This is a genomic window from Candidatus Microbacterium colombiense, from assembly GCA_029203165.1.
Lineage (GTDB): Bacteria > Actinomycetota > Actinomycetes > Actinomycetales > Microbacteriaceae > Microbacterium > Microbacterium colombiense.
This window is the reverse complement of record CP119308.1, coordinates 1823061-1880327: the sequence shown is the minus strand read 5'-3', so window position 1 is coordinate 1880327 and position 57267 is coordinate 1823061. Positions and strand designations below refer to the sequence as shown.

53 protein-coding genes, 1 tRNA gene and 3 pseudogenes (1 of these 57 cut by a window edge) are annotated in these 57267 nt (G+C 68.0%); 18 read left to right on the top strand and 39 right to left on the bottom strand.

Annotated features, from left to right (window positions below):
- The 3 genes and pseudogenes from P0Y60_09030 to P0Y60_09020 all read right to left on the bottom strand — a co-directional run.
- A protein-coding gene (locus P0Y60_09030) for a TIGR00730 family Rossman fold protein (GenBank protein ID WEK59536.1) crosses the window boundary here: on the bottom strand, positions 1–431 show its 5' end (the start). Its footprint begins 610 nt before the window's first position; 431 of the gene's 1041 nt are visible here — the first part of the coding sequence; it begins with the start codon at positions 429–431; its stop codon lies beyond the left edge, outside the window.
- 7 nt (positions 432–438) lie between these two features.
- A pseudogene (locus tag P0Y60_09025) lies at positions 439–2197 on the bottom strand (proline--tRNA ligase).
- A gap of 46 nt (positions 2198–2243) precedes the next feature.
- Entirely contained in the window at positions 2244–3017 is a 774-nt protein-coding gene (locus tag P0Y60_09020) for an isocitrate lyase/phosphoenolpyruvate mutase family protein (protein ID WEK59535.1), read from the bottom strand.
- Positions 3018–3078: 61 nt separating this feature from the next.
- On the opposite strand from P0Y60_09020, the gene P0Y60_09015 reads away from it, so the two are divergent.
- Positions 3079–4497 carry an RNB domain-containing ribonuclease gene (locus P0Y60_09015; protein WEK59534.1) on the top strand — a complete coding sequence of 473 codons (1419 nt, stop codon included), beginning with the start codon at positions 3079–3081 and terminating at the stop codon, positions 4495–4497.
- A 20-nt stretch (positions 4498–4517) separates the two neighbouring features.
- Here P0Y60_09015 and P0Y60_09010 read toward each other — a convergent pair whose 3' ends face one another.
- Together P0Y60_09010 and ispG are read right to left on the bottom strand one after the other, a co-directional pair.
- Positions 4518–5381, bottom strand: coding sequence for a hypothetical protein (locus P0Y60_09010; GenBank protein WEK59533.1), 864 nt, complete (start codon positions 5379–5381; stop codon positions 4518–4520).
- Between the two features lie 43 nt (positions 5382–5424).
- Positions 5425–6576, bottom strand: coding sequence for a flavodoxin-dependent (E)-4-hydroxy-3-methylbut-2-enyl-diphosphate synthase (gene ispG / locus P0Y60_09005; GenBank protein ID WEK59532.1), 1152 nt, complete (start codon positions 6574–6576; stop codon positions 5425–5427).
- A 227-nt stretch (positions 6577–6803) separates the two neighbouring features.
- Between ispG and P0Y60_09000 the strand changes: the two genes are divergently transcribed.
- Complete coding sequence (locus P0Y60_09000) at positions 6804–8687, top strand: chorismate-binding protein (GenBank protein WEK59531.1); 1884 nt, start codon at positions 6804–6806, stop codon at positions 8685–8687.
- Between the two features lie 5 nt (positions 8688–8692).
- Here the strand turns inward: P0Y60_09000 and P0Y60_08995 are convergent, their stop codons facing one another.
- From P0Y60_08995 to P0Y60_08985, 3 genes are all read right to left on the bottom strand, one after another.
- Positions 8693–9943, bottom strand: coding sequence for a sigma factor-like helix-turn-helix DNA-binding protein (locus P0Y60_08995; GenBank protein ID WEK59530.1), 1251 nt, complete (start codon positions 9941–9943; stop codon positions 8693–8695).
- Entirely contained in the window at positions 9940–10308 is a 369-nt protein-coding gene (locus tag P0Y60_08990; protein WEK59529.1) for a YciI family protein, read from the bottom strand. Before P0Y60_08990 ends, P0Y60_08995 begins: the two co-directional genes overlap by 4 nt.
- Positions 10309–10377: 69 nt before the next feature.
- Positions 10378–11691 (bottom strand): site-2 protease family protein, encoded by a 1314-nt coding sequence (locus tag P0Y60_08985; protein ID WEK59528.1) that lies wholly within the window; start codon positions 11689–11691, stop codon positions 10378–10380.
- A gap of 57 nt (positions 11692–11748) precedes the next feature.
- On the opposite strand from P0Y60_08985, the gene P0Y60_08980 reads away from it, so the two are divergent.
- From P0Y60_08980 to P0Y60_08970, 3 genes are all read left to right on the top strand, one after another.
- Complete coding sequence (locus P0Y60_08980; protein WEK59527.1) at positions 11749–12348, top strand: hypothetical protein; 600 nt, start codon at positions 11749–11751, stop codon at positions 12346–12348.
- A 98-nt stretch (positions 12349–12446) separates the two neighbouring features.
- Positions 12447–13124: a YcnI family protein gene (locus P0Y60_08975; GenBank protein ID WEK59526.1), complete on the top strand. Its 678-nt coding sequence runs from the start codon at positions 12447–12449 to the stop codon at positions 13122–13124.
- 85 nt (positions 13125–13209) lie between these two features.
- Positions 13210–14832, top strand: a complete 1623-nt coding sequence (locus tag P0Y60_08970) for a UDP-N-acetylmuramoyl-L-alanyl-D-glutamate--2,6-diaminopimelate ligase (protein WEK59525.1) — start codon at positions 13210–13212, stop codon at positions 14830–14832.
- A gap of 6 nt (positions 14833–14838) precedes the next feature.
- Here P0Y60_08970 and dxr read toward each other — a convergent pair whose 3' ends face one another.
- Both dxr and P0Y60_08960 read right to left on the bottom strand, forming a co-directional pair.
- A complete protein-coding gene (gene dxr / locus P0Y60_08965) occupies positions 14839–15924 on the bottom strand; it encodes a 1-deoxy-D-xylulose-5-phosphate reductoisomerase (GenBank protein WEK59524.1) in 1086 nt (361 codons plus the stop codon).
- 36 nt (positions 15925–15960) lie between these two features.
- A complete protein-coding gene (locus P0Y60_08960) occupies positions 15961–16917 on the bottom strand; it encodes an FKBP-type peptidyl-prolyl cis-trans isomerase (GenBank protein WEK59523.1) in 957 nt (318 codons plus the stop codon).
- 123 nt (positions 16918–17040) lie between these two features.
- On the opposite strand from P0Y60_08960, the gene P0Y60_08955 reads away from it, so the two are divergent.
- On the top strand, positions 17041–17820 hold the full coding sequence (locus tag P0Y60_08955; protein WEK59522.1) for a lysophospholipid acyltransferase family protein: 780 nt from the start codon (positions 17041–17043) through the stop codon (positions 17818–17820).
- Between the two features lie 18 nt (positions 17821–17838).
- On the opposite strand, the gene P0Y60_08950 is transcribed toward P0Y60_08955, so the two are convergent.
- Positions 17839–18336: an OsmC family protein gene (locus P0Y60_08950; GenBank protein WEK59521.1), complete on the bottom strand. Its 498-nt coding sequence runs from the start codon at positions 18334–18336 to the stop codon at positions 17839–17841.
- An 84-nt stretch (positions 18337–18420) separates the two neighbouring features.
- On the opposite strand from P0Y60_08950, the gene P0Y60_08945 reads away from it, so the two are divergent.
- Complete coding sequence (locus P0Y60_08945; GenBank protein WEK59520.1) at positions 18421–19416, top strand: asparaginase; 996 nt, start codon at positions 18421–18423, stop codon at positions 19414–19416.
- A gap of 23 nt (positions 19417–19439) precedes the next feature.
- Here P0Y60_08945 and P0Y60_08940 read toward each other — a convergent pair whose 3' ends face one another.
- The 17 genes from P0Y60_08940 to prmC all read right to left on the bottom strand — a co-directional run bounded on the left by P0Y60_08940 (position 19440) and on the right by prmC (position 36387).
- Entirely contained in the window at positions 19440–22295 is a 2856-nt protein-coding gene (locus tag P0Y60_08940) for an FtsK/SpoIIIE domain-containing protein (protein WEK62829.1), read from the bottom strand.
- Positions 22296–22353: 58 nt separating this feature from the next.
- On the bottom strand, positions 22354–23163 hold the full coding sequence (locus P0Y60_08935) for a protein phosphatase 2C domain-containing protein (protein WEK62828.1): 810 nt from the start codon (positions 23161–23163) through the stop codon (positions 22354–22356).
- 78 nt (positions 23164–23241) lie between these two features.
- On the bottom strand, positions 23242–24225 hold the full coding sequence (locus tag P0Y60_08930) for an aldo/keto reductase (GenBank protein ID WEK62827.1): 984 nt from the start codon (positions 24223–24225) through the stop codon (positions 23242–23244).
- An 89-nt stretch (positions 24226–24314) separates the two neighbouring features.
- Complete coding sequence (locus P0Y60_08925) at positions 24315–25115, bottom strand: large exoprotein (GenBank protein ID WEK62826.1); 801 nt, start codon at positions 25113–25115, stop codon at positions 24315–24317.
- Between the two features lie 117 nt (positions 25116–25232).
- A complete protein-coding gene (gene yaaA / locus P0Y60_08920) occupies positions 25233–25988 on the bottom strand; it encodes a peroxide stress protein YaaA (GenBank protein WEK62825.1) in 756 nt (251 codons plus the stop codon).
- 77 nt (positions 25989–26065) lie between these two features.
- The gene (locus tag P0Y60_08915) at positions 26066–26326 is read right to left on the bottom strand and encodes a F0F1 ATP synthase subunit epsilon (GenBank protein WEK62824.1); all 261 of its coding nucleotides are present in this window, start codon (positions 26324–26326) and stop codon (positions 26066–26068) included.
- Positions 26327–26328: 2 nt separating this feature from the next.
- Positions 26329–27783: a F0F1 ATP synthase subunit beta gene (gene atpD, locus P0Y60_08910; protein ID WEK62823.1), complete on the bottom strand. Its 1455-nt coding sequence runs from the start codon at positions 27781–27783 to the stop codon at positions 26329–26331.
- A gap of 24 nt (positions 27784–27807) precedes the next feature.
- Complete coding sequence (locus tag P0Y60_08905; protein ID WEK62822.1) at positions 27808–28704, bottom strand: F0F1 ATP synthase subunit gamma; 897 nt, start codon at positions 28702–28704, stop codon at positions 27808–27810.
- A 20-nt stretch (positions 28705–28724) separates the two neighbouring features.
- Positions 28725–30365, bottom strand: coding sequence for a F0F1 ATP synthase subunit alpha (gene atpA / locus P0Y60_08900; GenBank protein ID WEK62821.1), 1641 nt, complete (start codon positions 30363–30365; stop codon positions 28725–28727).
- Between the two features lie 47 nt (positions 30366–30412).
- Positions 30413–31204 carry a F0F1 ATP synthase subunit delta gene (locus P0Y60_08895; GenBank protein WEK62820.1) on the bottom strand — a complete coding sequence of 264 codons (792 nt, stop codon included), beginning with the start codon at positions 31202–31204 and terminating at the stop codon, positions 30413–30415.
- Positions 31204–31761, bottom strand: a complete 558-nt coding sequence (locus P0Y60_08890; GenBank protein WEK62819.1) for a F0F1 ATP synthase subunit B — start codon at positions 31759–31761, stop codon at positions 31204–31206. Before P0Y60_08890 ends, P0Y60_08895 begins: the two co-directional genes overlap by 1 nt.
- Before the next feature lie 27 nt (positions 31762–31788).
- Positions 31789–32025 (bottom strand): ATP synthase F0 subunit C, encoded by a 237-nt coding sequence (gene atpE / locus P0Y60_08885; protein ID WEK62818.1) that lies wholly within the window; start codon positions 32023–32025, stop codon positions 31789–31791.
- Between the two features lie 43 nt (positions 32026–32068).
- Positions 32069–32875: a F0F1 ATP synthase subunit A gene (gene atpB, locus P0Y60_08880; protein WEK62885.1), complete on the bottom strand. Its 807-nt coding sequence runs from the start codon at positions 32873–32875 to the stop codon at positions 32069–32071.
- A 111-nt stretch (positions 32876–32986) separates the two neighbouring features.
- Positions 32987–33559: a hypothetical protein gene (locus P0Y60_08875; GenBank protein ID WEK62817.1), complete on the bottom strand. Its 573-nt coding sequence runs from the start codon at positions 33557–33559 to the stop codon at positions 32987–32989.
- The gene (locus P0Y60_08870; GenBank protein ID WEK62816.1) at positions 33556–34728 is read right to left on the bottom strand and encodes an MraY family glycosyltransferase; all 1173 of its coding nucleotides are present in this window, start codon (positions 34726–34728) and stop codon (positions 33556–33558) included. Before P0Y60_08870 ends, P0Y60_08875 begins: the two co-directional genes overlap by 4 nt.
- A complete protein-coding gene (locus tag P0Y60_08865; protein ID WEK62815.1) occupies positions 34725–35474 on the bottom strand; it encodes an L-threonylcarbamoyladenylate synthase in 750 nt (249 codons plus the stop codon). Before P0Y60_08865 ends, P0Y60_08870 begins: the two co-directional genes overlap by 4 nt.
- A gap of 52 nt (positions 35475–35526) precedes the next feature.
- Positions 35527–36387 carry a peptide chain release factor N(5)-glutamine methyltransferase gene (gene prmC, locus P0Y60_08860; GenBank protein ID WEK62814.1) on the bottom strand — a complete coding sequence of 287 codons (861 nt, stop codon included), beginning with the start codon at positions 36385–36387 and terminating at the stop codon, positions 35527–35529.
- A 100-nt stretch (positions 36388–36487) separates the two neighbouring features.
- Here prmC and cysK point away from each other — a divergent pair, with 100 nt between their 5' ends.
- Both cysK and cysE read left to right on the top strand, forming a co-directional pair.
- Positions 36488–37426 (top strand): cysteine synthase A, encoded by a 939-nt coding sequence (gene cysK, locus P0Y60_08855; protein ID WEK62813.1) that lies wholly within the window; start codon positions 36488–36490, stop codon positions 37424–37426.
- A complete protein-coding gene (gene cysE / locus P0Y60_08850; protein WEK62812.1) occupies positions 37423–38004 on the top strand; it encodes a serine O-acetyltransferase in 582 nt (193 codons plus the stop codon). Before cysK ends, cysE begins: the two co-directional genes overlap by 4 nt.
- 11 nt (positions 38005–38015) lie before the next feature.
- Here cysE and P0Y60_08845 read toward each other — a convergent pair whose 3' ends face one another.
- The 6 genes and pseudogenes from P0Y60_08845 to lysA all read right to left on the bottom strand — a co-directional run bounded on the left by P0Y60_08845 (position 38016) and on the right by lysA (position 45316).
- Complete coding sequence (locus P0Y60_08845; protein ID WEK62811.1) at positions 38016–38417, bottom strand: phage holin family protein; 402 nt, start codon at positions 38415–38417, stop codon at positions 38016–38018.
- A gap of 32 nt (positions 38418–38449) precedes the next feature.
- Positions 38450–39530, bottom strand: a pseudogene (gene prfA, locus P0Y60_08840) (peptide chain release factor 1).
- A 57-nt stretch (positions 39531–39587) separates the two neighbouring features.
- Positions 39588–41498: pseudogene (gene rho, locus P0Y60_08835) on the bottom strand (transcription termination factor Rho).
- 133 nt (positions 41499–41631) lie between these two features.
- Positions 41632–42570, bottom strand: a complete 939-nt coding sequence (thrB, locus tag P0Y60_08830) for a homoserine kinase (protein WEK62810.1) — start codon at positions 42568–42570, stop codon at positions 41632–41634.
- A gap of 2 nt (positions 42571–42572) precedes the next feature.
- Positions 42573–43877 carry a homoserine dehydrogenase gene (locus tag P0Y60_08825; protein WEK62809.1) on the bottom strand — a complete coding sequence of 435 codons (1305 nt, stop codon included), beginning with the start codon at positions 43875–43877 and terminating at the stop codon, positions 42573–42575.
- The gene (gene lysA, locus P0Y60_08820) at positions 43874–45316 is read right to left on the bottom strand and encodes a diaminopimelate decarboxylase (protein ID WEK62808.1); all 1443 of its coding nucleotides are present in this window, start codon (positions 45314–45316) and stop codon (positions 43874–43876) included. Before lysA ends, P0Y60_08825 begins: the two co-directional genes overlap by 4 nt.
- A gap of 147 nt (positions 45317–45463) precedes the next feature.
- Between lysA and P0Y60_08815 the strand changes: the two genes are divergently transcribed.
- From P0Y60_08815 to P0Y60_08800, 4 genes are read left to right on the top strand one after another with little or no spacing between them, the layout of a single operon-like run.
- Entirely contained in the window at positions 45464–46528 is a 1065-nt protein-coding gene (locus tag P0Y60_08815) for a YihY/virulence factor BrkB family protein (protein ID WEK62807.1), read from the top strand.
- A gap of 50 nt (positions 46529–46578) precedes the next feature.
- The gene (locus P0Y60_08810; GenBank protein ID WEK62806.1) at positions 46579–47481 is read left to right on the top strand and encodes an alpha/beta hydrolase; all 903 of its coding nucleotides are present in this window, start codon (positions 46579–46581) and stop codon (positions 47479–47481) included.
- Complete coding sequence (locus P0Y60_08805; GenBank protein WEK62805.1) at positions 47459–48040, top strand: TetR/AcrR family transcriptional regulator; 582 nt, start codon at positions 47459–47461, stop codon at positions 48038–48040. Before P0Y60_08810 ends, P0Y60_08805 begins: the two co-directional genes overlap by 23 nt.
- Positions 48037–48786: an alpha/beta hydrolase gene (locus P0Y60_08800; protein WEK62804.1), complete on the top strand. Its 750-nt coding sequence runs from the start codon at positions 48037–48039 to the stop codon at positions 48784–48786. The genes P0Y60_08805 and P0Y60_08800 overlap by 4 nt, the downstream gene beginning before the upstream one ends.
- Before the next feature lie 19 nt (positions 48787–48805).
- On the opposite strand, the gene P0Y60_08795 is transcribed toward P0Y60_08800, so the two are convergent.
- Positions 48806–49654: a DUF2993 domain-containing protein gene (locus tag P0Y60_08795; protein ID WEK62803.1), complete on the bottom strand. Its 849-nt coding sequence runs from the start codon at positions 49652–49654 to the stop codon at positions 48806–48808.
- Positions 49655–49694: 40 nt separating this feature from the next.
- A complete protein-coding gene (gene argS / locus P0Y60_08790) occupies positions 49695–51359 on the bottom strand; it encodes an arginine--tRNA ligase (GenBank protein ID WEK62802.1) in 1665 nt (554 codons plus the stop codon).
- 70 nt (positions 51360–51429) lie between these two features.
- Here argS and P0Y60_08785 point away from each other — a divergent pair, with 70 nt between their 5' ends.
- Both P0Y60_08785 and P0Y60_08780 read left to right on the top strand, forming a co-directional pair.
- On the top strand, positions 51430–52245 hold the full coding sequence (locus P0Y60_08785) for an SGNH/GDSL hydrolase family protein (protein WEK62801.1): 816 nt from the start codon (positions 51430–51432) through the stop codon (positions 52243–52245).
- A 16-nt stretch (positions 52246–52261) separates the two neighbouring features.
- Positions 52262–52334: transfer RNA gene (locus P0Y60_08780), tRNA-Arg, on the top strand.
- Between the two features lie 102 nt (positions 52335–52436).
- Here P0Y60_08780 and P0Y60_08775 read toward each other — a convergent pair.
- From P0Y60_08775 to P0Y60_08765, 3 genes are all read right to left on the bottom strand, one after another.
- Positions 52437–52931: a MarR family transcriptional regulator gene (locus P0Y60_08775; protein WEK62800.1), complete on the bottom strand. Its 495-nt coding sequence runs from the start codon at positions 52929–52931 to the stop codon at positions 52437–52439.
- Positions 52932–53004: 73 nt separating this feature from the next.
- A complete protein-coding gene (locus P0Y60_08770) occupies positions 53005–53460 on the bottom strand; it encodes a MarR family transcriptional regulator (GenBank protein ID WEK62799.1) in 456 nt (151 codons plus the stop codon).
- Between the two features lies 1 nt (position 53461).
- Positions 53462–55180: a DHA2 family efflux MFS transporter permease subunit gene (locus P0Y60_08765; protein WEK62798.1), complete on the bottom strand. Its 1719-nt coding sequence runs from the start codon at positions 55178–55180 to the stop codon at positions 53462–53464.
- Positions 55181–55291: 111 nt separating this feature from the next.
- On the opposite strand from P0Y60_08765, the gene P0Y60_08760 reads away from it, so the two are divergent.
- From P0Y60_08760 to P0Y60_08750, 3 genes are read left to right on the top strand one after another with little or no spacing between them, the layout of a single operon-like run.
- Positions 55292–55735 carry a MarR family transcriptional regulator gene (locus tag P0Y60_08760; protein ID WEK62797.1) on the top strand — a complete coding sequence of 148 codons (444 nt, stop codon included), beginning with the start codon at positions 55292–55294 and terminating at the stop codon, positions 55733–55735.
- A 22-nt stretch (positions 55736–55757) separates the two neighbouring features.
- A complete protein-coding gene (locus P0Y60_08755; GenBank protein WEK62796.1) occupies positions 55758–56180 on the top strand; it encodes an organic hydroperoxide resistance protein in 423 nt (140 codons plus the stop codon).
- 25 nt (positions 56181–56205) lie between these two features.
- On the top strand, positions 56206–57183 hold the full coding sequence (locus P0Y60_08750; GenBank protein ID WEK62795.1) for a zinc-binding dehydrogenase: 978 nt from the start codon (positions 56206–56208) through the stop codon (positions 57181–57183).
- Positions 57184–57267 lie beyond the last annotated feature (84 nt).

The window sequence follows — 57267 nt, the reverse complement described above, 5'->3', positions numbered from 1 at the left end:
CCGTTCGCCTTCTCCTCGAAGGGCAGCCGGATCGACACCCCGAGCGACATCTTCGGACCCGCCCCTTCGGCTGCAGCCTGCATGATCCCGGGACCTGCGCCCGTCACGACCATCCAGCCGTCCTGCGCCACCACATCGGCCACATCACGCGCCTGCAGGTACAACGGGTCGTCCTGCCGGGTGCGTGCGGAGCCGAACACCGTGACCTTCGGCACACCGCGATACGGCGCGAACAGACGGAAGGCGTCCCGCATCTCCGCGAGCGCCGCCGACGCGATCTTCAGATCGAGCCGGTCGGCCCCGTCCTCACCGAGGAGGATGGCCGTGCGCAGCATCCGCATCACGAGGCGTCGGTCGGAGTGCACCCCGGCATCGTCGAGCACGGCGTTGATCTCGGCGCTGAGGCCTGCGGGCAGCGGTTCGTCGGTCATGACGTCGTCAGCGTCGGGAGAGTCGTTCGAGCGCGTCCGCGACCGAGACGGCGTCACGATCTCCGGTGCTGCGATCCCAGAGCTCGACCTGTCCGTCGGCCGCACCGCGACCCACGATCACGATCTTCGGCACGCCGACCAGCTCGGCGTCACCGAACTTCACACCCGGCGACACCTTGGGGCGGTCGTCGTAGAGCACGTCGAGCCCGGCGGACTCGAGCTCGGGCGGAGAGATCCGCAGCCACATCGAAGGCGACCTGGTCGCGCCCCGCGGCGACGACCTGCACGTCGAACGGCGCCACGGAGGCCGGCCAGATGAGTCCCTTGTCGTCGTTGTTGAGCTCGGCGATGATCGCCAGGATGCGCGTCACGCCGATGCCGTAAGAGCCCATCGTGACGGTGACCAGCTTGCCGTTCTCGTTGAGCACCTTGAGACCGAGCGCCTCGGCGTACTTGCGACCGAGCTGGAAGACGTGGCCGATCTCCATGCCGCGCGCGAGCTCGACCGGACCGGAGCCGTCGGGCGCGGGATCCCCCGCACGCACGTTCGCGATCTCGACGATGCCGTCGGCGAAGAAGTCCCGGCCGGCGATGACCGAATGCGCGTGCTTCTGGTCGATGTTGGCGCCGGTGATCCAGCTCGATCCCTCGCTCACGCGCGGGTCGACGAGATAGCGGATGCCGGTCGCCGACTCATCGCCCAGCACGGCACCGGTGGGCGACCACGGACCGATGTATCCCTTGACCAGGAGCGGGTGCTTCTCGAAGTCGTCGGCGGTCGCGGTCTCGACCTCGGCCGGCGCGAACGCCACCTCGGCACGCTTCTCATCGACCTCGCGGTCACCGGGGATGCCGACGATGACGAGCTCGCGCGTGCCGTCGAGGTGCGTGAGCGCGAGGACCACGTTCTTGAGGGTGTCCGCGGCCGAGTACTCCCCGTCGAGCACCGCGTTCGTATGTGCGACGAGCGTCTCGATCGTGGGAGTGTCCGGCGAATCGAAGATGACGGGCTCGGCGGACGCGTCGAACGCGATCGCCTCGGGCACTGCCGTCGTGAACGCCTCGACGTTCGCCGCATAGCCGCCCGCGCTGCGCACGAAGGTGTCTTCGCCCACGGGGGTCGGGTGCAGGAACTCCTCGCTGCGCGAACCACCCATGGCACCGGCATCGGCCTGCACGATGACGTACTCGAGACCGAGACGCTGGAAGATGCGCTCATATGCGTCGCGCTGGGCCTGATAGCTGGCCTCGAGGCCTTCGTCGGAGGAGTCGAACGAGTAGGCGTCCTTCATCGTGAACTCGCGTCCGCGGAGCAGGCCTGCCCGCGGACGGGCCTCGTCGCGGTACTTGTCCTGGATCTGGTAGATCGTCAGCGGGAGATCCTTGTACGAGGAATAGAGGTCCTTCACGAGCAGCGTGAACGCCTCTTCGTGCGTGGGAGCGAGCAGGTAGTCGCCGCCCTTGCGGTCCTGCAGACGAAACAACAGGTCGCCGTACTCGTCCCACCGGCCGCTGGCCTCATAGGCCTCGCGGGGCATGAGCGCCGGGAAGTGGACCTCCTGGGCGCCGGCTGCGGCCATCTCCTCCCGCACGACGGTCTCGATCTTCGACTTGACGCGGAGTCCCAGTGGCAACCATGCGAAGATGCCGGCGGCCTGCGGCCGGATGTACCCGGCGCGGATCAGCAGCTTGTGGCTGGCGACCTCTGCGTTCGCAGGGTCTTCACGGAGCGTTCGGAGGAAGAAGTTCGATAGACGAGTGACCACGGAGCAAGTCTACTGATCCGCGGTCACACGTCTTCTTCGCCGGCGATCAGTTCAGCGCTGGAAGCCCCTGAGGTACCACGCCGCCCTTGTAGAGGCTCGCGGCGAGCTCCTGCAGAGCCGTGAGCGCGACCCGCTGCGGAAGCGGGCCGTAGGAGATACGGGCGACGCCGAGCTTCTCGTACTCGGAGGCCGCGAGAGCACCGGGCACCCCGATCACGCTCACCTTGCGCTCACCGATGCCGTCGACCAGTTGACGGGTCACGTTCGCGTCGAGCAGCCCGGGGACGAACACGGCCGTCGCCCCGGCGTCGATGTACGCCCGTCCACGCTGGATGGCGTCGGCCACGCTCTCCTGCACCGGACGCGAACCCGCGCGCACGAACGCGTCGGTGCGGGCGTTGAGCGCGAACGGCACGCCTTCCGCCTCGGCTGCTTTCACGATCGCCTCGACCGCGGCGACGGATTCGTCGAAGGGCTTGAGACGGTCCTCGACGTTCGCTCCGACGACGCCGGCGGCGATCGCGAGGCGCGTGGTCTCCCCCGCATCGCCGTATCCGTCATCGAGATCGGCGGTCACGGGGACGCGCACCGACGCAGCGATGCGTCCCACCATGTCGATCATGATGTCCCGCGGGATCGAACCGTCCTCGTATCCGAACGAGGCGGCGATCCCGTGCCCCGCGGTGGCGATGGCGTGAGTCTCGGGCAGGGTCGCGACCGCGCGGGCGGAGACGACATCCCACACGTTGACGACGCGGAGGATCTCCGGGGCGTCATAGAGTCCGACGAGGGTCTGGGCCTTGGCAGCTGGAGTGGTCATGTCACCACGCTAACGCGCCACGTCCGCGAACGGGCCGTCTCGCGCGCCTAGTGTGGGAAACATGCCTCAGCGCCGATCGCACGTCGCTCCGTCCGCCGCGCAGACAGAGCTCGCAACGACCCTGGCCACCCTGCGAGAGTCGCTCGGCGCCCCGGTCGACTTCCCGCCGGACGTGATCGCCGAGGCGGAGTCCGCGCACGCCGCGGCACCCGATCTCGACCTCCGCGCCGTCCCGTTCGTCACCCTCGATCCGAAGGGCTCACGTGATCTCGATCAGGCGTTCCACCTGGAACGCCGGCCGGGCGGCTTCACCGTGCGGTACGCCATCGCCGACGTCCCCGGCTTCATCGAGCCCGGAGGGGCCCTCGATGCCGAGGCACGACGCCGTGGTCAGACGCTGTATGCCGCCGACGGATCGGTTCCCCTGCATCCTCGGACGCTGAGCGAGGATCGAGCGTCGCTGCTGGCCGACGTCGATCGTCCGGCGCTGGTGTGGACGTCGACTCTGGATGACACAGGCACGGTCTCGGACTTCCGGCTCGAGAGGGCACTCATCCGCTCCCATGCACAACTGGACTACGTCGCGACCCAGGCCGCAGTGGATCGCGGCGAGGACGGCCCCTGGGCGCTGTTGCCCGAGATCGGGGCGCTGCGCATCGAGCAGGAGCGGATCCGTGGCGGAGCGAGCCTGAACCTCCCCGATGAGGAGGTCGTCCGCGCAGGCGACGGCACGTACGCCATCGAACGTCGACGGCCGCTCCCCGTCGAGGAATGGAACGCCCAGCTCTCGCTGATGACCGGCATGGCGGCCGCGTCACTGATGCTGGATGCGGGGGTGGGCATCCTGCGCACGATGCCCCAGCCGGATCAGAAGGCCTTCGACACTTTCCGCCATCAGACCGCGGCGCTCGGCCGCCCCTGGACCTCCGGCGAATACGGAGAGTACCTCCGGCAACTCGATCGAGCCGATCGTCTGACGCTCCCGGTGCTGGAGGCCGCCGCGACACTGTTTCGCGGGGCCGGGTACGTCGCGTTCGACGACGGGGCGCCGTCGCAGACCGTTCAGGCCGCGATCGCCGCACCGTATGCGCATGCCACAGCGCCACTGCGCCGACTCGTCGACCGCTGGTCGCTCGCGATCTGCCTCGCCGTGTCGAACGGCGAGGAGGCACCGCGGTGGGCCCGAGATTCCCTGGCCGACCTGCCCGGACTCATGCAGGAGTCCGCGCAACGTGCGTCCCGTCTCAACTCCGCGACGATCAACGCGGTCGAGGCTGCCCTGCTCACTCCGCTTGTCGGCCGCGAGCTGGATGCGACCGTGATCGAGCTGCGCGGCGACGCTCGCGTGACGATCCAGATCGCCGACCCCGCCGTCACCGCCTCCGCACCGGCGCCGGCCGGCGTCAAGCCCGGCGACACGATCCGCGTGCGGGTGACGCGCGCAGACGTGGCCCGCGGCGAGGTCGAGTTCGCTCTCTGACCACGCCGGGGCCGTCCAGGTCAGTCGGCCGGGGTCACCGACGTCGTCATGACCAGCAGCTGCGGATCACTCAGATCCAGGGTCACGGATATCGATCCGAACTCCGCGAGCGAGGCGACGTGGGTGCCGCCGCACAGGATCACGGCGTCGCCTTCTGGCAGCTCACAGCGCCAGCTCCTGCGATCCACGATCGTGGGGCCTTCGACCTCGATGACACTCCGCGCCGCGGAGGCGACCCAGGCGGACAGCTGATCGTTGATGCGCGTCTGCCGCTCCTCCAGGGTCGCACCGAACGTCTCGGTGTCGAAACCGGCTTTGCGCAGACTCTTTCCGAGCCGGTACTCGTCGATGCTGCCGTCCTGCTCGATACGGCTGGACTGATTCGCGCGCGCCTCGAAGTTCGGGTTGCCCAGCGCATCGACGCCCGGGTCCTTGCGCCAGAGATCCGACACGGCGATGTCCAGTGCGAGGGAGGCCAGGTGGCACGCGGTGTGCCCTCGGCTCAGGCCGGCGCGCCGCGCCTCGTCGACCGTCAACTCGACCGCAGAACCGGCGACGATGCCGCTCGGGATCTCGCCGTCGAGACGGTGCCCGACGAGCCAGGTCCAGCCCTCTGCACCTCGCTTGACGGGGATCTCCGCGCCGAGGGCGAACACTCCCTCATCGCTGACGGCCGCCATCACCGCCTCGGCGACGACTGCGCGATGGCCGCCGCTGATCAGAGACCCGGAGTCGCCCGGTTGATCCGGCCAGGTGTGATCCACCGGGTGGAAGGGTGTCGAATCGACGACCACGACAGGTCCTCGCTCCGACGCCTCGACGCGGGTGACGACGGCGTCCCCGATGACCGAACCGTCAGCGAAGGTGACGACCGTTGCAGACATGCAGCTCCTCGGAATCGGCGTGCCGTCGACGACGGCGAGTCGTTCAGACCGTGATGACCTGGGCCGTGCCGACAGACGCGTCGGGGCCCATCTCGGCAGCGATGCGGTTCGCCTCTTCGATCAGCGTGGCGACGATCTCGGCTTCGGGCACCGTCTTGATGACCTCACCCTTGACGAAGATCTGGCCCTTGCCGTTACCGGACGCGACGCCGAGGTCGGCTTCACGCGCCTCACCCGGACCGTTCACGACACACCCCATGACGGCGACGCGCAGCGGCACCGTCATGTCCTTGAGCCCTTCGGTCACATCTTCGGCGAGCGTGTACACGTCGACCTGAGCGCGTCCACACGAGGGGCACGAGACGATCTCGAGCTTGCGCTCGCGCAGGTTCAGCGACTGGAGGATCTGGTGACCGACCTTGACCTCCTCGGCGGGAGGCGCCGAGAGCGAGACACGGATCGTGTCGCCGATACCTTCTCCGAGCAGGATGCCGAACGCCGTCGCGCTCTTGATCGTTCCCTGGAACGCCGGACCCGCCTCGGTCACGCCGAGGTGCAGAGGCCAGTCGCCCCGCTCCGCGAGCAGACGGTACGCCTTCACCATCACGATGGGGTCGTTGTGCTTGACCGAGATCTTGAAGTCGTGGAAGTCGTGCTCCTCGAACAGCGACGCCTCCCAGACCGCGCTCTCGACGAGAGCCTCGGCGGTGGCCTTCCCGTACTTCGTGAGGATGCGGCGATCGAGGGAACCGGCATTGACACCGATGCGCAGCGAGACCCCGGCGGCCTTCGCCGCTTCCGCGATCTTGCCGACGTTACCGTCGAACTCACGGATGTTGCCGGGGTTGACCCGCACCGCACCGCAGCCGGCATCGATCGCCGTGTAGATGTAGCGGGGCTGGAAGTGGATGTCGGCGATGACCGGGATCTGGCTCTTCATCGCGATGATCTTGAGCGCATCGGCGTCGTCCTGATGCGGGACGGCGACGCGCACGATCTCGCAGCCGGACGCCGTGAGCTCGGCGATCTGCTGCAGGGTGCCGTTGATGTCCGTGGTCTTGGTGGTCGTCATCGACTGCACGCTCACGGGAGCATTCCCACCCACGAGCACCTTGCCCACCTTGATCTGGCGAGTCTTACGGCGCGGGGCGAGGACTTCGGGGATCTTAGGCATCCCAAGGTTCACTGCTGGCACCCCCCAAGACTACGCCGCCTGGATGCACACAGGCTGGATGTCGGGCGTGACGGCTGCGCGTCATGCACCGGAGCGGCATCCCGCGATGTGGTAGTTTCGCCCCATGCTCGCGAACCAGTCCTGGTGGCCCGCCTCCTAGGCGGTGTCTTCGCGTTCCCACGAATTCAGACCGCCTCCGGGGCGGTTTTTTCGTTGAGCCGAGCCGGAGCCCTGCACAGGAGACATCGATGACCCTCTCACGACTCGCCGAGCTCAGCGCCGATCCGGGCTCGTCCTTCGTGCTCATCGCGCGAGACGGCGCCGACACTGTCGAGCTGCTCACCGGAGACGTCGTCGACGTCGAGCTTCTCGCCGACATCCCCCTGACGGTCGACGGCGTGCCTCGCGAGGTCTTCGCGATGGTCCCGTACCGGCAGGTGCGCGAGCGGGGTTTCGTCGCGCAGGACGACGGGGCGCCGCTGCGGTGCCTGATCGTCGACGAGCACCTCCACCTGCCGTCCGACGAACTGCTCAGCGCGCTCCCGAGCGACCCGATCCCGCTCCGCGACGACGGTTTCGACATCGCCGACGCGGAGTACGCCGAGATCGTCGAGAAGGTCATCGCCGACGAGATCGGTCGAGGCGAAGGCGCGAACTTCGTCATCCGCCGGGATTTCACTGCGACCATCGACGCCCCTGATCGCACCGCAGCGCTCACCTGGTTCCGCGCCCTGCTCACGCACGAACGAGGCGCCTACTGGACGTTCGCGGTGTTCACGCCTGATCACATCGCGATCGGGGCGAGCCCTGAAGCCCATGTGGTGGCGCGCGGTGGGATCGTCACGATGAACCCCATCTCCGGCACGTTCCGCCACCCGGCGGGAGGAGCGACCAAGGAGACGTTGATCGACTTCCTCGCCTCCACCAAGGAGACGGAAGAGCTCTTCATGGTCGTGGACGAAGAACTCAAGATGATGAGCGCGGTGTGCTCCGACGGCGGTCGCATCACGGGGCCGCATCTGAAGGAGATGTCACGGCTCACCCATACGGAGTACATGCTCCGCGGTCGCAGCTCACTCGATCCGCGCGACATCCTGCGCGAGACGATGTTCGCGCCGACCGTCACCGGGTCCCCCATGCAGAACGCGTGCGCGGTGATCCGACGGCACGAGCGCAAGCCCCGCGGATACTATTCCGGCGTCGCCGCCCTCTTCACCCCGAACGCGGCCGGTGGGCACGATCTGGACGCCCCCATCCTGATCCGCACGGTGTACGTGAACGATGGTGCGGTGAGCGTGCCCGTCGGAGCGACCCTGGTGCGTCACTCGGATCCTCTGGGTGAGGTGTCCGAGACGCACGGCAAGGCGGCGGGCGTGCTCGGCGCCATCGGAGCGATCGACCGCGACCGTGCCGCCGAAGCACGCAGCGACACCGATGCGCCCGGCGAGGAGCACGCGCTCGCCGACGATCCCGCCGTGGCGGAGTTGTTGTCGTCGCGCAACGCCCGGCTCGCCGAGTTCTGGCTCAACCCTCAGGGCGAGGAGTTCACCGGCCCGTTCGCAGGCCGCACGGCTCTCGTCGTCGACGCCGAGGACCGCTTCACCACGATGCTCGCGCACCAGCTGCGCCACCTCGGACTCGCCGTCACCATCGCGCCATGGGACGAGGTGCGCGATGAGCAGATCATGGCCGCGGACCTCGTGGTCGCGGGTCCGGGGCCCGGCGATCCTCGCGACGCCGACAACGCGCGCATCGTCCGTATGCGCAGCGTCGTGAGCGCAAGGGTCGACGCCGCAGCGCCCCTTCTCGCCGTCTGCCTGAGCCATCAGATCCTGGCCGACCGCATCGGCATCGCCCTGACGCCCCTCGCGACCCCGCATCAGGGTCTGCAGAAGTCCGTGCCGGTGTTCGGAGAAGACGCCTCGATCGGGTTCTACAACACCTTCACGGCGCGCGTCGCCCCGGCAACCACGAACGTCGCAGACGCTCAGGTGTCGGCGGATCCGGTGTCGGGAGACGTATACGCACTCCGTGGTCCGCGCTTCGCCTCCGTGCAGGGACATCTCGAATCGATCCTGTCCCGCGATGGGATCCGCACCCTCGAGCGGCTCGTGGGTCACGCTCTGTCCTGAGTGCCTCAGGACACAGAGGTGTCTCCTGGCACCCGCTCGCCGCGAGATTCGAGCAGGCGCCGCTCGGCCTCGTTCGAGGTCAACTCGCTGGCGATCGCGTCCTCGGCGAGCGCTTCGTCTCGGCGCCCGAGGTGACGGAGCAGATGGGCGCGCACGGCGTGCCAGAGGTGGAAGCCGTCCAGCGCGGTGGCGAGCTCATCGATATCGGCCAACGCCGCCGCTGCGCCCCGGGTCTCTGCACGGGCGACCGCGCGGTTGAGACGCACCACGGGTGAGGGGTCGTAGTCCAGGAGCATGTCGTAGAGCACGACGATCTGATTCCAGTCCGTGTCTCGAGCGGTCTTCGCGTCGGAGTGGCACGCCGCGATGGCCGCGTGTAGTTGCCAGCGCCCCGGCCGCCGCAGTGCAGCGGCCTGCGCGAGTGAGCGGTGCGCGGCAGCGACGAGCGCTGGATCCCAGCGCGAGCGATCCTGATCGGCGAGGATCACGAGCTCTCCCCCGAACGCTCGCGCCGGCTCACGGCTGCGATGGAACTGCAGCAACGAGACCAGCCCGTGCGCCTCGGGCTCTTGAGGTAGAGCCCCAGCGACCACCTGCGCCAACCACAGCGCGTCGTCGGCGAGATCTCGATCTGCGCCAGCCCCTCCCCCTCGTACGAGGTGCGCCTCGTTGTACATGACCGAGATCACGGTGAGCACGATGTCGAGTCGGGACGCTCGTTCCGTGTCGATCGGAATCCGCAACGGGATGCCGGCCGCCGCGATCTTGCGCTTCGCCCGGACGATGCGCTGCCCCACCGCAGTCGGAGCGCTCAAGGTCGCGCGCGCGATCTGCTCCGTCGTCAGTCCGCAGACCGCCCGAAGGGTGAGCGCGAGTTGTGCCGACGGCGACAGCGCCGGGTGACAGCATCCGAACAACAGTGGAAGGCGCTCGTCGATCTCCGCCTGCTCCGCGTCAGGACGCTCCGCGAGGATCTCCAGCTTCTGTCGATACCTCTTCTCCCGCCGAAGCCGATCGAGGGCGTTGCGCCGAGCGGCGGTCGTGAGCCACGCGCCCGGATTGGGTGGAACCCCGATCGCACGCCAACGCAGCAGTGCCTCCGCCACGGCATCCGCCACCGCCTCCTCCGCGAGGTCGAAGTTGCCGAGCGACGACGTCAGCGCGGCGACGATCCGCGCCGCCTCGGCGCGGACGACCCGCACGAGGGCGCGATCGGATGCTGCGCCCGATGGCGGCACAGCATCCGAGGCGTTCATTCGTCGAACTGTGTGTAGTCGGTCACCATCGGCCGCACTTCGACGGAGGTGCCCGGCACTTCCAGCAACGGCCAGGTCTTGACCAGCGCGATCGCGGCGTCGAGGTCCGGGACATCGATGATGGTGAAGCCTCCGACGGCTTCCCTTGCCTCGGTGAAGGGCCCGTCGACGACGACCGACGCTAGGGCGCCGTGGCGCACGGTGGTCGCTGTGTCGACGGGCTGCAGCTCCGCACCGTTGTCGGCGATCGATGCAGCATGGTCCTGGAACCACTGATAGACACGGCCGTACACGTCTTGAGCGACCTCCGGCGCGACCGCGGCGTCGTGCTCGGGGGTGGAGGTGAACATGATGACGTACTTCATGAGGTTCTTCCTTTCGTCATGAGAACCGTTACACCTGCACAACGAACAGACAACCTCGTTTTCGACACCTCAGCCGAGGATGTTCACGGGGTTGAACAGGTCGGCGACGAGCAGCAGGGCGCCCATGCCGATCAAGAGCACGGCCACAACCACGGTGAGGGGCACGAGCCTGGTCGCGTCCACAGGCGCGGGCGGTGGGCGGCGGAACAGCTTCGCCCAGACTCGCTTGATCCCCTCCCACAGAGCGACGACGATGTGGCCGCCGTCGAGGGGCAGCAACGGGATGAGGTTGAACACGAACAGTGCGATGTTCAGCGAACCCAGCAGTCCGAGCAGGACGGAGAACCTGTTGAGGATCGGTGCGTCCGTCGCGGCGACCTCGCCGGCGATGCGGCCGACCCCGACGACGCTCAGCGGACCGTTCGGGTCACGTTCGCCGCCCGTCACCAACGAGACGCCGACATCCCAGAGCCGCACGGGAAGCGTGGCGATCAGGGCCGCCACTCTCGTGACGTTCTCCGCGGCCATCTCCGGCCCGGCGGTGAGAGGTTGGGGCACGAATCCCATCTGCGCCCCCATGCCGACGTAGCCGACCTCCTTCACCACCGGCTTGCCTTCGTCGTCGAGGAGAGGCTGGCCGCTGGCGTTCGTCAGGGCGCGCTCCGCAGCGATCGGCGTGATGGTGAGCGTCTTCTGCTCTCCGTCGCGGAGAACGACCAGCGCGAGCGCCCGGCCTGGCGCAGCCTGCACGATCGCCGTCGCCTCCGCGAAGGTCGAGACCGGCGTCCCATCGACCGAGACGATCACGTCGGCCGGCATGATCCCGGCCTCGGCGGCCGGTGACTCCGGATCGTCAGCCGTGCATTCGGTGGCGGTCGAGCCCGCCGGCACGACGCACTGCGTCACCGAAGCGATCGTGGTCGTGCCCTGCTGGATCCCGATCCCCGAGAGGAGCACGGTGAAGATGACGACCGCCAGGATGAGATTCATCACCGGTCCGCCGAGCATCACCACGACGCGCTTCCACACCGGCAGACGGTAGAACACGCGTTCTTCGGCACCTTCTGCGATCGTCTCGTCGTTCGCGGAGCGCGCATCCTGGATCAAGGAACGGAACACACCCTTGGCAGGCCCACTGGTCGTCGAGGCCGGGTACATGCCGGACATCGAGATGAACCCACCCACCGGAAGCAGCTTGAACCCGTACTCGGTCTCCCCGATCCGCTTCGACCAGAGGCGCGGTCCGAAACCGATCATGTACTGCCCGACGCGCACGCCGAAGAGCTTGGCCGGGACGAGATGGCCGACCTCGTGCAGACCGATCGACAGGCCGAGTCCGATCAGCATGAACAGGATGCCGCCGACATAGAGCAGGATTTCCACGTGCCCACGCTACTGCGGACAGGCTAGGAATCCGCCCGACACCCGTAGTGTGGTTCCGTGACTTCCCGGCAGACGCGACTGGTGCGCGCGTTCGTCGTCTCCGCAGCAGCGACACTGATCGCCGCCGTCTCCCACACGATCGGGGGCGGAGCCGCCCCACATGCCCTGTTGATCGTGGCTGTGTCCGTATTCATCACACCCGTTGCCGCGCTCGTGATCGGCGACCGACGCTCCCGCACCCGAACGGCGCTGACCGTGGCGCTGACGCAGGGCGTGTTCCACGCGGTCTTCCAGCTCCTGGGTTCTCCGACCTCCAGCACCGCCGGCGCGAGCGGCGCCGACTCCCACACACACCACGTCGCTCTCGCGCTTCTCACTCCGGCGGCGGCGACGGGGGCCACGGCGGCCCCGGGCGCGATGATGCTCGGCGCACACATCGTGGCGGCTGCCATCACCATGCTGATGGTGTGGCACGGCGACGCACTCCTGCGGTCGATCACCGAGTGGATGCAGGCCCTTCTGCGTCCGCGTGCTGTCGGCGCCCATCCCGCTCATCGACGGCCTCCGCGTCTGCGCTCCGTCGACATCCAGGCCCACGGCATCCGCCTCTCCGCCGCGGTGTCGCGGCGCGGCCCTCCTCCTCTCCTGCGCGGCTGACCGCCGCACCGCATCGGCGGCGCGACCTCGCGTCGCCGACACCATCGCGGGCCGTCGTCCGGCGCGCCCGGCAGCAACCATGCAGGAGAAGATTCACCATGTCCCGTCCCTCTTCCCGAACCACCCGCACGTCGCGTCTGGCCGCGGCCGTCATCGGCGGTGCACTTCTCGCCGTCGCCGTGCCGAGCATCGCGAGTGCCCATGTCACCGTGAGCCCCGACGAGCTCGTCGCCGGCGATCACGGGGTGCTCACCTTCGCGTTCTCGCACGGCTGCGAGAACTCCCCGACCACGGCACTGCGCATCACGATGCCCGATGGCCTCGCCTCCGTCGCACCGACCATGGACGGCGACTGGAACATCGCCGTCGAGCGGGGCGATGACGGACTCATCTCGGCTGTCACCTACACCGCGCTGGCTCCGGTTCCCACCGACCTGCGAGGCGCCGTCAGCATGTCGGTCGGCCTCGACGAGGACACGCCCGAGACTCTCGCCTTCCCCGTCGAGCAGAAGTGCGTCGAAGGCACGACGGAGTGGAACGAGCTGGCCGCGAAGGGTGAGGACCCGCACAGCCTCGACGCACCCGCGCCGGTCGTCTCGGTCGTCGCAGGCGCCGCCGACGGTCACGGCACACACAGGGACGCAGAGCCGTCTGCGGAAGCCTCGGAGGAGTCCGCACAGTCATCGCCGTGGAGCACCGTCCTCGGTGCGGGAGGTCTCGTCGCAGGCCTCGCGGCGCTCGTGGTGTCGATCCTGGCCTACCGCCGACGCTCCTGATCCTGTGGCGCGACTCCTCCATCGGAGGCACGAGGAGTCGCGCCGCACCGGCATCCGGGCAGGCTCATGAGATCATGGAGGCGACATGTCGATTGAACAACAACCGAGCCTGCCTCCCGTGCTCCGCCCCGCGAACCCGCCCCGGCGTGAGCTGTCCGAACTCGCATCTCGATTCGCGCACGAGGTGCGCGGTGTCCTGAGCGGAACCACGCTGTCGGGCATCACGCTCGCGACCGCGGATCTGCGCCCCGGAGAAGCCTTCGTGGCCATCCAGGGCCTCAACCGCCACGGCGCGGAGTTCGCCCGCGCCGCCGCAGAGAAGGGCGCCGTCGCCGTCATCACCGATGCGGCGGGCGCCGCGATCGCCGAAGACTCCGGACTCCCGATCCTCGTGGTCGACGACCCCCGGGGCGTGCTCGGCGAGCTCAGCGCCTGGGTCTACGGCACCGGTGCGGGCGACCCCCTCCCCCTCCTCTTCGCCACGACCGGCACGAACGGCAAGACGAGCGTCTCGCATCTCCTCGAGGGGATCCTCGACCAGATCGGTGTCGTCACCGGCCTCTCGTCTACCGCGGAGCGGCACATCGCGGGCGAGATCATCGTCTCGCGTCTCACCACCCCCGAGGCGTCGGAGATGCACGCCCTCCTCGCCCTGATGCGTGAGAGGGAGGTCGAGGCCGTCGCCGTCGAGGTCAGCGCCCAGGCGTTGTCGCGGCACCGCGTCGATGGACTTCGTTTCGACGTCGCCGGGTTCACGAACCTCACCCACGACCACCTCGACGACTACGCCGACATGGAGGAGTACTTCGAGGCCAAGCTCCCCCTCTTCCGTCCCGATCGGGCGGTGCGTGGAGTCATCTGCCTCGACTCCCCCCGCGGGGCGATCGTGGTCGAGCGCGCCGAGATCCCCGTCGTCACGGTGGGTACACCGTCGATCGCCGCTGACCCCGTCGCCGCCGCTGAGGCGGACTGGACCGTGGTCATCGACGAGGAGCGAGCGGCCGGTACCACCTTCACGATGACGGGGCCCGCGGGTTCTCTCACCACCACCGTTCCGGTCATCGGTCCGCACATGGCAGCCAACGCCGCGCTCGCGATCGTGATGCTGCTCGAAGGCGGTTATTCCTGGGAGCGGATCTCCGCAGCCCTCGAACGGGACGGCGGCATCCGCGCCTATCTCCCCGGGCGCACCCAACTGGTCTCGGGAGACCGCGGCCCTGCCGTGTTCGTGGACTTCGGCCACTCCCCCGACGCCTTCGAGAAGACCCTCGCCGCCATTCGTCGCGTCACCCCCGGCCGCGTGCTGATGCTGTTCGGCGCCGACGGCGACCGTGACGCCAGCAAGCGGTTCGACATGGCGCGCACCGCGGTCGAGGGCAGCGACATCCTCGTCGTGACGGATCATCATCCGAGGTTCGAGGATCCGGAGTCGATCCGGGCGACCCTCATCGCCGGCGCCAGACAGGCGCGCCCCGATGCCGAGATCCACGAATACTCTCCGCCGGAGCGTGCGATCGTGGCTGCCGTCGGACTCGTCGGCGACGGTGACGCGATCCTGTGGGCGGGTCCGGGTCATCAGGACTACCGCGATATCCGTGGCGTCCGCACGCCGTACTCCGCCAGGGAACTGGCACGACGTGCGCTGCGCGCGGCCGGATGGCCCGTGCCGGATTCGCACTGGCCGGTCCCCTACCCCGACGAGGACTGAGCCGGTTCAGGCCGCGGCGGCGATCAGCTGATCGGCCTTCCGCCGCGCCCAGAGTTCGGCATCGGCGAGCGATTCGACGGTGAGCACATCGGGCGGCTCGTGCGCATCGACGACGCGCGCGATCGTGTCGACGATTCCCAGGAACGGCAGGCGTCCTTCGTGGAATGCATCCACGGCCTGTTCGTTGGCGGCGTTGTAGACCGCCGGGAACGTCGCACCCGCGCGCCCGACCGCTTTGGCCAGCGCCACAGCGGGGAACGCCTCGTCGTCCAGGGGCTCGAACGTCCAGGACGTCGCCGTGGTCCAGTCGAGCGGGCGACCGACTCCACCCACGCGACTCGGCCAGTCGAGACCGAGCGAGATGGGCAGACGCATGTCGGGCGGTGACGCCTGGGCGATCGTCGATCCGTCGATGAACTCGACCATCGAGTGGACGACCGACTGCGGGTGCACGACCACATCGATGTCGTCGTAGGCGATGTCGAACAGCAGATGCGCCTCGATCACCTCGAGACCCTTGTTCACGAGAGTCGCCGAGTTGGTCGTCACCATCCGGCCCATGTCCCAGGTGGGGTGGGCCAGCGCCTCGGCCGGCGTGACGGACTCGAGTTCCGCCCTGGTGCGTCCGCGGAACGGACCGCCGGAGGCCGTGACGACCAGACGGCGGACCTCGTCGTGCGAGCCGCTGCGCAGGGCCTGAGCGAGCGCAGAGTGCTCCGAGTCGACCGGAACGATCTGCCCCGGAGCCGCTGCCGACAGCACCAGCCGACCGCCGACGATCAGAGACTCCTTGTTCGCGAGCGCGAGCGTGCGGCCGGCCTTCAGCGCGGCGAGGGTGGAGCCGAGGCCGATCGAGCCGGTGATCGCATTGAGAACGACATCGGCCTCGACGTCGCGCACCAGCTGCTCGGCCTCGTCCGATCCCAGAGCCGTGTCCTCGACCTGGAACTGGGCGGCCTGCTGGTCGAGCATCTCCCGGTTGGACCCGGCGGCGAGGCCGACGAGTTCGAATCGTCGAGGATTCGCCCGGATGACGTCGAGAGCCTGTGTACCGATGGAACCGGTGGAGCCGAGGACGATGATGCGACGCATGCCGCCAGCCTATGGCACGCCCTCGGCAGCCCTCCGCTACTGCTGGACCGGAGTGGTGGCGAGGATGTCGACGACGAACACGAGGCTCTCCTTCTGGAGCTCGTGGCCCTCACTGGCGCCGTAGCCATCAGCCGGAGGCATCACGACGATCACCTGGGAGCCGACCTTCTGACCCTCGAGAGCGAGGCGGAAGCCCGTCACGACGCCCGTGGTCTGGAACTGCGACGGTGTGGCATCACGGCTCCAGCTGGAATCGAACTCTTTGCCGTCGGACCACTTGATACCGCGGTACTGGACGACGACGAGATCGCCGGCACCGACGGTGGCGCCGTCGCCCTGCTTGAGCACGGCGACCTCGGTCTTGGTCGGAGCGTCGCCGTCCGGGATCGTGATGGTCGGGGCGCCGTCATCGTCGAGCTCGACGGTGGGCATTCCGGGAGTCGGGTCGACCGGCTTTCCGGTGGCGACCTCGGGAAGGTGCTCGACCGCCTCGGCGTAGACGACCACGTTGCTGGCGCCCTCGCCGAGCACGCTGCCCGGAAGAGTCAGGACGATCTGCGAGCCGACGGGCTCGCACTCGAGCGCGGCGACGAACAGCGACGACTGATTCGTGTCGAGCAGCACGGGGAGGAGTCCGTCCTCACCGCGGGCAGAGGAATCGAGAACCTCACCGGACTTCGCATCGACGATCTGGTACTGCACCGACACGAGGTCGCCGACGCCGATGTCCTCTCCATCCCCTGCTGAGACGATCGTGCGCTCGACGCCTGCGAACGCCGCATCAGCCGGCACGGTGACCTTGGCGTCGGCGCCTTCGCCGTCGACGACCACGGAGTCGGAGGTGGCACCGGGCTGTGCATCCAGTGCGCACGAGCTCGATGCCGTGGGCTCGGGGGTGCTGGAGCTCTCCGGCGAGGCGCTGCCGGAGCATCCCGCGAGCAGCAAGGTCGCGGCAGCGACGGTGGACAGGACGATGAGCGGACGCTTGCGCACGGTGAGACCTCAGGATCGCGGGTGGGAACCTCCATCCTCCCCCATCCCCCTTTGCTCCCGCTGGGAGGCGCGACGCGATTCTTCATTCCAGCGAAGGCATGAATCCGGGAGTAGCCTGCTCTGATGACCTCTGAGCAGTCTGTCGAGCCCGAACCCGCGTCAGAGGACACGGCCAAGCCTCGCCACGCAGGTTTCGCCTACTCGTTGGGCCGGGGTCTGATCCGTCCGCTCGCACGCACCGTCTACCGGCCGCGCATCGAGGGCAAGGAGCACGTGCCCGCCAGCGGCCCCGTCATCTTCGCGAGCAATCACCTGTCGTTCATCGACTCGATCGCGATCCCTGTCGCTGCTCCCCGTCCCGTGCATTTCCTCGCCAAGTCGAGTTACTTCGAAGGCACAGGGGCCCGCGGCTGGCTCAGCAAGACGTTCTTCGAATCGATCGGGGCGATCCCCGTGCAGCGCGGGGCAGGTCAGGCCGCGCTCGACGCCCTCGACCTGCAGCGTCAGCTCCTCGACGAGGGACTCACGGTCGCGCTCTACCCCGAGGGCACACGTTCCACCGATGGCCGCCTATACAAGGGCCGCACGGGTGTCGCGTATCTCGCACTGCAGACCGGCGCCCCGGTGGTGCCGGTCGGCCTGATCGGCACCGACAAGGTGATGCCCGTCGGTGCGAAGATGCCGACCATGAAGGAGCGGATCACCGTGCGGTTCGGAGAGCCGCTCGACCTCTCACCGCATGGGCCCGCCGAAAGTGGCAAGGCGCGGCGGCTCGCGACGGACGAGATCATGTCGGCGATCCACGCGCTCTCGGGTCAGGAGCTCGCGGGGGCGTACAACGAAGCTCCCGCTCAGGGCGCCATCGAGAAGATCAAGCAGGCTCTGCCGCACGAGCGACGCTGAACTGCGGTCGCGACGCCCTCAGCTCTGAGCGGTCACCGTCGCTTCGTGCCGCACCGGGAAGTTCATCGAGTTCGCGATGAAGCACCACGCGTTGGCCTGGGCGTGCGCACGCTCGGCGGCGTCGATCATCGATGCGTCGGCGACCACCACGGTCGGCCGCAGCATCACCTCGACGAAGGCACCGCCGCCGGCGCCGTCCTCCCGCATCATGCCACTCGCCTCGTCGCGGTAGGAGACGACGACGACCCCGGCGGTGACGCAGGCGTGCAGGTAGGAGAGCAGATGGCATTCGGAGAGCGACGCGAGGAGCAGGTCCTCCGGATTCCACCGGGACGGGTCGCCGCGGAAGGGCTTGTCGGCGGAGGCCAGCAGCTCAGGCTTGCCGGCCACCTCGATCGTCACGTCTCGCCGATAGTCGCGGTACCCGCTGGTGCCGGACCCGCTGTTTCCCGTCCACGTGGCGGTGAGCGCGTAGCGATGTTCGCCGAGGACGTGCGGGGCGGAGTTCGAGGCCATGAGGAGAGTCTGCCACTCGTCTCCGACACTCGTGACGCGCGGGGAGGGATGAGGGTCAGGCTCCCCCGACGATAGGCTGAGGAGGTGTTGGAGACTCTCACCGTTCAGGAATCCGTCGAGCTCGCCGTCGTCGAACGCAGCGGCTTCATCGAGTCCCGCCATGCGGGGGCGGCGGTGGTGCTGTCGCCCGATGGCGAGGTCGTCGCACGGCACGGGAACGCTGATGCGCTCATCCTTCCGCGCTCGAGCCTCAAGCCGCTTCAGGCGGTGGCCTGCATCACGGCGGGCGCCGTGCTGGAGGGTGAGCACCTCGCCCTCTCCACCGCGAGCCACACGGGCACCGACCGTCACGCCGACGCCGTGCGCGACATGCTCACCCAGGGCGGATTGACCGAGGATCACCTCGGATGTCCACCGGCGTGGCCGAGCGACACCGCCACGAGGGACGAGATGGTGCGCGAGCACGGCGAACCCGCGCGCGTGCGCATGAACTGCTCGGGAAAGCATGCGGCCATGCTCCGCGCCTGTGTCGCGACCGGGTGGGCCACGCAGGGCTACCTCGACCCGGCGCACCCGCTGCAGGCGCACATCCGCGAAGTGATCGAGCGCCTCACCGGCGAGAAGATCGCCCACACCGCGATCGACGGATGCGGCGCCCCCGTCCACGCGATGACCCTCACCGGTCTCACCCGCTCCATCCATCGCATCGGCACCGCGTCGGACCGCTCCCCGTTCGCCCTTCACCGCGTCGCCGGATCGCTGGTCCGCGCCGTGCGGGAGAATCCCTGGACGATCGAGGGCCCGGGGCGACCCGACACGATCGCGATCGAGAAGCTCGGCGTCTTCACCAAGGGCGGAGCGGAGGGCGTCATGGTCATGGTCGCACCGAATGGCACGACCGTCGGCCTCAAGATGCTCGACGGTGCCGCGCGAGCGTCCACGATCGTGGCCGCGACGCTGCTGGCTCGCGCGGGCGCAGTGAGCGAGTCCGACGTGGCATCTCTCGCCGATGCTCTGCCGCTGGCGGTCCTCGGCGGTGGAGGCGAAGTGGGCACGGTTCGGCCCGGCTCCGGCATCTGAGCGCACCGACGGGCGCCGCCGGATCACGAAGGCTCCCCCGCCCTCGCACGCCGGAACTCACGGCGCGACCTCGGCGTTGATTCTCCCGGTTTCGACGGCCGCGCCGACGCCGGCTCGAACGCGGGAACGCTCACGCGCGTGATGCTCGGAGCGCCGCGCAGCGACCAGGCGCGGCCCGCGTGCGGGCGCGCGTACGGAGGAAGCTCTCGGATGCCCGCCAGCTGCCGCAGCTCGTGCGGATTCTCCGCCCGGATCACCACCTCGCCCTCCGCCCGGATGCGGTGCCAGAGTGTCGCGTTGCGCTGCCAGGTCTCGGCATCCGCGACCAGGATGCGCGAGGAGACATCGCTGGTCGAGACGACGCCGACGGGAACGATCTCGCGCTGAGGATGATCAGCCCGCAGACGGGCGATGACCACCGGCGCGTGCGCGGTCACCACCGCACATTCCGCATCCGCGGGCACCCAGTTCGGGGTGGTGAGGACTGATACCTCCCGCTCGCCACCGTGCATGTCATCCTCGCCCGGCACTTCCGCGCTCCAGACGAGCTGCACCTCCCTGTCGTCGAACCGCGCTCTGCCGGCGGGCCGATCGCGCAGGAAGCCCGCGGCATCACCTCCGGCGGCGAGATGCTCGATCCTGCCGGGTATCCGCAGGAGTGCGCGCCGCGGCAACGCCTCCATGACGCGAGCGAGCGCGCCTGTCGCGCGGGCGGCTGTCATCACGAAGGTCGTCCTGTCACCCGCCCGAACGATGAGCTCCCAGCGACGGAGGAACTCCTGCGCGTACTCGACCGGCAGACGCGCGGTGACCAGATCGACATCGTCGCTCAACACCAGTCGCGGGAGCGCGGTGGTCCCGCTCGCCCAGGCGTCGATCAGATCCCAGGCACCCTCGGGATCATGCGGTGTGCACACGACATGCGGGGCCTGCGAGGCGAGCGCCCGCAGAACGGAGGTTTTTCCGGAGCCCGACGCGCCGAGCACTGCAAGACCGCGCTCTTCCCCGACCCGCAGAAGCTCGAGGGGCTGCGCCTGACGCTCAGGATCATCGGCGCGCCCGAGCACCAGCACACCTGTGCCGGCGTCACCGATGCGAGGACCGTCGGCGATCGCCTCGGCCAACGGAAGCACTTCGGGGAGCGCCGGAAGCCATGGGCTGCTGGGGCGCAGATCATCGCGCCACCGAACGCCGACGCGTTCCACCTCGAGGGAGTCGGCGCGGGCGACACGCAGGAGTCGAGGCTCGACATCTTGAGGGCGGCGCACGAACCCGAGTCCTCGCGACTCCGCTCCTCCGAGGATCTCGGCAGCCGCCGTGGTGCCGATCATCAGACGACTGTCGGCGGGGTCGCCGACGCGCAGGCTGATGCGCAACGGGCAATTCGCCGCCAGCGCGTCTCGCACGACACCCGATGCTCGCTGCGTACCGAGTATCAGGTGCATTCCGAGAGCGCGTCCGCGCGCAGCCACATCGGTGAAGACCTGGCCGAGGTCGGGATGCTCCTGAAGGAGCGCCGCGAACTCGTCGACCACGATGACGAGCCGCGGAAGACCGATGTCGGCGCTGTCACGCACACCCGCCGCCGCGAGCCGCGCCTCGCGGCGCCGGATCTCCGCCGTGAGGCTGGCCACTCCTCGACGAGCCCCATGTTCGTCGAGGTCGGTGATGACGGCTGCCACCTGCCGAAGCGCCCGGAGGGGCTCGAAAGCCGTTCCGCCTTTGAAGTCCGCGAGAACGAATGTCACCCGGTCGGGACCGTGCTCCTGCGAGAGCGCGGTCACCCACGACACCAGCAGCTCGCTCTTGCCCGTTCCTGTGATGCCGGTGACGATCGCGTGCGGTCCGTCCTCCACGATGTCCACCACGACGTCACCATCCGCAGACCGTCCGATGACAGCGGGCAACCCGTTGACGCCGCGCCTCTGCGCGACATCAACGAGAGCGACGCGCTCCGGCACCCGACTCATCGCACTGCGATGATCGCCGACCCCGACGGCGATCTGGGTGATCTGATCGGCTGACAAGGCCTCCACGGCGACGTCCGCGCTCCCCTGCGGCGTACGGACGACGGCGCTCCCGAGCTCGACGACATCGATGACCGTGGTGATCCCATCCGGGATCTCGGCGTCCGCCGTCATGAGCCAGATCGTCGCATCCGCTCCTCTGTCGCTCCCGGAGGCCGCGCACACGCCCAGCCGGAAGCTCGCCTCCTGCGGACGCTCGGCATGCGGGAACCCGCTCACGGCGAGCCTCTCCACACCCTCTCCGACGACTGCCAGGTGCCCCGGCCCATATCGCAGGCACAACTGGGCCACGAGCGCACGCCCGACCGCCGAGACCTGTGGCGCGGGGCCCCGCAGACAGATCCCCCGTCCCAGCGGCACGCGCACCGGCGCGCGCAGCAGTGTCCCGCACCGCCTCTGGAAGTCACGAGCGCGCTCCCCCTCCCCACCGCCGGCTCGGAGGCTCATCGCGACCGCTCCGCTTCCCACCACCACCTCGGTCGTGTCATCCGGTGCCCCCACGCCCCGCAACGGAGTCTGCGTCAGAGCGGCCGCCGCGTCGGGATGGCGCTGCCATTGACGAGCTCGTTCCTCATCGTGCCGCCGTATCAACTCGGTCTCGGCCGCTGCCCACCCCGCTGCGACATCGGCCTGCTCCTGCCGACGATCCCGGCGTCGCGTGCGGGCGCCGTCCCACAGGGAGGCGACAAGCATCATCGGGCCCAAGGCCGCGAAGCACAGCGCGTAGAGCGAACCGGACACGAGCCACAACACCACGCCGGCAGCGATCGGCACGAGCGCGGCGACCAATGGCAGAGGCGGCCGACGAGGCGGGCTGGGCGGTGACGGAAGAACGATCGGGAGGGAATCCATACCGACCATTCGACTCGGTGATCCCCCTGGATCCCGAGCCACTCACACCCTCAGGCTGCTATTCGGCGGTATCGGCATCCGTGGAGGAGGAGTCGTCGCCCTCCGGCTCTCCCACCTGGACGATGACGAGAGTGACGTTGTCACGCCCGCCGTTCTCCAGGGCGGCAGCGAGCATCGCGTCCACCGCCGGACCCGGCTCCGCGTTCTCGCGCAGGAAGTGCTGGATCCCGTAGTCCGTGAGCTCCTTGGTGAGGCCGTCGGAACAGATGACGAATCGGTCACCGGCGCGCACATCGATCGTGATGTAGTCAGGTGCCGTGAGCTCACTGGCGCCGACAGCACGGGTGATCACGTTGCTGTAGGGATGACCTTCGGCCTCTTCCGGGCTGAGCTTCCCTGCAGCGATGAGCTCCTGCACCACAGAATGGTCCGTGGTCACCTGCACCAGCCGATCATCACGAAGGAGGTACACCCGCGAGTCGCCGATGTTGAGCGCGACCCACTGCGGCGCGTCGGTCGCAAGGTCGAGGAAGACACCGGTGAGGGTCGTGCCCGTTCCCTCATCCGTCGTCTCGGGATGGTCGGCGATGTCGCCGACCGCCCGCTCGAGTGCGCTCTCGATCTCCGGACGGTCGACTCGTCCCTGCGTCACCACGTCCTGCAGGCGGGTCACGGTGCTCTGGCTGGCGATCTCTCCGCCCGCGTGGCCACCCATGCCGTCCGCGACCACGAACAACGGATAATCCGCGAGGAACGCATCCTGATTGGTCTCGCGGCGGCGTCCCACGTCGGTCGCACCGGCCCAGGACAGCAGCAGATGGCGCTGCGAAACCGTGACGCTGCGCGTCGTCGTCGTCGTCTCAGCCACGTACTGCCTCCGATGGATCTGCGGCCTGTCGGGCGGTCGCAGCGTACTCACACATCGTAGTGGAACGCCTGTTCGCACTCACACTCGCGCGCCCGGATCTTCGGGAAGGGGGAACAGTTCGTCGATCATCGCGCGCTCGTGGGCGTCGGGTCTCCATGCATCGCCCGCCTGCGCATTCGCTTCGATCTGCGCCACCGAGGTCGCCCCCGCGATCACGCTCGACACCAGCGGATTCGCCAGCAACCAGCCGAATGTCGCCTGAACCATGGTGATCCGGCGTTCAGCGCAGAACTCCGCGAAAGTCTCGAGTGCGTCCCAGGGCGCGTTCTCCCACACGTGACGACGGCTCGACATGATCCGGCTCGCTGCAGGCCCGCCCTCACGCGTGAACTTGCCGGTGAGCAGGCCGTTGTGCAGCGGGAAGAAGGGGAAGAATCCGAGCCCGTAGCGCTCGACGGCAGGGAGCACCTCACGCTCCGCCGCACGGGCGAGCAGCGAATAGTGGTTCTGCGCCGAGACGAACCGGCCGGTGGATCGCAACTGCGCGGTGAACTCGGCCTCGGCGATCTCCCACCCGGAGAAGTTGGAGTGTCCGTAGTAGCGGATCTTCCCCTCCCGCACCAGGTCATCCAGAGCATCCGTCGTCTCGGCGATCGGCGTCTGCGGATCGGGCAGGTGCAGCTGGTAGAGGTCGATCCAGTCGGTGCGCAGACGGCGGAGCGACTCCTCGACGGCTCGACGCACGTAGCGCCGTGAGCCGCGCCCTGCCGGGAAGTCGTACCCCATGTCGCGTTCGTGCCCGAACTTGGTGGCGAGCACCACGCGATCGCGCCGTCCTTCCAGCGCCTCCCCCATCAAGGTCTCGCTCGTGCCGGCGACCGCACCGTACATGTCGGCGGTGTCGAACAGGGTGATCCCGTTCGCGATCGCCGCATCGATCACCTGCCGCGTTCCGGCGAGATCCTCCGTGGCGGTGCCCGCGCGACCGAAGTTGTTACAGCCGAGGCCGGTGGGCGAGACGAGCAGTCCGGACGCGCCGACACGGCGCTGCGACATGACCATGCCCTCCACGTTATCCCAGGGACCGTCATGTGGATGTCCGGAACGCGGCGAGGCCCCCGACCGGAGTCGAGGGCCTCGCATCACATCTCTCAGGCCGGAGGCTGAGTGGGGTCCGTCGGAGGTACCGGCGGAGCTGCCGGGGGCGCCGGCGGCGTGGTCGGCGGTGCCGGCGGAGCGGCCGGGGGTGCCGTGGGCGGAGCCGGCGGGGTGACCGGAGGCACAGGACCACCCGGCGCGGGTGCGGCCGGAGCGGCGTAACCCGGCTGCGCCGGTGGCACGTAGCCCTGCGGTGCGGGCGGCGTGTAGCCCTGCGGGGCCGGAGGCGCGTAGCCCTGCGGGGCCGGAGGCGCGTAGCCCTGCGGTGCGGCGCCGTACCCCTGCGGAGCGGCGGCGGCCGGCTGCACGGGAATGCCGTCCCAGACGGTGCGGTCACCGAGGAAGCTGTTGCCGGCCCACGAGGCGGGCTGGATGTTCGGGTTCCAGCGCGACTTGTCGAAGGCGTTGATGCCCAACCAGACGATGCTGAGGAACACGTACAGAACGACCCACACCGCGTCCTTCTGAAGCTTGAGCCCGACGCGCCACGCGGCGAGGACCGACAGCACCGCGAGAGCAAGGGAGAACGCGTAGCCGACGCCGATCCAGCTGAGGAGCGCAGCGCCGCCGATACCGTAGAGCACCAGCCACGGGCTGAGGTCGCCGAGCTTGAAGAAGATCATCACGTTGTACACCGGGACCCAGGCGCGCCATGCGCCCTGGACGCCGGCCTTCTGGAAGATCTTCATATAGAAGAGCGAGCCCAAGACGTATCCGGCAAGACCGATGATGACGCTGAAGATGATGAGGCCAGCGAGCGCGGCCAGATATCCCGTGTCGTAGTAGGAGTCCATGATCCCCTCCGGATCTGAAAGAACGGTCGCGATTCACGCCGCGACACCACAATAGCGGTGCCTGAACGCACCGGGCAACGACACATCGGCCACATCGTGGGCTGCCGTGGCGCTCGTCTACTCTGCGACGACGAGTTCGAGAATGCCGGGATCCTGGGTCGGACGGAACAGTATCCCCCGGCGATCCGCCCACGATCGCAAGGTGCGCAGGGAACCGATTCGGGGCCGGTCCTCCGCCAGAGCGCGTGTGAGCAGTCCCTTGGACTTCTTGTTGAAGTGGTTCAGCGCGCGCGAACCACTCTCGTCGTCCGTGACCACCCGGACGTATGCCGACGGGATCGATGACGGGAGGGGACCCAGCGCGACGTAGGCCTCGCTCCGCAGATCCAGGATGAACGGCGGCTCCTCGGCAGCGATGGCGGCCGTGGTCGCGTCCGACCAGTGCCGGCGCAGGGCGGCGACACCGGGGAGAGAGGTGCCGGCGGCGAGACGGTAGACGGGGATCTCATCGAGGGCGCCGAGCGGGCCCAGCGGTGCACTGTGGATCCAGACGTGTTCACCGAGCCATCGACGCGACGCCTTCGACAGCGAACCCGCATCGAGCGCATCGAAGAGAACGCCTGTGTAGCGATCGACGGCTGGCATCGTCGCAGCGGTCCGGAGCAGCCGGTTGTGGGCGATGTCCCCCATCTGACGCGCGCTCAACTTGAGGGTGGCGCGCGCAGCGTCTTCGTCGGCGGCGAGATCGACCAGCGCGTCGACGACCGCCGATCGCTGATCGTGCAGCGAGGGAAGAGCGAGCGCGGCGAGATCGAGCGCAGGACCATCTCCACCCGTGCGCTTCGTCTCCGATGGCGGGAGAAGGATCTTCATGACACCTCAGGGGATACAGACGCGTCCGCCTCGGAACCCTGTATGGGGTCCGAGGCGGACGCGTCGAGATGAACTTCTCAGGCGATGAGAGCCGCGTTGCCGGCGACGATCGTCAGGGTGTCGCCCTCCATGGAGAGGAACCCGTCCTGTGCGTTCGCCAGCACCTTGGTGCCATCCGTCTGGGTGATGCGGACCTGGCCTTCGGCGAGGATGGCCAGAACGGGCTCGTGCCCGGTCATGAAGCCGATCTCACCCTCGACGGTCTTGGCGACCACGAGGCTCGCCTCTCCCGTCCAGACCTCCGCGTCCGCGGAGACGAGGCTGACATGCAATGCCATGGTCAGCTGTTCTCCTTCTGGATGCGAGCCCAGTTCTCTTCGACGTCGGAGATGCCACCGACGTTGAAGAACGCCTGCTCGGCCACGTGGTCGAAGTCACCCTTGGTGATCGCATCGAAGGACTCGATGGTCTCCTTGAGCGGGACGGTCGAACCCTCGACGCCCGTGAACTTCTTGGCCATGTAGGTGTTCTGCGAGAGGAACTGCTGGATGCGACGTGCGCGCGACACGACGATCTTGTCTTCCTCGGAGAGCTCGTCGACACCGAGGATCGCGATGATCTCCTGCAGTTCCTTGTTCTTCTGGAGGATCTGCTTGACGGTCGTGGCGACGCGGTAGTGGTCCTCGCCCAGGTACCGGGGGTCCATGATCCGCGACGTCGAGGTCAGCGGGTCGATGGCCGGGTACAGACCCTTCGACGCGATCTCACGGGAGAGCTCGGTCGTCGCGTCCAGGTGGGCGAAGGTGGTCGCCGGAGCCGGGTCGGTGTAGTCATCGGCCGGCACGTAGATCGCCTGCAGCGAGGTGATCGAGTGACCACGCGTCGAGGTGATGCGCTCCTGGAGCACACCCATCTCGTCGGCGAGGTTCGGCTGGTATCCCACGGCCGACGGCATACGGCCGAGCAGCGTGGAGACCTCGGAACCTGCCTGCGTGAAGCGGAAGATGTTGTCGATGAACAACAGCACGTCCTGCTTCTGCACGTCACGGAAGTACTCCGCCATCGTCAGAGCCGACAGGGCGACACGCAGACGCGTTCCCGGCGGCTCGTCCATCTGGCCGAACACAAGGGCCGTCTTGTCGAAGACACCCGCCTCTTCCATCTCGTGGATCAGGTCGTTGCCCTCACGGGTACGCTCGCCGACACCGGCGAACACTGACACACCACCGTGGTCCTGCGCGACGCGCTGGATCATCTCCTGGATGAGGACGGTCTTGCCGACACCGGCGCCACCGAACAGACCGATCTTTCCACCCAGCACGTAGGGGGTCAGGAGGTCGATCGACTTGATGCCGGTCTCGAACATCGTGGTCTTCGACTCGAGCTGGTCGAAGTTCGGAGCCTTGCGGTGGATCGGCCAGCGCTCGGTGACCTCGATGGTCTCGCCGGGCTCGAGGTTGAGCACCTCGCCGATGACGTTGAAGACCTTGCCCTTGGTGACGTCACCGACGGGGACCGAGATGGCCTCACCGGTGTCGCGAACCTCCTGGCCGCGGACGATGCCGTCGGTGGGCTTGAGGGCGATGGCACGAACGAGGTCGTCGCCGAGGTGCTGAGCGACCTCGAGCGTGATCTCGACGGACTCGTCGGCGATCGTGATCGTGGTCTTGAGTGCGTTGTAGATGTCGGGAATCGAGTCGTGCGGGAACTCGATGTCGACAACCGGACCGTTGACGCGTGCGACGCGCCCGACGACCGCGGTCGCCGGCTGGTCAGCCGTGGCGGTGGGGGTCATTTTCGTCTCTCTCCTGATGGTCTATTAGCTCGACGAGAGCGCGTCGGCGCCGCCGACGATCTCTGCGATCTGCTGCGTGATCTCCGCCTGGCGCGCATTGTTGCGCAGACGGGTGTAGTCGGTGATGAGCTTGTCGGCGTTGTCGCTGGCCGACTTCATGGCCTTCTGCGTCGCGGCCTGCTTGGCGGCAGACGACTGCAGAAGAGCGTTGAAGACGCGGCTCTGGATGTACACCGGCAGGATCGCGTCCAGCACGGTCTCGGCATCCGGCTCGAACTCGTAGAGCGGGTAGATGGTGTTCCCCGCCTCCGATTCGTCGGCTTCCGAGATCTCCAGCGGGAGCAGACGCAGGGATTCCGGCGTCTGCGTCATCATGCTGACGAAACGGTTGTACACGAGGTGGATCTCGTCGAGTCCGCCGTCTTCCCCGCCCCGGGTGAAGTCCTGCAGAAGTGTCTGCGAGATCTCCTCGGCGGTGTGGAACGACGGCGTGTCGGTGTCACCCGTCCACTCCGCAGCCGCCGCGATGCGACGGAACTGGAAGTAGCCGACGGCCTTGCGACCGACCAGGTAGAACACCGGCTCCTTGCCCTGCCCACGCAGGAGCTCCGCCACCTCGAGACCCTCACGGAGGATCTGCGAGTTGAAGGCTCCTGCAAGACCGCGGTCCGAGGAGAAGATCACGACCGCGGAGCGGCGGATCGTCTCAGGCTCGCGGGTGAGCGGGTGGTCGACATTCGAGTGCGTCGCGACGGCAGACACGGCCCTCGTCACGGCTCGCGCGAAGGGGCTGGACGCTTTGACGCGTGCCATCGCCTTCTGGATGCGCGAAGCCGCGATGAGTTCCATCGCCTTCGTGATCTTCTTGGTCGTCTGAGCAGAAGAGATCTTCTGCTTGTAGACCCTGAGTTGAGCGCCCATGAAATCAGTACCTCACGCGGTTACGCGCGACGACCCTTGACGATCTTCTCCTGGTTGACGTCGTCCGCCTCGGCAGCCGCGTGCTCCTCGTGGCCGGGAGCGCCGATGCCGGCACCCTTGCCACCCTGGAACTCCAGGATGAAAGCGTCGGTGTGCTTCTCGAGCTCTGCGACCGTGTCGTCGTCGAGGACGTTGGTCTCACGCAGCGTGTCGAGCACCTTCGTGTTGCGACGCAGGTAGTCGAGCAGCTCGCGCTCGAAGCGCAGCACGTCGGAGACCTCGAGCGTGTCGAGCTTGCCCTTGGTACCGGCCCAGATCGAGACGACCTGCTCCTCGACGGGGTACGGCGAGTACTGCGGCTGCTTGAGCAGCTCGGTCAGACGCGCACCGCGAGAGAGCTGACGACGCGAAGCCGCATCGAGGTCGGAGGCGAACATCGCGAATGCCTCGAGCGAGCGGTACTGCGCCAGCTCCAGCTTCAACGTGCCCGAGACCTTCTTGATCGACTTGACCTGAGCGTCACCACCGACTCGCGAGACCGAGATACCCACGTCGACCGCCGGACGCTGGTTGGCGTTGAAGAGGTCGGACTGCAGGAAGATCTGGCCGTCGGTGATCGAGATCACGTTGGTCGGGATGTACGCCGAGACGTCGTTGGCCTTGGTCTCGATGATCGGGAGACCCGTCATCGATCCGGCGCCGAGCTCGTCGGACAGCTTCGCGCAACGCTCCAGCAGACGGGAGTGCAGGTAGAAGACGTCACCCGGGTAGGCCTCACGGCCCGGCGGGCGGCGCAGGAGCAGGGACACGGCACGGTAGGCCTCGGCCTGCTTCGACAGGTCGTCGAAGATGATGAGGACATGCTTGCCGCCGTACATCCAGTGCTGGCCGATGGCCGAACCGGTGTAGGGCGCCAGGTACTTGAAACCGGCGGGGTCGGATGCCGGAGCGGCCACGATCGTGGTGTACTCCAGGGCGCCGGCCTCTTCGAGCGCACCCTTCACCGAAGCGATGGTGGAGCCCTTCTGACCGATCGCGACGTAGATGCAGCGGACCTGCTTGTTGACGTCGCCCGACTCCCAATTGGCCTTCTGGTTGATGATCGTGTCGATCGCGATGGCCGTCTTGCCGGTCTGGCGGTCGCCGATGATGAGCTGACGCTGGCCACGGCCGACGGGGATCATGGCGTCGATCGCCTTGATACCGGTCTGCATCGGCTCGTGCACCGACTTGCGCTGCATGACGCCGGGCGCCTGCAGCTCGAGGGCACGGACGCCCTCGGTCGCGATCGAGCCGAGTCCGTCGATCGGGTTGCCGAGCGGGTCGACGACGCGACCCAGGTAACCGTCGCCGACCGGGACGGAGAGGACCTCACCCGTGCGGGTGACTTCCTGACCTGCCTCGATGCCGGTGAACTCACCGAGGATGACGACACCGATCTGGTGCTCGTCGAGGTTGAGAGCGAGACCCTTGGTGCCGTTGGCGAAGGTCACGAGCTCGTTCGCCATGACGCCGGGCAGGCCCTCGACGTGCGCGATTCCATCCGCGGCATCGATGACGGTGCCGACCTCGGTCGCCGCGGCCCCGGTGGGCTCGTAGGCGGCGGCGAAGTCCTTCAGCGCGTCACGGATGACGTCGGGGCTGATCGATAGTTCTGCCATTGTCTTCCCTTTGTATCTGGGTGCGCGGTTCCCCGCGCGAAGTCGTGTTAGCCCGCGAGCTTCTGGCGAAGGTCGGCGAGTCGAGCGGAGATGCTGCCGTCGATGACGTCATCGGCGATCTGCACGCGCAGACCTCCGACCACGGCAGGGTCGATGACGACGTTGAGCGATACCTGACCGTCGTAACGGCGCGAGAGGGCGTCGCTGAGACGGGTGCGCTGAGCCTCGTCGAGGTCAGATGCCGTGTGCACCGTGGCCACCACGCGGCCGCGCTGACTCGAGACGATACGCATCGCCCGGTTCAGCAGCTGACGGATCCGGCGCTCGCGCGGCTGGCGCACGAGCGACGAGACGATGAGGGTCGTCGGGGCGCTGCTGGAGCCGTCGACGAGCAGTCGCTCGACGAGTGCGCCCTTGGCGTCCCCTCCCCCGAGCCGGCTGCCCAGCGCGAGTTCCAGCTCGGCGTTGGCGGCGATCACGCGGGAGAATCCGAAGATCTCACCCTCGATGTCGATACCGGGCGACGAGATCGCCGCCGCGCGGATCGCGAGTTCCTCGATACCGTCGACGAGTTCACCCGCACTGGACCAGCGCTCGGCCACGGCCGTGCTCAGAACCAGACGGGATCCTTCGGAGAGGCCACCGAACACGGCGCCGACCACGTTCTGCCGCGCCGTTGCCGGCGCGGCAGGATCGGCGAGCGCGCCGCTCAGCTGAGACGAATCGCCCACTGCCCGTGCGGCTGCGAAGAGCTCCCGCGCGGTCTCGAGGGTGACGTCCTTCGCTGCGGCAAGCGCCTGGGTGGATGCCGCGAGTGCCTGAGCGGTCGCGCTGCCCATTACTGAGCCGCCTTCTCGGATGCCTCGAGCTCGGCGAGGAAGCGGTCGACGACTGCCGTCGCCCGAGCGTCGTCGGAGAGCGTCTCGCCGACCACGCCACCGGCGAGGTCGAGAGCGAGGGAACCGACCTCGCTGCGCAGGGAGACGAGAGCGGTCTGACGCTCGGCTTCGATCTGCGTGTGCGCGGTCGCCGTGATGCGAGCGGCCTCGGTGGTCGCTGCGTCCTTGGCCTCGGCGACGATCTTCTTGCCGTCCTCACGGGCGGCCTCGCGGATCTCACCAGCCTCGGTGCGTGCCTCGGCGAGCTGGCGGGTGTACTCCTCGAGTGCCGCCTCAGCCTGCTTCTGCGCCTCATCAGCCTTGGCGATGTTGCCCTCGATCGCGGCGGACCGCTCGTCGAGCATCTTCGTCAGCTTGGGAAGTGCGACCTTCCACACGACGACCAGGATGATGATGAACCACAGGCCCGACCAGATGATGTCGTACCAGGCGGGGATGAGCGGGTTGTTGACCACGCCTTCCTCAGCCGCGAGGTTCGTGACAAGAGCGTTCAGCATCCTGTCTCCTTCTGAAGTCGGTAGGGATTACGGGAAGGGGATGAATCCGACGGCGATGCCGACGAATGCAAGCGCCTCGGTGAAGGCGATACCGATCCACATGAGGACCTGAAGGCGACCGGCCAGCTCGGGCTGACGAGCGACACCCTCGATCGTCTTGCCGACGACGATACCCACGCCGATTGCCGGGCCGATGGCCGCGAGGCCGTAACCGACCGACGCGAGGTGGCCGTTGATGTCTGCGAGAACCGTAGTTGCGTCCACGGGTTTTTCCTTTCGTTGGGTGGGAAGGCTGTTGCCTGCCCGCTCAGTGCTCTTCTGCGACCGCGAGCTGGATGTAGACCGCGGTGAGGACGGTGAAGACGTATGCCTGGAGAACGGCGACCAGAATCTCGAAGAGAGTGAAGGCGCCGCCGAAGGCGAGGGTTCCGACACCCAGAGCGGCCCAGCCGCCACCTGCGGTGAAGAAGAAGAACTGGGTCGCCGCGAAGCAGAGGACCAGGATCATGTGGCCGACGACCATGTTCATCAGCAGTCGCAGGGTGAGAGTCACCGGGCGGATGATGAAGGTCGAGAGAAGCTCGATCGGCGTGACGATGATGTAGACCGGCCACGGCACTCCGGCCGGGAACAGCGCGTTCTTGAAGAACTTCTTCGGGCTCTTCTTGATACCCGCGTAGATGAAGGTCACGTAGCTGACCACAGCGAGCACGAGGGGCACCGCGATGATGCTCGTACCGGCGATGTTCAGGAACGGGATGATGCCCGTGATGTTCATGAACAGGGTCATGAAGAAGATCGCGGTGAGAATCGGGAGGAAGCGATCGCCGTCCTTGCGGCCCAGGAGGTCGTGGGCGATGTTGTTGCGGACGAGACCGAGCCCCATCTCCACCAGGTTCTGGAATCGGCCGGGAACGACGGACAGTCGTCGGGTTCCGAGCCAGAGGATCAGCACCACGGCGATCACCGAGAGCAGCTGCACCAAGTGGATGCGGTGCACGGGGATGCCGGCGATGTTGAAGAGGATCTCCGGGAAGAACTCGTCGATCGAAGGGCCGTGGAACTCGCCGTCAGAGGCGAGTCGAGGGATCAGGGTCGCAGCAAGATTAAACAGCGCGGGCTCCAGCTTCGGGGCACCGGTCAGAACCGGCGCGACGATGGTCGGTGTGCTTCACTGCGCAAGCGCTCGCGGGAGAGCGGCGGGCACATGTCAACACTATCAGAGTCAGATGGTGCGCGAGTCCGCCGGGCCCTCGTCCGCAGGCTTGTCCGGCACGATGTGATGCCGTCCGGGGGCACGGTCCTCCGGCACCACGGTGGGCAGGGACACGCCCGGCGCGCGGTCCTCGGGAACCTCGGTCGGCAGCGAGACGTCGCTGACGTTGGGCAGACGCATCTTCGTGAGCACGAGCACATCGATCACGAGCGACATGATGACGCCGGCGACGATGGAGAGGAAGAACACCATGGGGTGGATCCACGGCTGGCCGCTCAGCACGATCATGACGACGACGAAGACACCGAGCTTGAGGAGCCAGCCTCCGAGCACGATCGCGAAGAAGAGCTGCACGTACAGGGGATCGCCGAACCAGCGGTTCGCGATCAGGATGCTGATTCCGGTGATCGCGAGGAAGAGCATGGCGAGCAGCACGCCGAGCAGGCCGCTCACGAGCCCCTCCCCTCCGCCGACCAGGAAGCCGACGACGCCGGCCACGACCGCGAGGATCACCGTCGCGACCGCCGACCAGATCAGTGTGCGGCGCAGGATGGGGTTGCTGGACACGGGGTTCGGGCTCATCGGGACTCCAGGGAGGTCGGATCGGGCTCTTCAGTCGGCACAGGCTTCCTGCGCCGGGACGGCATGAGGGTGATCAGCAGGCAGGCGACGATGCCCACAAAGCCGAAGCCGACTCCCGGGAGGTATTGGCCGGGCCAATCCTCTCTGGCGCCGATGTACATCAACAGGACGGCGAGCGAGATCACGGCCGTCCACGCGTAGAAGATGATGACCGCGTCGCGGTCGCGGTGCCCGAGATCCAGCATCCGATGGTGCAGATGCTTGCGATCGGGCGAGAACGGCGACCGGCCGGCGCTCATCCGTCGCAGCACCGCGAGCCCGAAGTCGAGCAGAGGGAGGAGCACGACAAGGAGCGGGAGCAGGATCGGGAGGAAGGCACCGACCAGCTGCGATCGGCCGAGGCGCTCGGGATCGAGCGCCGACGGGTCCATCTGACCGGTGATCGAGATCGCCGACGTCGCCATCAACAGACCGATCACGAGGGCGCCCGAGTCGCCCATGAACAACTTGGCGGGGCTCCAGTTCAGGGGCAGGAAGCCCAGGCAGGCACCGATGAGGACCGCCGCGATGAACGTGGAGAGGTTGAAGTAGCTCGAGGCGCCGGAGTCGCGCGTGAAGATGTACGAGTAGGCGAAGAACACGCCGTTCGAGATCAGGCAGACACCGGCGACGAGTCCGTCGAGTCCGTCGATGAAGTTCACGGCGTTCATCACGATGACGATCGCGAACATCGTGATGGTGATGCTCAGCCAGCTGGAGACGACGAAGAGATCACCGAACGGCAGCGACAGGATCTGCAGCCCGCCACCGACCGTGATGATTCCCGCTGCGAGGAACTGCGCACCGAGCTTGATCATCCAGTCGATGTCCCACAGATCATCGACCACGCCGATCACGGCGATCAGCAACGACGCACCCAGTATCGACCACATGGTCTGCGGTGGGATCCAGATGCTCTGGAAGAACGGGTTCGTGGCGGAGACGCCGAATGCGATGGCGATGCCGAGGAAGATCGCCACCCCACCCAACCGGGGGGTGGGCGTCGTGTGCACGTCGCGCTCCCGGATGCCGGGGTACAGCTTGAACCGCAGGCTCAGCCGCCAGACCGCCCAGGTCAGCGCGAGAGTGATCGCGGCGGTGAGGATGATCGTGAAGAGATACTGCTTCACGAATCCCCGTCCTGGTGCTCCTCCTGTGCGGCGTCCGCCTTCGGCCGCACCTCGGGCTGCTCGGGGCGCACCTCGGGCTCGAGGACATCGCCGAGCACCTCCTGCAGCTGCTCCCGGGTGACGACGCCGTGCCGGAGGATCCTGATGACGGCGGGCTCGCCGTCGGAGCCACCGCGCACGAGCGAGGTCGCGTCCACGATCGTCGAGGCGATGCCGTCTTTGCTCAAGCCGTCGGCGAGGTACACCGCGACACTGTCGCCCAGCATGCGCTCCGCATCGAGGGCCGAGATCGCCGCATCATGCCCCGTGAGATTCGCGCTCGAGACGGCCAAGGGGCCGGTCTCGGCGAGCAGCTCGAGGGCGACCCGCCCCTCCGGCATGCGGACCGCCACGGTGCCGAGTGTCTCTCCCAGGTCCCAGACGAGAGAAGGCTGCGCGGGGAGCACGATCGTCAGTCCGCCGGGCCAGAATGCATCGACGAGACGCTGCACAGGCTCCGGCACCGACTCCGCGAGCGCTGTCAGGGTGTCGGTCGAGCCGATCAGCACGGGAGGCGGCTGGTTGCGGCCACGCCCCTTCGCGTCGAGGAGCTTCTGCACGGCCGCGGGCGAGAACGCATCGGCGGCGACGCCGTACACGGTGTCAGTGGGCATGACGATGAGTTCGCCGCGGGCGATCGCCTGGCGTGCGTGCCGCATTCCGGCGAGCAGCTGTGCCTCGTCGTGGCAGTCGAAGATGGAGGACATGACGGTTCGATTCTATCCGGGGTCGGTACCGCTGATGCTCGGAGCGGCCTGATCAGGGTCGCAGCGCCGTCGTGGCGCGGTCGCGGAGGGTCAGATCGCGATGCGTGGCGGCCGCGCGCCAGCCATCGGCGGTCAGGACTTCTCTGATCGACTCGCCCTGCAGCTCGCCGTGCTCGATCACGAGCAGGCCACCGGGACGCAGCAGTCTCAACGCACGTCCACTCAGCACGCGGACGATGTCGAGCCCGTCCGCTCCCCCGTACAGAGCCATGGCGGGATCGAAGAGCCGCACCTCCGGGTCACGAGGGATCGCCGCATCGGGCACGTACGGCGGGTTCGAGATGACCACGCTCGCCGTGCCGTCCAGCTCGGGGAACGCCTCGGCGAGGTCGGCGAGCACCAGCGTCAGGTTCTCGACCCCCTTCACGTTCTTGCTGGCCCACACATGCGCATCCGCAGACAGCTCAGCCGCGAAGATGCGTGCGTGCGTGACCTCCGTCGCCATCGCCAGCGCGATCGCACCGCTGCCGGTTCCGAGGTCGACGCCGATGGGGGCGGGGTCCGAGGAGAGGAGGAGCGCATCGATCGCGAACTGCACGACGGTCTCGGTCTCGGGTCGCGGCACGAACACCCCGGGTCCGACCTGCAGCTCGAGATGGCGGAAGGGTGCGGTGCCCGTGATGTGCTGAAGCGGCTCCCGGGCGGCACGACGGAGGACGAGCACCTCGAGGCTGTCGGCGTCGGCCTGCTCGACTGCGTCGCCACGGATGAGTGCGGCCTGGACTTCGCCGCGACGAAGACCCAGCACATGGCCGGCGAGGAGCTCGGCATCGACGAGGGGATCCTGCACGCCGGCGTTCGCGAGACGCTCAGCTGCGCCGCGGACGAGAGCCGCCAGAGAGTTCACAGACATGACCTCCAGCGTAGAGCGCCCGCGGGTGTCACAATGGCGACCCCCTGTGCCACCTCGCATAGGCTGGTGCCGCAGCGTCCCCGATCAGGAAGGCTCCCCCATGTCCGGCATCCATTCCGACATCACGACCGCTTTCGGCAACACCCCTCTGGTGCGGCTCAACGCGGTCACCGAGGGCCTGGGCGCCACCGTGCTCGCCAAGCTCGAGTACTACAACCCCGCCTCGAGCGTGAAGGACCGCATCGGCATCGCCATGATCAATGCCGCCGAGGCCTCGGGCGAGCTGAAGCCCGGCGGAACGATCGTCGAATCCACCAGCGGCAACACCGGCATCGCACTGGCCATGGTCGGCGCCGCCCGCGGGTACAAGGTCATCCTCACGATGCCCGCCTCGATGTCGAAGGAGCGGCGCGTGCTGCTCAAGGCCTTCGGTGCGGAGATCGTTCTCACCGACCCGACCAAGGGCATGAGCGGCGCGATCGAGGTCACCAAGCAGATCGTGGCCGACACCCCCGGCGCCATCTGGATCCGCCAGTTCGAGAACGCCGCGAACCCGCAGATCCATCGGGAGACCACGGCACCGGAGATCCTGCGCGACACCGACGGAGCCGTCGACATCTTCATCGCCGGCGTGGGCACGGGTGGCACCGTCACGGGCACCGGACAGGCTCTCAAGGCCGCGAAGCGGGGTGTGCAGGTCATCGCCGTCGAGCCCAAGGACTCCCCCGTTCTCAGCGAAGGCCACCCCGGTCCCCACAAGATCCAGGGCATCGGCCCGAACTTCGTGCCCGACATCCTCGATCGCGAGATTCTCGACGAGATCATCCCGGTCGAGTTCGAGGACTCGTTGCGCGTCGCCCGCGAGCTCGCCGCCAAGGAGGGTCTGCTCGTGGGCATGTCCTCCGGGGCTGCCGTGTGGGCGGCACTCCAGGTCGCCGCGCGCCCCGAGAACGCCGGCAAGACGATCGTCGTCATCGTGCCCGACACCGGGGAGCGTTACCTCTCCACCGCGCTGTTCGAAGATCTGCGCGAGGAGTGAGCGCTCGACGCGGCGCGATCGCTCGAATCCGCGAAGACATCACCGCGGCGAAGCTGCGTGACCCTGCGGCGCGCAGCAGAGCCGAGGTCGCGCTCCTCTACCCCGGTCTGCACGCCATCTGGGCGCACCGCGTGTGGCACGCGCTGTGGCGGCGGGGCTTCCGTCTTCCCGCGCGCGCGGGCTCGCAGGTCTCCCGCTGGCTCACCGGCATCGAGATCCACCCCGGCGCCGAGATCGGTCGCCGCTTCTTCATCGACCACGGGATGGGTGTCGTGATCGGCGAGACCGCCGAGATCGGCGACGACGTGATGCTCTACCACGGGGTCACCCTCGGAGGGCGGACCCGTGACTCCGGCAAGCGCCATCCGACCATCGGCGACGGTGTGGCCGTGGGCGCCGGGGCGAAGATCCTCGGACCCATCACGATCGGTGCGGGCTCCGTCGTGGGCGCGAACGCCGTCGTGACGCGTGACGCGCCCGTCGACAGCATCCTCATCGGCATTCCGGCGAAGCCACGTCATCGGATCGTCGGCGAAGACACCCGGGCCCTGCTCACCGCACCGGACTACGCGATCTGATCGCGAGGGGCTCAGCGGCGACGTGCCTCTTTGACCTTGCGCTTGATGAAGATCATCGGCAGCAGCACGGTTCCGAGCGCGGTGATGAGCCAGACGATCACGGATCCGAGGATCCATCCGGCCGCGTCGACGATCCGGAGCCCACCGATCGGGAGCAGGACGACGATCAGCAGCGCGATGAGCGTCGAGAAGATGCCGATCCCGCCGAGAAGAACGGGCGCGTAGCGATCAGCGAGCTTGCTGATCCACGGAGAGAGGATGCTCTGCAGCAGCGCGAAGATGAGGATGCAGAGCACGAAGCCCCACCACTTCGACCACTCGATCTGGAAGCCGTCGAGCACGAGATCGGCGACGATGAGTCCGAGACCGGCGGAGAGGATGTAGATGGCCGTGCGGAACAGGAATGTGATCACGCGCCGAGCCTAGCGCCACCGCGGGTTCTCGGTCAGGATTCGGAACCGACGGCAGCCAGTCGTGCTTCCTCGTCGGCGGAGATCGCCGAGTCGATGATCGGGCTCGAGGGCGCCGTCCATCACCTGATCGAGGTTGTAGGCCTTGAAGCCGGTGCGGTGATCCGCGATGCGGTTCTCCGGGAAGTTGTAGGTGCGGATGCGCTCGGAGCGGTCCATGCCGCGGATCTGCGACTTGCGCGCGTCGGATGCGGCGCGCGTCCGCTCCTCCTGCTGCTTCGCGAGCAGTCGGGCGCGCAGCACGCGCATGCCCGCCTCGCGGTTCTGCAGCTGCGACTTCTCGTTCTGCATCGACACGACGATGCCCGTCGGCAGGTGGGTGATGCGCACCGCGGAGTCCGTCGTGTTGACCGACTGCCCGCCGGGGCCCGACGAGCGGAACACGTCGATCTTGAGATCGTTCTGGTTGATCGCGACCTCGTCGGGCTCGTCGACCTCGGGGAAGACGAGCACGCCGGTGGTGGAGGTGTGGATGCGACCCTGCGACTCGGTGGCGGGCACGCGCTGCACGCGGTGCACCCCGCCCTCGTACTTGAGGTGCGCCCAGACGCCCTGCGCCGGGATCGGCGAGGATCCCTTGATCGCGACCTGCACGTCTTTGATAGCCGCCGAGGTCGGACTCGTTGCGCTCGAGGAGCTCGGTCTTCCACCCCTTGGACGCGGCGTACTGCAGGTACATGCGCAGCAGGTCGGCGGCGAACAGAGCGGACTCGGCGCCGCCCTCCCCCGCCTTGATCTCCATGATCACGTCGCGTGCGTCGTCGGGGTCCCGCGGGATCAGCAGCCGCCGCAGCTTCTCCTGCGCGGCCTGCAGCCGCTCTTCGAGCACGGGCACCTCGGCGGCGAAGGCGTCATCCTCTCGGGCGAGCTCCGCGCCGCGGCGAGGTCGTCGGATCGCCGCGACCCACGCGTCGTGGGCTGCGACGATGCGCGACAGCTCGGCGTACCGGCGGTTGACGCGCTTCGCGCGCGCGGCATCGGCGTGCACCGCGGGGTCGGAGAGCTCCTCCTGCACCCGGCGATGCTCGTCGATCAAGCCTGGACGGACTCGAACACGTCGGCCGCGGCGTCAGCGGATGTTGTTGTCGTGCCCGTGGCGCCCGAGGGCAGCGTCGGGATCGACTTCTGCATCTGCACGAGGAACTCGACGTTCGAGTGCGTCTCCTTGAGCTTGCCGAGCACGACCTCGAGAGCCTGCTGCTGGTCGAGACCCGCGAGAGCACGACGCAGCTTCCAGGTGATCTTGACCTCGTCGGTCGACAGCAGCATCTCTTCGCGACGGGTGCTCGACGCGTTCACGTCGACAGCGGGGAAGATGCGCTTGTCGGCGAGCTGAGCGCGACAGGCGCAGCTCGCTGTTGCCGGTGCCCTTGAACTCCTCGAAGATGACCTCGTCCATCTTGGAACCGGTCTCGACGAGCGCGGTCGCGAGGATCGTGAGCGATCCGCCGTTCTCGATGTTGCGCGCGGCGCCGAAGAAGCGCTTGGGCGGGTAGAGCGCCGACGCGTCGACGCCACCCGGAGAGACGCGGCCGGAGGCGGGGCGCGAGGTTGTAGGCACGGCCCAGACGCGTGATCGAGTCGAGCAGCACGACGACGTCTCGGCCGAGCTCGACGAGACGCTTGGCGCGCTCGATCGCGAGCTCGGCGACCGTGGTGTGGTCCTCGGCGGGGCGGTCGAAGGTCGAGGCGATGACCTCGCCCTTCACCGTGCGCTCCATGTCGGTGACCTCTTCGGGACGCTCGTCGACGAGCACGACCATGAGGTGGACCTCGGGGTTGTTCGTGCGCGATCGCGTTGGCGATCTGCTGCAGCACGATCGTCTTGCCGGCCTTGGGCGGCGCGACGATGAGGCCGCGCTGGCCCTTGCCGATCGGGGCGACGAGGTCGATGATGCGCTGGGTCAGCTTCTCGGGAGCCGTCTCGAGGCGCAGACGCTCCTGCGGGTAGAGCGGGGTGAGCTTGCCGAACTCGACGCGGGTCGCGGCGTCGTCGATCGACAGGCCGTTGATCGAGTCGACCTTGCACCAGGGCGTTGTACTTCTGACGGCCCTGCTGCTCGCCCTCGCGGGGCTGCTTGATCGAGCCGACGACCGCGTCGCCCTTGCGCAGGTTGTACTTCTTGACCTGGCCGAGAGAGACGTAGACGTCGCTGGGCCGGCCAGGTAGCCGGTCGTGCGCACGAAGGCGTAGTTGTCGAGCACGTCGAGGATTCCGGCGATCGGGATCAGGACGTCGTCCTCGCCGATCTCGGTGTCGAACTCGTCGGTGGGCGCAGCACCGCGGCGCTTGTTGCGCTGGCGGTTGCGGTTGTTGGCCGACTGGTCGTCTTCCGCGGCCTGCGCCTGCTGCTGATCCTGCGATGCGCCGCTCTGACCACGACCACGGTTGCGGCTGCGGTTGCGGTTACGGCTGCGGCCGCCCTGCTCGTCGCCGTCGGAAGCGTCGGAAGAACCGTCCGCGGCGGGCTGGTTGTCGGTGGAGGCTGCGGCCTCGGCCGCGGGCGCCTCGGAGGCGGATGCCTCGGTGGCAGGCTTCTCGGCGGCGGGCTTCTGCGCCCGTCCGCGGCCACGGCCCGTGGTCTTCGGCGCGGCCTCGGCGGGCGCGTCGGCGGACTTCTCGGCCGCCTTGTCAGCCGGCTTCTCCGCTGCCTGAGCGGCAGGCGCCTCGGCGGGTGCCGCCGGAGCCTCGACCGGCGCATCCGCGGCGGGAGCCTCGGCATCGGCCTTCTTCGCGCGGCTGCGGCGGGGTGCCTTCGCCTTCGGTGCCGCGTCGGCGGTCTCGCCGGCGACAGGTGCTGCGGCATCCGCTGCCGGGGTGGCGTCGGCCTTCGCTGCGGCAGCCTTCTCCGCCTTCGCTGCGGCAGTCGCGCTGGTGGCGCGACGCGGTGCGCGCTTGCGGGCCGGAGCCGCCTCCGTCGATGCGTCGGTGCTCACGGCAGCAGCCGGAGCGTCGGCGACCGGGGCGGACTGGTCGTTCTGGGTCTCGGAGAAATTCTCCACGAGTACTCCCTCATATGTCATGGGAAATGAGCGTTGTACGCGCACAACGGGTGCTGCGCGCGATCGCACGGGCTGACGCTCGGCGTCGGCCGGCCTTGGCACAAGTGCCGAGGGGTTCGCGTGCGGGTCTTGCAGAGTTGCAATGGGGCCAGATTCACGAAGCTTCGTGGAAGCCCTCCGCTCGATCCCCCACTGTACCACCACGAACGTCGACCGCGAGCAGGAGCGCTTCCCACGGGGTGTCGGTGACCTCGGCCGCCAGTTCGACGGCATCCTGACGGCTTCCGGGGCCGTCGGCCAGCACGAGCACGCTGGGTCCGGCACCCGACACCACGGCGGCGAATCCGGCCGCGCGAAGGGCCTGGACGAGGCGCTGCGTCTCGGGCATCGCCTCGGCGCGGTAGTCCTGATGGAGGCGATCCGCTGTCGCGTCGAGCAGCAGCTCCGGGCTCTGGGTCAACGCGGCGATCAGCAGTGCCGAGCGCGAGACGTTGAACACCGCGTCGGCCGTGGAGACCTGCGGAGGCTGCAGGGATCGGGCCTGCGAGGTCGACATCGTGTACGCCGGCACGAGAACCAGCGGGGAGACCCCTCGGTGCACCAGCAGCTTCTTGTGCTGCGGTCCGCGCTCGCCCGTCCACGCGATCGTGAGTCCGCCGAAGAGCGCCGGTGCGACGTTGTCGGGGTGTCCCTCCAGCTCGGTGGCGAGGCGCAGCAGATCCTCGTCACCGATCTCGACGTCGCCCTCGAGCAGTCCCTTCGCAGCGAGCACACCCGCCGCGACCGCCGCACCCGAGGATCCGAGTCCACGCCCGTGCGGGACGCCGTTGACCGCGACGATCCGCACACCGGGAACGGGACGTCCGGCATCCGCGTAGACGTGCGCGATCGTGCGCACGATGAGGTTCGACGCGTCTGTCGGGATCTCCGCCGCACCCGAGCCGGAGACCTCGATCTCGACGCGTCCCGCGGGGAGTTCGGTCACCTGCAGGGTGTCGTACACGCTCAGCGCCAAGCCGAGGGTGTCGAATCCCGGGCCGAGGTTCGCGCTGGTGGCGGGAACCGTGACCTCGACGGTGCGACCCTCTGCCATCGTCACTCGCCTTCCACGCGCAGCACCGACACCACGCGTTCGACGACCGCGCTGTCCGCGAGTGCGTCGACGGTGGCGCTGAGTGCGCTCTCGGCTGCCCGGTGCGTGCCGATGATCAGGCGAGCCGTCGGCTCTGCCTCCCCTTCGACGGTCTGCACGACGGTCGCGACCGACACGCCGCCGTCGCTGAGGATCCCCGCGACGGTCGCCAGCACGCCGGGAGCGTCGGAGACTTCGAGCGTGATCTGGTAGCGCGTGGTGACGTGGCCGATCGGGACGATCGGGAGGTTGGCCCGGGTCGACTCGCCCACCCCGACGCCACCGGCGATATGCCGACGGGCCGCGGAGACGACATCGCCGAGCACAGCCGATGCGGTCTGCACTCCCCCGGCGCCCGCACCGTAGAACATGAGCGAACCGGCAGCCTCCGCCTCGACGAAGACCGCATTGTTGGCTCCGTGCACCGAGGCGAGCGGGTGCGTCTGCGGAACGAGTGCCGGGTACACGCGAACCGAGATCGACTCGTCGCCGTTCGCCTCGAGGCGCTCGCAGACCGCGAGCAGCTTGATCACGAAACCGGCGGAGCGCGCCTCGGTGATCATCGACGCGGTGATCGACGAGATGCCCTCGCAGTGCACGGCATCCAGCGGCACAGCCGTGTGGAAGGCGAGGCTCGCGAGGATCGCCGCCTTCTGTGCGGCGTCGTGGCCCTCGACGTCGGCGGTGGGATCCGCCTCGGCGTATCCGAGTCGCTGGGCGTCGGCGAGCACGTCGGCGAAGTCGGCGCCCTCGGTGTCCATGCGGTCGAGGATGTAGTTCGTCGTGCCGTTGACGATGCCCATGATGCGCACGACACGATCGCCGGCGAGCGAATCGCGCAGCGGACGGATGATCGGGATGGCTCCGGCGGCCGCCGCCTCGTAGTACACCGATGCCCCGACGCGGTCGGCGGCTTCGAAGAGCTCGGGTCCGTGCGTCGCCAGCAGGGCCTTGTTCGCCGTGACGACGTCCGCGCCCGAACCGATGGCCTGCAGGATGCTGGTGCGTGCGGGCTCGATACCGCCGATCAGCTCGATGACGATGTCCGCTCCGAGGATGAGCGACTCCGCGTCGGTCGTGAAGAGCTCCTGCGGGAGATCCACGTCACGCGGTGCATCGGGATTGCGCACCGCGATGCCCGCCAGCTCCAGCGTCGCTCCCGCGCGGTCGGCGAGTTCGTCGCCGTGGCGCAGCAGGAGTGCTGCGACCTGGGAGCCGACAGCTCCGGCTCCGAGAAGGGCCACCCGCAGTCGTCGGTACTCTGTCATCTTGCTCCTCCTGAGGTGGACGGACGCGAGCCATCCGAGGCTCGTCCTCCGTCGATGCCCGCGTCACGCGCGAGCAGATCGTCGATGGTCTCTCCGCGCACGATCACCCGGGATTCCCCGCCGTTGACGGCGACGATGGGCGGACGCGGAACGTGGTTGTAGTTGCTGGCGAGCGACGCGCAGTAGGCGCCGGTCGCCGGCACTGCGAGCAGATCGCCGGGTGTGAGGTCGCCGGGCAGGTACTCGTGGTCGACGACGATGTCGCCGGATTCACAGTGCTTGCCGACGACGCGACTGAGCTGCGGCCGCCCGTCCCCCACGCGGGAGGCCAACCGGGCGGAGAACTGCGCGCCGTAGAGGGCGGGGCGGGCGTTGTCGCTCATGCCGCCGTCGACGCTGATGTAGCGGCGCACCGCCCCGGACTCGACGGTGACGTCCTTCGTGGTGCCCACTTCGTACAGCGTGACGCCGGCTGTGCCCACGATCGCCCGGCCGGGCTCGAACGACAGCGCCGGAACGGCGATACCGCGGGCAGCGCAGTCCTGGGCGACGGCAGCCACGATCTCGGCGGCGAGCTCGTCGATCGGCGTCGGGTCATCCACACGCGTGTAGGCGATGCCGAAGCCGCCTCCGAGGTTGAGTTGCGGCACCGGACCGCCTTCGAGGAGGGCGGCATGCAGTTCCAGGACGCGCGAGGCGGATTCGCGGAACCCCGCGACGCCGAAGATCTGCGAGCCGATGTGGCAGTGCAGGCCGGCGAACTCCAGCCCGCGGATCTCACGGATCCGAGCGACGGCGACCTGTGCCTCCGGCAGCGGGAATCCGAACTTCTGATCCTCGTGCGCCGTCGCGAGGAACTCGTGGGTCTCGGCGTGCACGCCGCTGATGACCCGCACGAACACACGCTGCACCGCGTCGAGACGCGCCGTGATCGCGGAAAGCCGCTCGATCTCGATGTCACTGTCGACGATGATCGAACCGACACCGACGCGAACGGCCCTCTCCAACTCGGCGGTGGACTTGTTGTTGCCGTGGAAGCCGATCGACGCGGGGGCGACACCCGCGGCGAGCGCGACCTCGAGCTCGCCTCCCGTGCACACATCGACGCGGAGTCCTTCGTCGACGACCCAGCGCGCGATGGTGGTGCACAGGAAGGCCTTGCCGGCGTAGTACACCTGGGCGGTCGTGTCGTGGTCGGCGGCGGCGCGGTCGAAGGCGTGACGGAACGCGCGGGCCCGCGTGCGCACCTCTTCCTCATCGATGACGAGGAGGGGCGTGCCATACGTCTGGACGAGCGCGGACGCGGTCATGCCGGCGAGCACGAGAGCACCGTCGGAATCGCGCGACGCGGACGCCGGCCAGACGCCGGGCGCGAGGTCGTTCGCGTCTTCGGGTTCGACGAGCCATTCCGGGGCGAGCGAGTCGGCAGGGGAAAGCAATGAGCACCAATCGTGGGACGGATCTCGGGCTGAACACGCACATCGAGGTTGACCCGATTCTAGGGCACCGTGTGCGCGCGGCTGATCAGGGTGACGCGCGACGTCAAGCCCCTGTGGGGGTCTGTTTCCGCCTCGTAGGCTGGGCGTGTGGCCACTACCGAATCACGAACCGAAACCTCCGCCCGCCCCGGCTTGATCGCGCGAGTGAGCGCGGCGGCGATCGCCTGGGCTCTGGCGCGGCGTCCCGTACGGGCCTTCCTGCTGTATTCGGACCGACGCGGACCGATGCTCGCCGACAGCGTGACCTACCGGGCGCTGTTCAGCGTGTTCGCGGGAGTCCTGCTCGGCTTCTCGATCGCGGCGCTGTGGCTGGCCGGGAACCCCGATGCCTGGCAGGCCATCATCGCCGCCGTCCAGTCGGCGGTGCCAGGACTGATCGGGGAGGGCGGCGTGATCAAGACCGAGGATCTGCAGGCGCCGGCATCCCTGTCGATCGCCGGGATCATCTCGCTCGTCGCACTCGTCGGTGCCGCCCTCGGTGCGATCGGGTCGCTGCGAACGGCGGTGCGCGTGATCGCCGGTACGACGCACGACGACATCCTCTGGTTCTGGGTGATCCTGCGCAACCTGTGCCTGGCGGCGGGCATCGGGCTCGCGTTCGTCGTGGCCGCGTTCCTCACCTTCGCCGGGCAGCTCGGCGTCGCGTGGTTCAGCGGACTGCTCGGACTCCCCGACGACTCGCCTGTGGTGGCCTGGACCGTGCGTCTCCTGTCGCTGCTGGTGGTCTTCGCTCTCGACGCCGCGCTGATCGTCGGGATCTTCCGACTTCTCTCGGGCGTGCGAGCATCGGCGCGGTCGGTGTGGGCCGGCGCCATGATCGGAGCGGTGGGTCTCATCGTGCTGCAGGAGCTGTCGGGCCTGTTCATCGGCGGAGCGACGAGCAATCCGCTTCTCGCCTCCTTCGCTTCTCTGCTCGCTCTGCTCATCTGGTTGAACTTCTCGGCGCAGGTGATCCTCGTCTCATGCGCCTATATCGTGACCGCCGAGGAGGAGGGATCGGATCGCGTGCACGCCCGCTTCGGTGCGTCCACCTTCCCGCAGCGGCGCGTCCAGCGCGCCGAGGTCGAGGTCAAGATCGCCACCGCGGAGTTGCGCGCCGCACAGCAGGCGCTCGTCGATGATGCGGCGACGAAGGAATCGACCACCGTCTGAACGTTCCGTTGTGACCGAACAAGCTAACCTGGTCACAACGGAGGTGCACGATGATGCCTGTACGTTCCGAGGTCGCGCTCGCGTCGGCGACGATCTCTTACCTGGACTGGCAGCCGAGCCAGGAGCGCGGTTCACCGGTCGTGCTGCTGCACGGTGGCGGCGCCGACAGTGCGGAACTCTCCTGGGGTGCGCTCGGGCCCGCTCTGGCAGCGGCCGGACATCGCGTCATCGCACCGGACCACCCCGGATTCGGTCAGAGTCCGCGCGCCGACTGGCCGCTCACTCAGGAACGACTGCTCCAGTACGTCGCGGAGTTCGTCGACACCATCGGTGTCACCGACTACGTCGTCGCCGGACTCTCCCTGGGTGGTGGACTCACCATCGGTCACCTTCTCGCACGCCCGGGTCGGGCGCGCGGCGCCGTCCTGCTCGGCACTTACGGTGTGATGCCGCGTCTGGCGGACGGTTCGGGCGGTGCGATCGTGCACGCTGCGGCGTTCGCGATGCTGCGCACCGGCATCCTCACGAGGCTGAGCGCCTCAGCGGCGCGCCACCGGCGCACGATGGAACGCGGTCTGCGCGACATCATCCGCGACCCGGCCGCGAGGACTCCCGAACTCGTCGAGGCTGTCATCGCCGAGGCGGCCACGGGTAGTGGGATGGCCGTGTTCGGCGAATGGCAGCGCGACCAGGTGCGGTGGAACGGGCTTCGGACCGATTACACCGCACAGCTGGCGTCGATCCGCACACCCACGCTCCTCATCCACGGCGAGCGTGACGGCGGAGTCCCCGTCTCCCGTGTCCGAGCCGCCGCAGCCCGACTTCCCCACTCGACCCTCGTCGTCGTGCCCGGCGCAGGGCACTGGGTGCAACGAGATCGACCGGACGTCGCGACCCGCGCGATTCTCGACCACCTGAGGAGGATCGACGATGCCCCGTCCGCTCGTCCCTGAAAGACGCGAACGTATCCTTGACGCCGCCGAGAGACTCATCCTCGCCCACGGGTTCGACACCATGGCTGTGGCGGAGATCGCCGAGAGCAGCGGAATCGGGAAGGGTGCCGTCTACCTCGAGTTCGCAGGAAAGCGGGAGGTCCTCGACGCCGTGCTGCGACGCGCCCTGGAACGCCTTCGACAGCGCGTGCAGGACGATGTCGGCGACGACCACCGCCTGAGCACCGCGTACCGGGCGACGGCTCGCGCCGTGGTCGCCGATCCACTGATGACCGCTGCGTTCCTCGATGACGCCGGGGTGCTCGGGCGCCATGTGGAATCGATCTCCGGCCCGCGCTACCGGGCCCGCCATCTGGGTGTCATCGAGTGGGTGCGCGCACTGCAGCAGCGGGGCGCGATCAGGGCGGAGGTCGACGCCGAGCATCTCGCCCTCGCACTGTCGAGCGCGACGATCGGTCTGCTCTCGGCCGCCCGCCTGATAGGCCCGCTCGCCGCAGACGATCTGGAGGGCGCCATCGATACGCTCGGGGTGATGGCCGCGATCTTCGAGCAGGGATGACCATGCACATATCGACCTTCGGAGGCGATGAGGACGCGGCGACGCTGCTGCTGCACGGCGGCGGGGTCGCCGGGTGGATGTGGGAGCCGATGCGGACGCATCTCCCGACAGGACGCCGCCTCATCGTGCCGGACCTGCCGGGGCACGGACGCAGTGCCGACCAGGACTATGAGTCACATGACGCCACGATCGATCAGCTCGTGCGGGTGATTCGCCGTGAGCGACGCCCGGTGCACGTGGTCGGCTTCTCTCTCGGTGCGCAGCTGGCGGTTCTGCTCGCTGCTCGACACCCTGACCTCGTCGATCATGTGGTCGTCATCAGCGCCCAGACCGTGCCCCTGCGCGCACCGGGGCTGATGGTGTCGCTGTTGCACGCCAGTGCAGGTCTCGCGAAGAAGGAGTGGTTCGCGAGGATGCAGGCGAGCGCACTCTTCGTCCCTGACGAGCTGATGACCGACTACGTACGCACGTCGGCGTCGATCTCCCGGACCACGCTGGTCAACTCCGTGCGCGAGAACATCGCGTTCACGGTGCCGGAGAGCTGGGAATCCTGCGCACGACCAGCCCTGATCCTTGTCGGCGCCCGCGAGAAGCCGCTGATGAAGAGATCAGCATCCGTCCTGCACGATCGCCTCCCCTCGAGCACCATTGAGATGGTCGACGACTGCGGGCATGGGATTCCTCTGCAGCGACCGGAATGGCTGGCTCAGCGAATCCGCTCCTGGTGCGACGGCGGCCGCGCCTGAGCACTCGACCCCGCCGAGGTCACGGACGAGGACAGACGCCCTTGTCCAGCAGGCTCTCATCGGTGACGATGGCGCCGTTCACGTCGATGTCGATGACCGCCGAGGTTCCTTCGATCTCGAGCCCCGTGAGCGTGAGACCGGCGGGCAGCTGATCCGCGATGCAGATGCGCTGCGTCTGGGTGAGGTTCTCGCCGATCGATCCGAGCAGCGTGGCCACGCTGTCAGCCGAGACCTCCATGCCGGCGATGCTCAGCGACACCGGGGTGAGTTCGAGATCACCCTCTGCAGCACCGGGCGTCACGGTGAGCGAGACCGGCACCGCGGCGCCGAGCACACTGATCGACCCGCCGACGGTGGCATTCGGCGCCTCGAAGCTGACGGTGTCCACGGGTAGGTCGGTGTCGGCGAGAAGTGCGGTGAACTGCGTCTCATCGATGCGGATCGTGCCGGAGGCCCCACCGAGGTCGCCGCCGCGCAGCGGAACGCCCGTTGCCGTGACGTCGGCGGCCCCGGTGATCCCCTCGAGCGTCACCGAATCGGTCGACAGGTGCAGACGGTCCAGAGTGCCGCCGATGAGCTGGGGCAGCAGGATGCCGCTCGCCTCGACCTCGAGCTGCTGATCGGCCGGCAGCTCGAGCTGATCGACGACCAGCGACCGCACGACTCCCGGAAGCACGGCACGCGCCACGAACTCCGCCGCGACGACGAGCAGTCCGAGCACGACGACGACGATCAGCACCGCCCAGGGCCACCGACGTCGCTTCACGCGGGCGGGCACCTCGTCCGCACTCCCGCTCCGGGGGATGACGAGCGTGGGATGCTCGGCGTCGGCGTCCGGGTAGGGCAGCGTGGGATTGTCGTCGCTCATCCTCACATCCTGCCCTACCGCGTCGCCGTCATCCGGCGGCTCACATGCGTTCGGGCGCCGAGACGCCCAGCAGATCCAAGCCATTGCGGAACACCTGTCCCGACGCGTCGTTCAGCCACAGACGCGTGCGGTGCACCGTCTCGATCGGGTCATCGCCCTGCGGGATGACCCGGCAGTTGTCGTACCAGCGGTGGTAGAGCCCTGCGAGCTCCTCCAGGTAGCGCGCGACGCGGTGCGGCTCACGCACCTCCGCGGCGAAGGCCACGATGCGCGGGAACTCCTGCAGCGCTCCGAGTAGCGCAGCCTCGGACTCGTGTGTGAGCGTCTCCGGTGCGAACTCGGAGCGATCGACACCCGATGCGGCCGCGTTCCGGGCCACGTTGTGCGTGCGTGCGTGCGCGTACTGGACATAGAAGACAGGGTTGTCGTTCGTGCGCTTCTGCAGGAGCTCGGGATCCAGATCGAGAGGAGAGTCGGCCGGCGAGCGCTCCAACGAGTACCGCAGGGCATCGGTGCCGAGCCAGTCGAGCAGGTCGTCCATCTCGATGATGTTGCCGGCACGCTTGCTCAGACGCGCGCCGTTGATCGACACCATCTGGCCGATCAGCACCTCGATGTTCTTCTCCGGGTCCTCTCCGGCCGCGCCGGCGACGGCCTTGAGACGATGCACGTACCCGTGGTGGTCGGCGCCGAGCAGGTAGATCTTCTTCTCGAAGCCACGGTCGCCCTTGTTCAGGTAGTACGCGGCGTCGGCAGCGAAGTAGGTGTACTCGCCGTTGGAGCGACGGATAACGCGATCCTTGTCGTCACCGAAGTCGGTCGTGCGCACCCAGACCGCACCATCCAGGTCGAACACGTGCCCCTGCTCGCGGAGGCGATCGACGGCCTGATCGATCAGGCTCGATCCCGATGCGTCCTTCGCGTGCAGCGTGCGCTCCGAGAACCACACGTCGAACGGCACGTTGAAGCGGTCGAGGGAGTTCTTGATCTCGGCGAGCTGGTAGGCATAGGCCTGATCCAACGCGACGATACGCTGCTCGTCATCCGGGAGCTGCAGCAGACCGGGATGAGCGTCCAGAACGCGCGTCGCCAGAGCTGCGATGTACTCCCCCGGGTAGCCACCCTCCGGCGTCGGCTCGCCCTTCGCCGCAGCGAGCACCGAGCTCACGAAGCGATCCATCTGCGCGCCGGCATCGTTGATGTAGTACTCACGCACCGCGCGCGCACCGCTCGCGATCAGCAGACGCACGATCGAGTCGCCGAGCGCCGCCCACCGCGTGTGGGCGATGTGCAGCGGACCGGTCGGGTTCGCCGAGACGAACTCGAGGTTCACCGACACCCCCTGCTGCGAGGAATTCGTACCGTATGCGGCACCCGCATCGACGATCGACTTCGCGAGTGCGCCCGCAGCCGCCGCATCCAGGCGGATGTTGATGAACCCGGGGCCGGCGACCTCAGTGCTCGCGACACCGTCCACGGCGGCGAGGCCATCGGCGATCTGCTGGGCGAGCTCGCGCGGGTTCGTTCCGAACTGCTTGGCCAAGCGCATGGCGACGTTGGAGGCCCAGTCACCGTGGTCACGGTTGCGCGGACGCTCGAACACGAGGTCCGAGGCGGCGAGTCCGAGCGGCTCGCCCGGGCGTCGCTCGTCTGCGATCGGCGTCAGGACGGCGAGGAGGGCGTGAGCGAGCGTTTCAGGAGTCATAGACTCCCCAGTTTACGGCGCGGCGGGGCCGCGAATTTGCGTAGGACGATTCGTGATCTACTCTCATGCCATGAAGGCCCGAGCAGCTCGCCACCCGTTGCGTTCCGCGAGCGTGATCCTCGGCCTGTTGCTCGTTGTCGCCGCGGTCGCCCTGGGCATGTGGCGGCCGTGGGCGCCGCTCCCCTCAGCGGCCCCCGTCGGCGCAGCGTCGGAGAGCGGAACAGCGCCCGGTGCGGTCATCGCGCCCGCGCCGCTCGTGCTGCCGGAGCACCCCCGGGTGCTCGTCTTCGGAGACTCGTGGACCTACGGTTCTGCGGCGACCGTCCCCACCGAGGGCTACGCGTATCAGCTGGCATCACTGCTCGACGGCGAGACCATCGTCGATGGCGTCCGCGGCAGCGGTTATCTCAAGCCCGGCATCGACGGCCCGACCTTCGGAGAGCGCATCGCCGCCCTCGACCCCACCCTCGCCCCCGACCTGATCATCATGCAGGGCTCGATCAACGACAGGGCGCAGGGAACCGCCGGCTATCGCGAAGCCGTGACGGCCGCATGGGACGCGCTCGCTGCGACATACCCGGATGCGACGATCGTGGTACTCGGCCCGGCGCCCCATGAGCTCCCCGTCGGAGCGGCCACAGCTCGTATCGACACCGACCTCGCGGAGCTCGCCGGAGCACGCGGATGGTGGTACATCTCCCCCGTCGCGCAGGACTGGATCACCGAGCAGAACTACCTCGACGTGATCGACGTCGACCTCGGTCGCAAGCATCCCTCCACCGCGGGTCACCGCTACCTGGCCGAGAGACTGGCTGCCGCGCTTCAGGAGCTCGCCGGGGCGCCGGTCACGGAAGCGGGCGGGTCGGAGACCACCCCCGACCAGTGATAGTGTCGATCGGTACGCCTCCGTAGCTCAGTGGATAGAGCGCCGGTTTCCGGTACCGTAGGTCGCAGGTTCGACTCCTGTCGGGGGCACAGAAAGCACCGCAAGAATCACTAGTGATGACGAAGACCCCGCCCATCGGGCGGGGTCTTCGTGGTTCTGCAAAGGGGCGCTCGTCGGGTCAGCCGCAGTGCTCACCCGCCGAGGGAGGCGAGCAGGTCGGCGAAGTGGTCCAGGTCGGCCGCCGACCAGCGACGCAGCCGCTCGCCGATGCGCTTCTCGTACCGGGAGCGCGCGAGCGCGATCTTCTCCTGCGCGAGTGGGGTCGCGACGAGCACTCGGGCCCGGCGATCTTCGGGATCCTGGACACTCTCGACGAGACCGAGCTGCTCGAGCTGACGCACCTGCCTGCTGACCGCGGACTTGTCGGTCTGCAGTCGTTCGATGATCGCACCGGCCGATGTCGCCTTCCCCGTGGCGATGGAGGTGAGCACCTGGTAACCGAGCGGCTGCAGGTCAGGATGCACGGACACCGCCGCCTCGCGCCAGCTGATGCGGATCCGGGCGAAGAGGCTTCCGAGCTCATGCTCCACCCGCGAGATCGCCTCATCGATCGCCGCGCCGTCACTCGATATGCTCCCGGGGGCGGATGAACCGGCGGCGGGGGTCTCGTCGGACGGAACGCTCATGCTCGTCAGCTTACGGCGAAGCCCCACCGCCTCGAGAGGCGATGGGGCTTCGATCCGGTCATCGCGATGACACTCAGACCTCCGACAGCAGCCGGAACACCTTCGAGGCCGCACGGATCTCTTCGGGACGCAATTCTCCGATCACGGCCCTGAGACGGGAGCCGTGCTCACGCCTCAACTCCGCGAGGGCTGCCTGTGCGGCCGGCGTCGCCGTCAGCACGCGCAGTCGACCGTCACGCTCGTCGGGTTGCGCCTGCAACAGTCCGAACTCCTCGAGCATCCTGACCTGGCGGCTGATCACCGACTTGTCCATCTCGAACCGGTCGGCGAGCTCGTGCGCGTTGGCGGCACCGGTGTGGTCGATGAAGGTGAGCAGCTTGTACCCGCCCACCTGCAGCTCGGGGTGAACCCGCGCAGCGGATTCCTTCCACAGCGATCGCGTTCGCGCGAAGATGAGGTTGAGGTGCGCCTGGAGGTCTCCGAGCGCATTCTCCGCATCCGGTGTCATGACCACGTCGGAGACGATCATCTCAGCGCCCGCGCTCCCGGTCCTCGCGCTCCAGCACGGTCACCGACCCCGTGGTGGACGACGACGTCGACGCGGCATCGGCGGTCCGGATCGCGCCCGTGTTGACGGATGCGCCGACCTCGGCCTCCGACACCTCGATCAGGGATTCCTCTGCCTGCTCACGCAGCTGCTCGGCCGCGTTCTTGGTCGACAGCGGCTTGTTCCTGATGAAGGCGATCGCGATGATCGAGATCACGGCGAGCGGGATGGCGATGATGAAGGCGTCGGCGATGCCGTGGCCGTATGCCCCCTCGACGATCACACGGATCGTGTCGGGCAGTTGACCGATCTTCGGGACATCGCCTGAGGCGAGGTCCTGCAGCGCGCTGACTTCCTCCGGCGTGGTGGGCGTGAATCCACGGAGGCCGTCGGTGATGAAGCCCGCGACACTGGTGGAGAGGATCGATCCCATGACGGTGACGCCGATGGTGCCCGCGATCGTACGGAAGAAGTTCACGTTCGACGACGCCGCACCCAACTGCTGCGGGGCGGTGTCGTTCTGCACGATCAGGGTGAGGTTCTGCATCACCATGCCGAGGCCGGCGCCGAGCACGAACATGTACACCGCGACGAGCGGGAACGGGGTGTCGTAGCGGAGCGTCGCCATGAGGCTGACGCCGACCGTCGCGAGAACCGAACCGGTGAGCATCCACCCCTTCCACTTGCCGAATCGGCTGACGAGCTGACCGATGATGATCGACGCGCCCATCTGACCGATGATCATCGGGATCGTCATCAGTCCGGACTCGGTGGGCGTGGCGCCACGAGCGAGCTGGAAGTACTGGGCGAGGAAGACGGAGGTCGCGAACATCGAGACGCCGATCGCGATCGAGGCGATCACCGACAACGTGAAGGTGCGGTTGCGGAACAGCGACATCGGCACGATCGGCTCCTTGACGAAGAACTCGACGGTGATGAACGCCGCGATCGCGACGGCCGCGGTGACCGCGAGCATGATACTCGTCGAGGAGTCCCAGTCGAACTGGTTGCCACCCATCGAGACCCAGATGAGGAGGGTCGAGACGCCGACCGCGAGCAGCACGATGCCGAAGTAGTCGATCGACACCTTGGTGTCGCGCTGCGGCTTGGGCAGGTGCAGCGTGAACTGCAGTAGCACGAGGGCGAGGATCGCGAACGGCACGCCGACGAAGAAGTTGGAGCGCCAGCCCCACACATCGGTGAGGAGTCCGCCGAGCAGCGGGCCCCCGATGGTACCGAGAGCCATGATGCCGCCCACGACGCCCATGTACTTGCCGCGCTCGCGCGGCGAGATGATCAGCGCGACCGCGATCATCACGAGCGACATCAGGCCGCCGACGCCGATCCCCTGCACGACTCGGACCGCGATGAGCATGTTCGTGTCGGTCGAGAACCCGGCGATCACGGTTCCGACGGTGAAGAGGATGAGCGAGATCTGGACGAGCACCTTGCGGTCGACGAGATCGGCCAGCTTGCCCCAGATGGGGGTGGAGACGGCGGTCGCCAGAAGGCTGGCGGTGATGACCCAGGTGTACTGGGACTGGGTGCCGCCCAGGTCGGCGATGATGACCGGCATCGAGGTCGACACGACGGTGCCCGAGAGCACGGCGACGAACATGCCGACGACGAGTCCGGAGATCGCGGTGAAGACCTCGCGTGCCGAGCGCGTGGCTTCGGGTGCGGAGGGGGAAATGGTTGTCACTGTGGGAATGCTCCTGCGTGGTTAGTTGATTTACGTCAACCATACTCCGATAGTTGCGAAAGAGCAACCATCGGCGGGCCCATCAAGTTGTGCACAATACAATCGTGTGCAATGCTCTTGAACATGTCCGTGACCGATGAGATGGTGTGCTTCTCGCTGTACTCGGCTGCCCGCGCCACCACGCAGGCCTACCGCACGCTCCTGGCACCCTGGAACCTCACCTATCCGCAATATCTGGTGCTGGCGCTCCTCTGGCACGAGGGCGAGCAGACGATCGGGTCGCTCGGCGAGGCGATGCAGCTCGACTCCGGCACCCTCTCCCCCCTGGTCCGTCGCCTCGAACAGGCCGGGTGGGTCACGAAGGCCCGCAGCACGAACGACGAGCGGGTCGTCACCGTGCAGCTCACTTCCGAGGGCCAGACGCTGCGCACCGACCTCGTGCGGATCCCCGCCCAGATCGCTCAGCTCTCCGGCATCCATGACGACGCGCATCGACGTCGTCTCATCACCGAGCTGCAGCAGCTCACCTCCCTGCTGCAGAGCACCGACAACTGACCCCTCCCGAAAGGAATCCCCCATGGAAGCTCTCTACACCGCCGAGGCTCTCGCCACCGGCGCCGGTCGCAACGGCCACGTCGCAACCGACGACGGTCGCGTCGAGTTCGACCTCGCCATACCGAAGGCGATGGGCGGCAGCGGAGACGGTGCGAACCCCGAGCAGCTCTTCGCCGCAGGATACGCGGCCTGCTTCCACTCCGCGCTCCAGTCGGTGGCACGCGCGCAGAAGGTCTCGATCGAGCACAGCTCCGTCGGCGCCCGTGTGCAGATCGGGTCGAACGGCGCAGGAGGTTTCGGACTCGCCGTGCAGCTCGAGGTCGTCATCCCCGACCTGCCGCACGACCAGGCGCAGGCACTGGCGGATGCCGCACATCAGGTCTGCCCCTACTCGAACGCCACCCGCGGCAACATCGACGTCACCATCACCGTCTCCGATGACTGACCCCGGCGCCGAAAGGAACCACATCATGCGCGCACTCATCCACCCGAAGTTCGGCGAGGCCGAAGAGGTCCTGTCCGTCGAGGACGGTCCCGTCCCCGAGCCCGCGGCCGGACAGGTGCGGCTGCGCATCGTCCTCTCCCCCATTCACAACCACGATCTGTGGACCGTGCGCGGCACCTACGGATTCAAGCCGGAACTGCCCGCGGCCTCGGGCACCGAGGCGCTCGGCATCGTCGACGCGCTCGGCGAGGGCGTCGACCATCTGGTGGTCGGACAACGGGTCGCCACCGGGGGCACCTTCGGCGCCTGGGCGGAGTACATCGTCGCGAATGCCGCCGGCCTCATCCCCGTGCCGGACTCCCTCTCGGACGAGAGCGCCGCGCAGCTGGTGTCGATGCCGTTCAGCACGATCAGCCTGCTGCAGTTCCTCGACGTGAAGGAGGGCGACTGGATCGTCCAGAACGCGGCGAACGGCGCGGTCGGGCGGATGCTCGCGCAGCTCGGTGCTGCTCGCGGCGTGCACGTACTCGGGCTCGTGCGCCGCTCGGCGGGCGTGGAGGAGCTCCGCTCACAGGGCATCACGAACGTCATCGCCACGGACCAGGACGATTGGCGCGAGCAGGCGGCACGCCTCGTCGGAGACGCTCCGATCGTCGCCGGCGTCGACTCCGTGGGCGGCTCGGCATCGGGCGACGTGCTCTCCCTGCTCGGCGAGGGCGGGACTCTCGTCGCTTTCGGAGCGATGAACTCACCCGTCATGGAGATCGCCTCCTCCGACGTGATCTTCAAGCAGGCGACGGTGAAGGGCTTCTGGGGCAGCAAGGTCATCCAGCAGCTCGACGCCGCCACGCGTGGTTCGCTGTTCAGCGAACTGATCCAGCGTGTCACCGACGGCACGCTGACGCTGCCGGTCGCCGGCGTCTTCGATGCCGCCGATATCGCCGACGCCGTGCGGATGAGCAAGACCCCGGGCCGCGTCGGCAAGGTGCTCCTGCGCTTCTGACACAACACCATAAGAGGCCGTCCACTCGCGAGCGGACGGCCTCTCTGTCGTTCATCGCGAATGTCCGTGCCCCGGCGCACAATC

Bases quoted from the DNA above. Each gene is read 5' to 3' on its own strand.
- atpA (WEK62821.1), bottom strand. From the start codon at position 30,365: ATGGCAGAACTATCGATCAGCCCCGACGTCATCCGTGACGCGCTGAAG.
- P0Y60_08825 (WEK62809.1), bottom strand. From the start codon at position 43,877: ATGACAGAGTACCGACGACTGCGGGTGGCCCTTCTCGGAGCCGGAGCT.
- P0Y60_08805 (WEK62805.1), top strand. From the start codon at position 47,459: ATGCCCCGTCCGCTCGTCCCTGAAAGACGCGAACGTATCCTTGACGCC.
- P0Y60_08770 (WEK62799.1), bottom strand. From the start codon at position 53,460: ATGATCGTCTCCGACGTGGTCATGACACCGGATGCGGAGAATGCGCTC.
- P0Y60_08970 (WEK59525.1), top strand. From the start codon at position 13,210: ATGTCGATTGAACAACAACCGAGCCTGCCTCCCGTGCTCCGCCCCGCG.
- P0Y60_08875 (WEK62817.1), bottom strand. From the start codon at position 33,559: ATGAGCCCGAACCCCGTGTCCAGCAACCCCATCCTGCGCCGCACACTG.
- P0Y60_08990 (WEK59529.1), bottom strand. From the start codon at position 10,308: ATGAAGTACGTCATCATGTTCACCTCCACCCCCGAGCACGACGCCGCG.
- P0Y60_09015 (WEK59534.1), top strand. From the start codon at position 3,079: ATGCCTCAGCGCCGATCGCACGTCGCTCCGTCCGCCGCGCAGACAGAG.
- cysK (WEK62813.1), top strand. From the start codon at position 36,488: ATGTCCGGCATCCATTCCGACATCACGACCGCTTTCGGCAACACCCCT.
- yaaA (WEK62825.1), bottom strand. From the start codon at position 25,988: ATGAAGATCCTTCTCCCGCCATCGGAGACGAAGCGCACGGGTGGAGAT.
- P0Y60_08785 (WEK62801.1), top strand. From the start codon at position 51,430: ATGAAGGCCCGAGCAGCTCGCCACCCGTTGCGTTCCGCGAGCGTGATC.
- P0Y60_08800 (WEK62804.1), top strand. From the start codon at position 48,037: ATGACCATGCACATATCGACCTTCGGAGGCGATGAGGACGCGGCGACG.
- P0Y60_08890 (WEK62819.1), bottom strand. From the start codon at position 31,761: ATGCTGAACGCTCTTGTCACGAACCTCGCGGCTGAGGAAGGCGTGGTC.
- prmC (WEK62814.1), bottom strand. From the start codon at position 36,387: ATGTCTGTGAACTCTCTGGCGGCTCTCGTCCGCGGCGCAGCTGAGCGT.
- P0Y60_08975 (WEK59526.1), top strand. From the start codon at position 12,447: ATGTCCCGTCCCTCTTCCCGAACCACCCGCACGTCGCGTCTGGCCGCG.
- atpD (WEK62823.1), bottom strand. From the start codon at position 27,783: ATGACCCCCACCGCCACGGCTGACCAGCCGGCGACCGCGGTCGTCGGG.
- P0Y60_08760 (WEK62797.1), top strand. From the start codon at position 55,292: ATGCTCTTGAACATGTCCGTGACCGATGAGATGGTGTGCTTCTCGCTG.
- dxr (WEK59524.1), bottom strand. From the start codon at position 15,924: ATGCGTCGCATCATCGTCCTCGGCTCCACCGGTTCCATCGGTACACAG.
- P0Y60_08895 (WEK62820.1), bottom strand. From the start codon at position 31,204: ATGGGCAGCGCGACCGCTCAGGCACTCGCGGCATCCACCCAGGCGCTT.
- P0Y60_09010 (WEK59533.1), bottom strand. From the start codon at position 5,381: ATGTCTGCAACGGTCGTCACCTTCGCTGACGGTTCGGTCATCGGGGAC.
- P0Y60_08810 (WEK62806.1), top strand. From the start codon at position 46,579: ATGATGCCTGTACGTTCCGAGGTCGCGCTCGCGTCGGCGACGATCTCT.
- P0Y60_08905 (WEK62822.1), bottom strand. From the start codon at position 28,704: ATGGGCGCTCAACTCAGGGTCTACAAGCAGAAGATCTCTTCTGCTCAG.
- P0Y60_08755 (WEK62796.1), top strand. From the start codon at position 55,758: ATGGAAGCTCTCTACACCGCCGAGGCTCTCGCCACCGGCGCCGGTCGC.
- P0Y60_08750 (WEK62795.1), top strand. From the start codon at position 56,206: ATGCGCGCACTCATCCACCCGAAGTTCGGCGAGGCCGAAGAGGTCCTG.
- P0Y60_08865 (WEK62815.1), bottom strand. From the start codon at position 35,474: ATGTCCTCCATCTTCGACTGCCACGACGAGGCACAGCTGCTCGCCGGA.
- P0Y60_09020 (WEK59535.1), bottom strand. From the start codon at position 3,017: ATGACCACTCCAGCTGCCAAGGCCCAGACCCTCGTCGGACTCTATGAC.
- P0Y60_08955 (WEK59522.1), top strand. From the start codon at position 17,041: ATGACCTCTGAGCAGTCTGTCGAGCCCGAACCCGCGTCAGAGGACACG.
- P0Y60_08930 (WEK62827.1), bottom strand. From the start codon at position 24,225: ATGGTCATGTCGCAGCGCCGTGTCGGCGCGTCCGGACTGCTCGTCTCG.
- thrB (WEK62810.1), bottom strand. From the start codon at position 42,570: ATGGCAGAGGGTCGCACCGTCGAGGTCACGGTTCCCGCCACCAGCGCG.
- P0Y60_09000 (WEK59531.1), top strand. From the start codon at position 6,804: ATGACCCTCTCACGACTCGCCGAGCTCAGCGCCGATCCGGGCTCGTCC.
- P0Y60_08775 (WEK62800.1), bottom strand. From the start codon at position 52,931: ATGAGCGTTCCGTCCGACGAGACCCCCGCCGCCGGTTCATCCGCCCCC.
- P0Y60_08950 (WEK59521.1), bottom strand. From the start codon at position 18,336: ATGGCCTCGAACTCCGCCCCGCACGTCCTCGGCGAACATCGCTACGCG.
- P0Y60_08925 (WEK62826.1), bottom strand. From the start codon at position 25,115: ATGGACTCCTACTACGACACGGGATATCTGGCCGCGCTCGCTGGCCTC.
- P0Y60_08995 (WEK59530.1), bottom strand. From the start codon at position 9,943: ATGAACGCCTCGGATGCTGTGCCGCCATCGGGCGCAGCATCCGATCGC.
- P0Y60_08940 (WEK62829.1), bottom strand. From the start codon at position 22,295: ATGGATTCCCTCCCGATCGTTCTTCCGTCACCGCCCAGCCCGCCTCGT.
- P0Y60_08915 (WEK62824.1), bottom strand. From the start codon at position 26,326: ATGGCATTGCATGTCAGCCTCGTCTCCGCGGACGCGGAGGTCTGGACG.
- P0Y60_08795 (WEK62803.1), bottom strand. From the start codon at position 49,654: ATGAGCGACGACAATCCCACGCTGCCCTACCCGGACGCCGACGCCGAG.
- argS (WEK62802.1), bottom strand. From the start codon at position 51,359: ATGACTCCTGAAACGCTCGCTCACGCCCTCCTCGCCGTCCTGACGCCG.